Raw genomic sequence first — 56106 nt, forward strand, 5'->3', positions numbered from 1 at the left:
GCCACTCGGACACCTCACCAAATTTTTACTGCTTGAAGTGGCTTTTGGAGCGCGCTGCGCGTGCATCTTGCCGACTTCGTCGGTGGGCAGCCTCTCGGATACCGCACCAAATTTTGTCTGTGGTTTAACGTGTTCAGCCAACACGATGTTCGCTGCGCCGTTGCGCTGGAACGGGGCGTAATTTAGGGGAAAGCCCCGCCGCCGTCAACGGCTTTTTAGCCGCAGCGAACCGTTCGCACATTAAACGCACAGTTCAGGTGCTGAAGTCAGTGAACGGATTCCGGTGAGACCTGGGTTTCCGGCAGATTGAGGAAGCCAAGGCGTTCACATTCGGAAACCACTTCATGGGTGGCTGCCGTGGTGCTTTCAACGAACAGCAGGAACTGCTCGACGGTGAGACCCGCCTTGGTAAAGACGGTGTGACCCACGACGAGGCGTGGCAGGTTGTCATCGATGATGTCGAGGAACACCTTGAGGGACGGATATTGCATGTTGAGACGACCCAGTTCGGCCACCAGGGGCAGCAGCGATGAGGGGCGCACCTCCAGCTCGGATGAGAACAGCAGCCCTTCCTCTTCCACGAAGATCCGGCTCTCCTGGATGCCCTCGACGGACTGCAGGGAGACCATGTGGATGCCATGACACTGATCGCACACATAGTGCTCGATCCGGGCCTGTTGCAACCAACGCATTATCATTTCAGAGCTGGGGATATTCATCATTTTCACGACACGGTAGAGATCAAGGGGCGCAGTCTAAACCAATTTTCAGACAACCAAAAGCACACAGGCCGGATCCCCGTCGTCTCGCTTCTTTTTGACAGGCCCTGTGCCTATACTCAGCCATTCTCGTAGCGCACTCGCCTCCAAAGAGCCCGATGACCATCCAAGAAAAGTATCGCCTGCACCTCAAATCCCTCTCGGATGAACTGCTCGCCCTGCAAAAACCCATCCGCATCCTGGATGCCATCAAATGGCCCCGTCACCTGCAAAGCGACTTTCTGGCAAGTGGCGGCAAGGCACTGCCCGCCATCGACAGGCACTTCTATGAATCCCTCCCTCTGGAGTTCGATCCCCGCAACAAGTACCTTGAGCTCAAGGAGCTGAGGGACAGGATCCGCCGACGCCTCGGCCCCCAGGACGATCTCGGCCGGATCCTGCAAGAGACGGTGGATCAGTACATGGTGGTCATCGAGATGCTGCGCCAGCGCGGACAGCCGGACTTTCAGCGCTACAGTCAGCGGCTCTACGGCTCGGCAAGCGATCACCTGCGCGGGGATCGCAAGACCCTGAAGGAGCTGGGGGCCAGATTGTGCGACATCTTCTCCCTGCCCGGCGCCCGCCACCTGGTGCGCCCCTACCCCAAGGAGTTCGAGGGGGAAGCCGCGGTGGCGAGGTTGCAAGGCAAGCTATCGAGCTACTTCAGCGACGGCACAGTCCAGGTCAAGCTCAGCGATGGCATCGTCTCCGATGCCGCCGCCGGGGGGGATTACATCAAGCTCAACTCCCACGCCCGTTTCTCGGAACTCGATCTGCAGGTGCTGGAGGTACACGAAGGCTGGGTTCACGTCGGCACCACCCTCAACGGCCGCCAGCAATCTTACGCCACCTGGCTCGGCGCCGGCTCGCCCCGCATCACCGCCTGTCAGGAGGGATTGGCAGTACTCATCGAGACCCTCACGTTCAGCTCCTTCCCGGACAGGGCCAAGCGCATCTCGGATCGGGTCATGGCCATCGACATGGCGGAGCGTGGCGCCGATTTCATTGAGGTGTTCCGCCACTTCGTGGCCAAGGGCGCCAGCGAGCACGACGCCTACAAGATCACCCAGCGGGTGTTTCGCGGAGGCATGGTCGAGGGGGGCGCCTGCTTTACCAAGGATCTCTCCTATGTGAAGGGCTATGTGGAGACAGTGAACTTCATTCGCAGCGCCGTGCTGGAGGGAGTGCCGGAGATCCTGCCCATGCTGTTCGTCGGCAAGGTGACCCTGGACGACATCCCCGTGCTCTATCAGCACTATCTGGAGGGGCTCATCGACGCCCCCCGCTACCTCCCTCCCATGTTTCGCGACCTCACCGGGCTCTACGTCTGGTTCGGCTTCGCCTCCGGCATGTCACTGGTGGACATAGGTCGGGTACAGCAGCATTTTCGCCAGCTCTTCCACCGCCTGCCGGCGGCAGACCCCATCATCGCCCCTGTCGACATCGAGATCGACTGACCCCCACAGACAAAGAGGGCGCCAGATAGGCGCCCTCTTTGGTGTCAAGGCTGCACGAGCCAGCCACGGGTTACTTGAAGGCCCGTCCTTCCAGATAATGCTTGCGGCAGAGCGACACATAGCGATCGTTGCCGCCGATCTCCACCTGCTCACCGTCGCGCATCACCTGCCCCGCCTCGTTGACCCGCGAGTTCATGTGGGCCTTGTTGCCGCACCAGCAGATGCTTTTTAACTCCTCGAACTTGTCCGCCAGACAGAGCAGGTGGTAGGAGCCGGGAAACAGTTCGCCGCGAAAATCGGTCTTGAGACCATAGGCGATCACCGGAATGTCCTGCTCGTCGACGATGCGGGCGAGCTGGTAGACCTGCTCACGGGTCAGGAACTGCGCCTCGTCAACGATGAAGACATCGATGTGCCGCTTTGCGTGGCGCGCCTTGACCATCTCGAAGAGATCGCAGCTATCGCTGAACACCTCCACTTTCAGCTCAAGACCGACCCTGGCACTGATGACGCCGGCACCGAAGCGATCGTCGATGGCGGGCGTCATGGCCAGCGGATACATGCCACGCTCCAGATAGTTGAAGTGGGCCTGGATGAGCTGGGTCGATTTGCCTGAGTTCATGGTGGCAAATTTGTAGTGCAGTGAAGCCATGATGGGGTTCCGAAACGGGAGTGATGGGGCGCATGCTAACCAAAGCCCCTGCCAAAACCAAGGGGCCCGCAGGCCCCTTGTTCTCTTATGCGACTGCCACGGCGCTATACGCTCGGGCTTTGCGCAAATGGTAACCGGAGAAGATCAGGAACCAGAGCCCGCTCACGGTGAAACCGGCCAGCGCGGAGTGCATCAGCCCCATCACCAGGTAGCCGAGCGCAGCGCCAAAGGCGATGGCCAAGGCATAGGGCAGCTGGGTCATCACGTGATCGATGTGATGGCAACCGGCCCCGGTGGCAGACAGGATGCTGGTGCTGGAGATGGGGGAGCTGTGATCCCCGAACACGGACCCTGCCAGTACGGCGGCCAGCATGGGCAGCATCAGACTGATGTCGCTGGCGGCCGCCATGTCGCCGGCGAGCGGCAGCATGATGCCGAAGGTACCCCAGCTGGTGCCGGTGGCAAACGCCATGGCGCAGGAGAGCACGAAGACCACGGCGGGCAGCACTTCCACCGGCAGATTGCCATTGGCCAGGGAGGCCAGGTATTTACCGGTTTCCACATCGCGCACCACGGCGCCGATGGTCCAGGCGAACAGCAAGATGTTGATGGCGGGCAGCATGGCCATGATCCCCTGCGGAGCCGCCTTCATCCAGTTGCTTGCCCCGAGCTTGAGGCGCATGGCCAGACCGATGGAGACCACCAGGCTGCACAGGGCACCATAGACCAGGGAGGAGCCGACATTGGTGTTTTCGAAGGAGCCGAGCACGCTGAACGGCAGCCCCTTGTCGGCCAGCACCGCAGCCCCGGAGTCAATCATGAAATAGACGGTGGCCAGGGTCAGGGTCAGGATGGGCAGCACCATGTCAATCATGCCGCCATTGCTCTCCTCCGGGCTCTCCATGTCGAGCCCGATGGGGCGCCCCTTGGACTCGTCCCACAGTTTGCCCTCCAGTGCCCACAGCTCATGCTGACGCATGGGGCCGATGTCGAGCTGGAAGGCGATCACTACCAGCACCATGATCAGGGTGAACACCGCATAGAGGTTCATGGGGATCATTTCGACGAAGGCGGAGATGGGGCTCTGGTCGGTCAGACCATGAGCCGCCATGATGCCGCCGACGAGGGCGATGATGTAGGCCCCCCAGGAGGAAATCGGCATCAGCACGCAGACCGGCGCGGCGGTGGAGTCCAGCAGATAGGCCAGCTTGGCGCGGGAGATCTGGAAGCGATCGGTCACCGGACGGCAGATGGCCCCCACCGACAGACTGTGGAAGAAGTCGTCGATGAAGAAGGCGAACACCATCAGACCGGTCAGGGACTTGGCACCCTTGCGGGTCTTGGCGCGGCGCTCCGCCCACTCGGCAAACGCCCGGGTCGCACCGGAGACACTCATCAGGCTGATGAGGCCGCCCAGCAGCAACATGAAGAGGATCATGTTGACGTTGTCACGATTGAGCGCACCGTCGACCCAGAAGATCCTGAGCACGGTATCGAGCATGTAATGCAGGGACGCAAGGGGAGAAAACTGGTTGAGCAGCAGGCTGCCTGCGACTATGCCCACCCCCAGCGACACCAGGACGCGGCGAGTGATGATCGCCAGCGCAACGGCCAGCAGGGGGGGAACGACGGACCAACCGGAGTCGGCGTAATGAACGATGTCCATGATCTCTTTGCACCTAAAGACAACAGGTGGAGATCTACCGAGAGGATCAAAGAAACAAAACCCATGGGGAGGGTATACTCCTCAGCCCCTTCAGGTAGCGCTCCATAGTGGATGACTATGGCAGTCCTGCACCTATTAGATGCAGAACCAGCAACCCGGTATGATGGCCTGGTCACTTCGGCGCCGACTCCTTTCATCGAGCATCGCAGGCATCACCCTCCGCTCGGTTACTCATAGGCAGCGCGCCTCTACTTAAAGGTATTCGCGGCACATTTTATCGAGCCGCCGGGTGATAGCAAGTTTTTTGATTAAATTTCAAGGTTTCTGAGGCACCCACATCTTCAAAGATAGTCAAATGGTTCATCAAAGACTCCGCTGGCGATATTTTCATCTGACATGAACCCATTCGAAGATGTTGGCCCGTCAAACGGATAAAAATATCCTTCATATCTATTTCAAGACTTAATTTATCAGCCTAATTAATTATTTGGGCAGGCTTGACTTGGTGCCAAACACCCCTATAAATTATCGAAAAACCAGTTCTTCCCTTAATATTTTGCTCGCGTGGTAGCCAATATGAACGAATTTCTGAAAGTGCTGTTGAATATCCGTAGCCTGCGTGCAGTTTGCCGCGATTTGACGCTGGAACAACTGGAAGAAGGCTTGGAAAAGCTCTCCGCCATCGTCGATGAACGTCGGCAAGATGAATCCGCCGAACGCCAGGCCCGTGAAGAGCATCAAAAGAAAATTGCCGAATATGCCGAAATGCTGAAGGCCGCTGGGATCGATCCTGCCGAATTGGTCAACACCGTGGTTCCCGAGAATACCAAGGTCAGCAAACGTGCGCCCCGCCCCGCCAAATATCGTTATCTGGACAATGGCGTGGAAAAAACCTGGACCGGTCAGGGCCGCATGCCCTCGGTCATTGCCAAGGCCGTTGCCGAGGGCAAATCCGTGGAAGCCTTTGCTATCTGAGAGCAATATCAGGCCCCTTTCCACAGCAATAAAAAAACCTCGCAAGGCGAGGTTTTTTTATTGCCGCTTCGAGCGGTTGTCAGCCTCTGTCAGCCGCCTTGACCCAGAGGATCTCCGGGGTGCCTGACGATACCAGCAAGTATCGGGCGATGGTGAAAAACCAGTCGCTCAGCCGGTTGAGATAGGGCAAAATAGCCGGATTCACCCGCTCTACGCGGCTCAACCCAAGCAGCAGGCGCTCGCAGCGACGGGTCAGAGTACGCACCACATGTGCCTGGGCCGCCGCCCGCGAACCGCTCGGCAAAATAAAATTGCGCAGCACCGGCAACCCGGCACTGTAGGCATCTATCTGTTGCTCGAGCCTGTTCGTCCAAGCCTCGTTCACCTGCCACAGCGCATCCGTTTGCGATTCACTGGAAAATGCCAGCTCCCCGCCCAGATCAAACAGCTCCTGCTGCAACAATATGAGATCGGCCAGGAGTGTCGTCTCCCCGGCGGGTATTTCAGCCATCAACAAGCCTATTTGGGAATTCAGCTCGTCGATGGCACCATAGGTCTCGACACGTTTATCGTCTTTGGCCAGGGAAGTGCCATCGGCCAGTCGCGTGAGCCCTTTGTCCCCTTGCCTTGTATATATTCTCATTCTGACATCCTGTTAATAATGGGAATAATCATGGACTCGAGTCCATTGAGCTTTATCTCGTAGGCCAGTGCCAGAGACTGGCCCAGGGTACCGGCCGGAAAACCGCTTCGCGCCATCCATACCAGATAGGGCTCGGGAATATCGATGATGCGCCGCCCCTTGTATTTTCCGTAAGGCATCTTGCTGGCCAGCGTCAGCAAGATGCGCTCATCGCGGAGTCCATCCATATCAATCGATATTCAGGTATTTATGGGTCTGGATGGAGAGTCGCCAGTTACGGGCGATGCAGGTCGCCATGGCCAGCTCCGTGGCCCTGGCTTTCTGGCTGATGGGTTGCAGGGCAATCATCACATCGGGGCGCAGCCGGGCGGTGGCCAGCAGGGCATCCAGCTCCTCGATATGGTGCTCGGTGGCCACCGGGTGCTTGATCTCGTTGGCCCGCTCGAGGGCAGAGACCAGCACCGGCAACCCACCCTTCATGCCGATCTTGGGGGAAACAGTCACCCAGGTCTGCTCATGGGTCAGCACCTCGCTGGTCCCGCTGGTTTCGATCTGCACCTGATAACCCGATGCCACCAGGGCCGAAGAGAGCTCGCGCAAGTCGTAGAGGCAGGGCTCACCACCGGTCAACACCACGTGACGGGCCCGGTAACCGAGCCGGGTAAAGCTGGCCAGGATATCTTCCGTGCTCATCTTGCTCCAGCCGTCGGACTCATTGGAACGATCGAGCACCTCGCCAGGGGCCACCTCACGCTCGGGGTCCACCACCCAGGTGTGGCGGGTATCGCACCAGGGGCAGCCCACCGGGCAGCCCTGAAGGCGAACGAAGATGGCGGGCAGGCCGGTAAATACCCCCTCCCCCTGGATGGTCTGGAAGATCTCGTTGATTGGGTAGTGCATCTTGGTCACGACTTGCTGCAAAAGGGGCGGATTATACCCCAAACCCGGGCTAGGCACAGGCTCAGGATCCGCTTTTCTCGCCCAGTCCGCTCTTCTCGTAAAGTCTGGCACGGATGCCGGTCTTGTCAGCCAGATAGTGATCCAGGCCACGGCGACGCAGCTCGCAGGCCGGACAGGCCCCGCAACCATCTCCCTGGACACCGTTGTAGCAAGTGAGCGTCTGGTGACGCACGGTATCGAGGTGACCGTAATGATCCGCCAGCGCCCAGGTTTCGGCCTTGTCGAGCCACATCAGGGGGGTTTCGAAGCGGATGGGGCGATCCAGCCCCAGGGAGACCGCCTGATTGAGCGCCTTGACGAAGTCGTCGCGGCAATCGGGATAGCCGGAAAAGTCGGTCTCGCACACCCCGGTGATCACCGCTTCGGCGCCCACCTGATAGGCATAGATGGCCGCCAGGGTCAGGAACAGGATGTTGCGTCCCGGCACGAAGGTGTTGGGCAGGCCGTTCTCCTGAAGCTCGAAGCTCACCGGTATGTCGTCCCGGGTCAACGCAGAGATGGCCAGCTCCCCGAGCATGGTCACATCCATTACCTTGTGGGCGGCGATCCCGAGCGCCGTCGCCAGATGGCGGGCGGTGTCAATCTCCGCCCGATGGCGCTGGCCGTAATCGAAGGTGATGGCATGCACTTCGTCATAGCGGGCCTGTGCCTGCACCAGACAGGTGGTGCTGTCCTGCCCGCCACTGAAGACCACGACGGCTTTTTTCATGTTTTTCACTCCTCTGGGCAACTCAACGGCGGCGGCCTTGTGCAAAGTCATGCCACTGCCGGTTCAAATGGGTAAACAGGGTCATCAGCGGGGCGAAGCGCTCAGGCTCTCCTTCCCACCGGGACAACAGATGGTAGCCCGCTTCCAGGGTGGACAGTGCCTCCTCAAAGGGCTTCTTGCGAATGGAATATTGTCCGGCAATGGCGCCGAGGGAGATCCGCGGCAACCCGAGCAGTGCAGGCGAGCTGTGCAACATGCGATAGGCTTTGCGCCAGGTGCCATCGAGGAGGATGAAGTGGGCTCGCACGGTGCGTCCACGCCTCAGGAGATGCTCCCTTGCCTGTATCAGGGTCAGGGCCTCCTCATCGGGCCACAGCACGTAGCACTGGACAGCGGGGTCAGCAAGCAGGGCATTGAGCCCTTCATCGTCGGAAAAGTCCTCCCCCACATGAATGCGCACATCGATCAGGGACGCCGCCAGCAACGCAGCCGTCCCCTTGGGGTGACCTACTTCGGCAGGGTGTTGCAGGATATGGAGCGCAGCCAGGTTCGGCACCCGCTGAATATAATCGCACAGGCACGCTTTGAGGGCCCGGGTACAGCGTGTACAGTATCGGCTCTCTTTGTCGTTGGGCTGCTTCATGTTGTCAGGAAAATCGGGTCTGCTCTGGGTCATCGCGCTTTCGCTCGTCACTGCCTTGCTCTTTTTCACCGTGCCAAATCATCAGCTCGCCTTCGATCGCGACCTGATCGCCCAGGGCGAAGGGTGGCGCATCATAACAGGCAATCTGGCACACACCAATGGATGGCATCTGCTGCTCAACCTGAGCGGTCTGGCCGTGCTCTACAGCCTGTTTCAGGAGTACCTGACGGGATGGCGCCTGCCCGTACTGTTGCTGCTGCTGGGAACGGCGGTCGGACTCGGCATCTGGTGGGGCTGCCCGCAAACCCAATGGTACATGGGACTCTCCGGCCTGCTGCACGGCTTGTTCGTATGGGGTGCCATGCAGGACATCCGCTTTCGCCGTCACTCCGGCTGGCTGATGCTGGCGGGCGTCGCCATCAAGCTCGGTGTGGACTTTTACAGTGCCGGCGAGAGCCCTGTCTCCGCCTTGATCGGTGCCAGGGTACACATCGAGTCACACTTCATCGGTGCACTCGCCGGCCTGCTGCTCGGTTTCTTCCCCATTCGTCTGGACGCCCAGGCCGTCCACTCCTGAGCTCCCCATAGGCAAGGCAAGCCCACGGCCAAAATGCAGCAGGCCGGATCTGGGATCCGGCCTGCGCTCATTCGCCCATTACGCCGTTACCGGCAAAGCTCGGCATTGATCGCCCCAAGCACGGCGGCGGGATCCGAGGACTGGGTGATAGGACGGCCGATCACCAGATAATCCGCCCCCGCCTCCACCGCTGCCAGCGGCGTCATGACGCGGCGCTGATCACCGGCAGCCGATCCGCTCGGACGAATGCCCGGCGTCACCAGCTTGAATTCGGCTCCCAGCAGCCCCTTCAGCACACTCGCCTCTTCCGCGGAGCAGACCACACCATCCAGCCCGGCCGCCTTGGCAAGGGTGGCCAGGCGGATCACCTGTTCTGCCGGCGTCACATCCAGACCCAGGGGCGCCATGTCGGACTGCTCCATGCTGGTCAGCACGGTTACCCCGATGAGCAGGGGCGCCTTGTCCCCGTATGGCAGCAACGCCTCTCTGGCGGCACGCATCATGCGTTCGCCACCGCTGGCATGGACATTCACCATCCAGACGCCCAGCTCCGCACTGGCCGCCACCGCCTTGGCGACGGTGTTGGGAATGTCGTGAAATTTCAGATCCAGGAAGACGTCGAACCCCTTGGCCACCAGTTGACGAACGAACTGGGGACCAAACAGGGTAAACATCTCCTTGCCTACTTTGAGGCGGCACTGGGCCGGTGAGATCTGCTCAATGAAGGCAAAGGCGTCGGCTTCGTGCTGATAATCCAGCGCGACCAGTACTTTGGGGTCTTGCATGTCACTTCCTATGGATTGTTATGCCACAGCCAGGCGCAGCAGAGCCGGGGCCCGGTTGCACGCTGGCATCTGAAATTCTTGGGTATCCGTGCTCGCCCGGGCGTGTTGGCCTCGCTGGCGTTTACTCCCCATCCAGCCCTCGGATCGGCTTGATGGTGCCCCACTGCCGGCAGGAAGGGCATTGCCAGAACAGCGAATGGGTGGCAAAGCCGCACTGACGGCACTTGTGGGTCGACTTGATCTTGATCTGCTCGCCGACCAGCTGTTGCAGCAGCTCCAGGCTCTCCTTGGCAGGCCCCTCCTCGGCACTGGCCAACTGGAAACCGACCAGCTGATAGAAGCCCTTCATGGAGGGGTGGCGACGCAGTTGGCGCAGCACCAGCGCACGGGCCTGGCTCAACCCATCGCGGGCCTCCACCAGATTGGCCAGCGCCAGGGTCACGCTGACCCCCGCATGAGCCTCTACCGCTTTTTCAAGCAGCGGGATCAGCTCCTGGCTGCGACCAAGCTGGCGATAGCATTCGAGCAGTTTTGGCATGGCTTCGGAGGCAAAGTCGATATCCTGCTCGAACACCCGCAGGAGCTCCTTGGCCGCATCCTCGAACCTGCCCTCCTCCATCGCCAGATCGGCCAGCCGCAAGCTGGCGCGGGCACAGGCCGGGTGCGCACCGAGCGCACGCTTGAGCTTGGCGATGCCCGCAGGCTTGTCGCCATCGCGCAAGGCACTCTCCGCCTGTTCGCAATAGAAGTGGGAAATGGGCTCGGCCAGCTTCTTGCCCTGGAATTTCTGCAGACGCACCGCCACGGCGATGGCATTGTCCCAGTCACGCAACTGCTGATGAATGATCAGGAGCTGTGCCAGAGCCGTCTCTTCGAAATCGCTGTCATCACACAGCTCTTTCCAGAGTGCTTCGGCCCGATCGAGCAATCCGGCAGCCAGAAAGTCACGGGCCAGCTCCTGCAAGGCAAGTTGACGCTGCTCACGGGTCAGCTGACGGGCGACCAGATTCTGGTGGATCTTGATGGCGCGATCGACCTCGCCCCGTTGACGGAACAGGTTGCCGAGGGAGAGGTGGGTTTCGATGGTTTCGCTGTCGACTTCCAGCAGCTGGATAAAGAGATCCACCGCCTTGTCCGACTCGTCAGAGAGCAAATAGTTGAGGCCCGCCACGTACTGGCGGGAAAACTGGTTACTCTGTTGCTGGGTGTCCTGGCGAACACTCCTGCGGCCCATGTACCAGCCATAACCGGCGGCGATGGGCAACAGCAGGAAAAGCAGTTCAAGCATCGAGGGACATTATTCCTTGGTTGTCGACCGGGCAAGCTCCAACTCGCGAGATTGACGACGCATGGTTCGGTTCAGGGTGCGATTTTGCAGTTTGAGACGCAGGAACAGCAGGCCAAACACCAGCCAGCCCAGCAGAAAGCCGCCGGCGAAGAAGAACCCCAACAACATGGAGAGCGAGAACTCCCCCTGGGCGATCAAGTAGTTGAACTGCACCAGCTGACCATTTTGAGAACCGATGGCAAGGGTCAGGACAAACACCAGCACCAGTGGAATGAGGGCCAAGATACGCTTCATGGGAGCTCCCTGTCTGTAGCGAATGAGTGACTGATTATCCTTAAAATCACAGGCAGACTCTAGCGCGAATGGGAAAAGAGTGTGAGAAACCCGACAACGGGCAGACTCCAGGCCATAAAAATGAAAAAGGCATACTCAGGTATGCCGTTTTCTGCATTATTCGATGATGTTGACGCGTTCGCGCAACTCTTTGCCAGGTTTGAAGTGCGGGACATATTTCCCGGTCAGTTCAACCTTGTCCCCGGTCTTGGGGTTGCGACCCACGCGGGGCGCACGATAGTGCAGCGAGAAACTGCCAAATCCTCGGATTTCAATCCGGTCGCCGTTTTGCAAGGTCGATGCCATCTGCTCAAGGATCTCCTTGATAGCGGCTTCGACATCCTTGGCCGGCATATGCATGCGGCTGGCTGCCAGTTGTTCGATGAGATCTGATTTGGTCATAAGGTTAAATCTCCTTCCCCGATCACATGCAATAATCATTTTGCCAAGATAAAAAAGGGCGGCGCAATGCCGCCCTTTTCTTGCATCAAGGATTACTCACCCTTGGCGGCTTTGAACGCTTCCATCATGGCATTGCTGAACACAACTTCTTCTTGTTGGTTCAGGCTGTCGATGGCAACACGCTCATCAGCCTCGTCCTTGGCACGGACAGACAGGCTTACGGTGCGGTTCTTGCGATCAACGCCCATGAATTTGGCTTCAACTTCGTCACCAACAGACAGCACCAGAGTGGCGTCTTCTACGCGGTCACGAGCAGCGTCGGAGGCACGCAGGTAGCCTTCTACGCCGTCAGCCAGTTCGATCACGGCACCCTTGGCATCAACCTCGGTAACCTTGCCCTTCACAATAGCACCTTTCTTGTTGTCAGACAGGTACTTATTGAACGGGTCTTCTTCGATCTGCTTGACGCCCAGGGAGATGCGCTCACGCTCCGGGTCCACTTGCAGAACAACGGCTTCGATCTCGTCGCCCTTCTTGAATTCACGCACGGCTTCTTCGCCCTGGTTGTTCCAGGAGATGTCAGACAGGTGAACCAGGCCGTCGATGCCGCCATCCAGACCGATGAAGATACCGAAGTCAGTGATGGACTTGATCTTGCCGGAAACACGGTCGCCCTTGGCGTGAGTTTCGGCAAACAGCTGCCACGGGTTGGATTTGCACTGCTTCAGACCCAGGGAGATACGACGACGCTCTTCGTCGATGTCCAGAACCATCACGTCAACCACGTCGCCAACGTTGACAACCTTGGACGGGTGGATGTTCTTGTTGGTCCAATCCATCTCGGATACGTGTACCAGGCCTTCAACGCCTTCTTCGATTTCAACGAAGCAGCCGTAGTCGGTCAGGTTGGTCACGCGGCCAGACAGACGGGTGGTCTCCGGGTAACGCTTGGCGATAGCAACCCAGGGATCTTCGCCCAGCTGCTTCAGGCCCAGGGATACACGGGTACGCTCGCGGTCGAACTTCAGAACCTTGACAGCGATCTCGTCGCCAACGTTGACGATTTCGGAAGGATGCTTAACGCGCTTCCACGCCATGTCGGTGATGTGCAGCAGGCCGTCAACACCGCCCAGATCTACGAATGCACCGTAGTCGGTCAGGTTCTTGACGATACCCTTAACTTCTTGACCTTCTTGCAGGTTGGCCAGCAGGCTTTCACGCTCGGAGGTGTTCTCGGTCTCGATCACGGCACGACGGGAAACCACAACGTTGTTGCGCTTCTGGTCCAGCTTGATGACTTTGAACTCGAGTTCTTTGTTTTCCAGGTGAGCGGTGTCACGGATCGGACGCACGTCAACCAGAGAACCCGGCAGGAAGGCACGGATGCCGTTCAGCTCAACGGTGAAACCACCCTTGACCTTGCCGTTGATGATACCGATAACGGTAGCTTGCTCTTCGTAAGCTTTTTCAAGCTGCAGCCAGGCTTCGTGGCGCTTGGCTTTTTCGCGGGACAGCTTGGTTTCGCCGAAACCATCTTCGATAGAGTCCAGAGCCACGTCAACGGAGTCACCTACGTTGATTTCCAGCTCGCCCATGGCGTTCTTGAATTCTTCAGCCGGGATAGCAGACTCGGATTTCAGACCGGCATCAACCAGTACGAAACCGTTCTCGATAGCAACGACAGTGCCCTTGACGATGGAACCTTGACGGGTTTCAACGGCGTTCAGGGACTCTTCAAAGAGTTGAGCAAAAGATTCGATCATTGTTTATGTCACAAATGAAACATCCACTTGCAATCCGGCACAAGCGGGGTTGTTTTAAATTATCTGCGCCATCCTTGGTGCAGACGACTGACATCAGTTTGCGCTGACATCACCAAGTTGTTGCTCTGCATAGGCAAGCACCGTTGCCAGCACTTCATCTATGGTCATGGACGTTGAGTCTACAACAAGAGCATCTTCCGCGGGTTTCAGAGGAGCGACGGCGCGATTTCTGTCGCGATCGTCACGTTCCCGAATCTCGGTTAAAAGACGCTCAAAGTTAACATCAAAGCCCTTATCTTGCAACTGCTTATAGCGGCGCTGGGCCCGCTCCTCGGCGCTGGCGTCGAGGAAAATCTTCACATCCGCCTCGGGGAAAACCACGGTGCCCATGTCGCGACCGTCGGCGATGAGACCGGGGGCTTGGCGAAATGCTCGCTGACGGCGCAGCAGGGCTTCACGTACCCGGGGAAACGCCGCGATTTTGCTGGCCGCATTGCCCACTTCTTCAGTACGAATGGTGCGGGAAACATCCTCCCCTTCGAGGATCACCTTGACCAGCGCCCCTTCTACCTGGAATTGCACATCCAGATTGGCGGCCAGGGGAACCAATGCGGCTTCGGAATCGAGCTCCACATCGTGATGCAGAGCTGCCAGGGAGAGCACCCGGTAGATGGCACCGGAATCGAGCAGGTGCCAGCCCAGTTTTTCAGCCAGCAACTGGCACAAGGTGCCTTTTCCTGCTCCACTTGGGCCATCAATAGTCATCACGGGGGCCATCTGAGCCATAACGTTTCTCCTGCGCACTCGGCATCTTGACTGGTTGCACACATCCCTGTCGGGATGGGTTAATGGGCGCCGATTATACCCGAATGCGCCGTCGCTGGCAGTTGTCAGGGCACACAATTGCGCAAAAGTCGTCGTGATTGCACCTATTCTGACCAATCGGGTTAACCCACTTCTCACGCAAGGTTTTGTTCTTATGGTTGTTCCGAACAATGCGCGCTAAACTGGCCGCCCTTTTTTAAGCAGCTGTAGTCAGGAGCAACCATATGAGCAGCGTTACCCTCGTGGCCAAATCCAAGTTGCCGACCCCCTGGGGCACTTTCACGCTGGTTGGTTTTCAGGAAATCGGCACGGGCAAGGATCATGCCGCGCTGGTGATGGGCGATATCGCAGACGGCGAACCCGTGCTGGGACGCATTCATTCCGAGTGTCTGACCGGGGATGCCCTGTTCAGTCTGCGTTGTGACTGCGGCTTCCAATTGCAGGCCGCGCTGGAAAACATCGCCAAGGCGGGCCGCGGCGTCCTGCTGTATGTCCGTCAGGAAGGGCGAGGCATCGGCTTGCTCAACAAGATCCGGGCCTATCATCTGCAGGATCAGGGGGCCGATACCGTGGAGGCCAACGTGGCGCTTGGCTTTGCCGCCGACATGCGCGACTACACCATCTGTGCCGACATGCTCAAGGCGCTCGAGGTCAAGTCCCTGCGCCTGATGACCAACAACCCGCGCAAGTTGAAGGCGATGGAATCCTTTGGCATCCCGGTGGCGGAGCGCGTGCCCCTTCAGGAAGGTCGCAATCCCCACAACGAGTTTTATCTCTCCACCAAGGCAAACAAGCTGGATCACCTGTTCAAGAAATAAGGTTGCATCCACCTTGTCAGCATACGCCTCCAGATTGGAGGCGTTTTTATTGGTGATACCACTCAATCATTCAGTATTTGTAGCGCAATGGTGAGAAATATCCCTTTGTGACAGCAAAAAATCCCGCAATGCCCGGTTCGCCATGGAGAGCGGATCCCCCCGTCGCCAGGCTACGCAGAGATCCAGGAAGATGGGGGGTGAAAAAGGGATGCCGGTGAGGGCCGGCTCCTCTTCCAGCGCCATGCGCAGGAAGGTGGTCACGGCGAATCCCTGACGCACCACCGCCTTGAGCAGCGGGATGAGATTGCTTTCGAACGCGATGTCAGGCTCTACCCCCAGCCCCTGCGCCAACACCTCCATGTGTTCCCTGTGGTAGAAGCCTCGCCGGAACATGGCGAGCTCCTGGCCGAAGAACTGTGGCAACGAGACCGACTCAGCGCCGCGCAGGGGGTGCTCCTCCCCCACCACCATCAGCATCTCTTCCCGCAGCAGTTGCGCCCCCTCGAGGGCCGGTGGCAGATCGCTGGTGATGAGAATGGCGAGATCCAGACTGCCATCCACCATGCGGCTGAGCAGCTCCCGGGTGCCCGCCTCCTCCACCCGGATCTTCAAGCCGGGGTAGCGATGCTTGAACGCCATCAGGATTGGCGGGAAGTAATAGGAGCCCATCATGTAGGGGATGCCGATGCGCACCTCCCCCCGCTCCAGCCCCTTGAGCTCGGCCATCTCGGCCTCGGCCTGGTGCATCTGGCGCAGCAGCCGTTCGGCGTGGCGACAGAGGACCTCTCCCTCCGGGGTGAGGCGCACGCTGCGGTCCTGCCGGTCAAACAGCCGCAGATCGAGCTGCTGCTCCAGCTTGGCGATGGCCATGCTGACGGCAGGCTGGGCCACGTTCAGCCCCTGGGCCGCCCTGGTGAAGGAACCGGCATCGCGCACCGCCAGCAGGTATCCGAGCTGTTTCAGATCCATATCAATTTCATTTATCAGGGTGATAACTTAAATATATTATATTTATACGTTTCGTCGCACTACCCTGCACAAAAGTCGTCGGGACAACTCCATATGATCGAAGTAGGCAGTCGCGAATGGATACGCGCCACCCTGGCCCTCAGCCTGGGCTCCTTCCTGGTATTCCTCAATCTCTACCAGACCCATCCCCTGCTGCCGCTCCTGGCAGAGGTTTTCTCGGTCAGCGCCCTGTCCGCCAGCTGGACGCTGGCAGGCTGTACCGCAGGGCTGGCAGGCTCCCTGCTCGTCTGTGCCCGTCTGGCTGATCGGTTCGGACGGCGGCGGATCATGCTGTGGACCCTGGCGGCTGCCATCCTGCTCTCCCTGTGCATCCCCTGGGTCACCCACTTTGATGTGCTGGTGAGCCTGCGCATCCTGCAAGGCGTCCTGCTGGCAGGGCTGCCCGCCACCGCCATTGCCTACATGGGGGAAGAGTTCAGCAAACGTGCCCTGATCGTAGCCGTCGGCGTCTATATCGCGGCCAACTCCCTGGGAGGCATTGCGGGCCGGGTGGTCGGCGGTCTGCTGGCTGGCTGGTTTGGTGACTGGCAGCACACCTTCCTCGGCATCGGGATCATCAGCATCGCCCTGCTGCCACTGGTTATCTGGCTGCTGCCCGCCCAGCGCTGCTTCGTGGCCGTGGAGGCAGCGCCTGGACAACTGCGCCGCGCCATCCAGAGCCACCTTGGCAATCCCCTGCTGGTGGGGGCCTATCTCATCGGCGGCCTCAACTTCATGGTCTTCCTGAATCAGTACAGCTATCTCACCTTCCTGCTGGCCAAGGCCCCCTTCTCCCTGCCGACCCAATGGCTCGGCATGCTGTTTCTGACCTACCTCACCGGTACCGTCGCCTCTTCACTGAGCGGCCGCGGGGCCCATCGCTGGGGAGCACAACGCCTGCTGCTGGCGGGAATAACCTTGATGGCACTCGGCAGCCTGGCCCTGTTGCAGGGGAGCCTTGTCGCCATCATCGGGGGATTGCTTGTCTCGAGCTTTGGTTTCTTCCTGGCCCACGCCTGTGCCAGCGCCTGGGTCGGCCAGCACGTGGAGCACAACCGGGCGATCGCCTCGTCGCTCTATCTGGTGGGGTATTACTTGGGGGCCAGTCTGGGCGGGCTTTATCTGCATCCCTTCTGGGAGCAAGGGGGGCTATGGGGTCTGGTGCTCGGCATCGAGCTGGTGTTGATGATCACCGCCGGGTTGAGCCTCTGGCTCGGTCACTTGAAAGGACGTGTGGCGCCCGCTTGTGCGTTGACGCCACAGGATCAGGCTCCCGTCAACGGGCCCACACCTCACAGACCGTCATAATAGTCCGCCGGTACCGGCACCACGGCGCCGGTGCAGAGCTCTTCGTCGATCACCTCCTCAAGCGGGCGCAGATGAAACTTGATCTGCCCAGAGGGCAGCATCAATCCTATATCCGGATTGCGTCCGTCATCCATGTTGCCGGTCTTGAAGGGGACATCGGGATGCGTCGTCACCAAGGCCGTGAGCGAGGGCACCACCAGCTCGATATGTTCGAGCCCGGCCTGATGGATTCGACCCGCCTTGGGGGCGGCCAGTTCGATGCAGGGGACGGTCACCTGCTCCCAGCAGACGGGCTGGTGCAAGCGATAGGTGGCGATGGGACGACCGCCTATCATCCCCTCCACCAGCAAGACTCCGTGGGCGGCCAGCACCGCTTTCAACTCCAGATATTCCGGGAGGGTGGCGGCGCGGTAGCAGAGGTGATCCACCACGGGGGAGTCCTTGACTCCCATGACGGCATGCATTTCCGTGAGCAGTTGGCAAACAAATGGGGCCATCGGCCCCAGTGTGGAATCCAGTGGATGTGACATGATCACCATTTCTTCTTGGGTTGGAACAGGACGTCCAGTTCGTCCGTCTCTTTGTCCTTGATGTTTTGCAGCTCCTTCTCGCTGTGCTGCTGCAGGTGTTCTTCCAGCTGGCGCATCCCCTGACGCATGTCCTCTTCCCGCGCCAGCAGGTAGGGATCCTTGTCGGTGACATTGGCCAGCGCCCCCAGTCCCTTGGTGTAGAGCTGGCGGCAGGTGCCGTACTGCCCCTGGATCTGGGCATCCATGGCCCGCTTGAGCAGGTTGGCGATGTTGATCTTGAGCTGCATCAGCTCGAGGCGGCGATCCTCCTGGGCAAAGCCCTGAGGATCTATCTTGCCCTTGTTGTGCTCGACCCGCAGCACGGCCCGCATCTTCTTGGCCAGTTGCAGCATCTGGATGGCCTGGCGGTCGGACTCCGGAGTCTTGAAATGTCCCTCGTCCTGGCTGCTGTAGTTCTCCTGCACGTTCTTGATCTGAAGCTGGACATCGGCGATGCGCTGCTTGACCTGCGCATTGGGCATCACCAGCGCGATGGCGCGGTAGGCATCCAGGATCCGGTGTTGCAACAGCAGCACCATGTTTTTGGAAAAGGGCACCAGGTTGACGTTCAGCAACACCTCTTCGGTCTCGTCTGCCACCGCCTTGTGACGGGCAATGGCCTGGCGCTTGTCCGATTCGGCCTTCTGCTTGTATTGCTGCACCACGTTATAGGCGATGACCAGAAACAGGAGTGCGCCGATTGACAGCAATATCAGGGTTAAAATCATAGGGTGTTCACACTCCAGTCCCAATCCAATTGCGAGATCCTACAACAGCTTAGCCTCATAGGGTAGCGCCCAGATCCCGTATTGCCTCACAAGAACGCTCGCAGGCGGTGACCGCATCCGGTGCGTCTTGCTCCATATCGCCCGCCGCCCCCATTACTTGAGGCAAAAACCCTTCGACTGCAGGAATCCCAGCATGAAGGGCCTCGCCTCCTTGCCCAGGATCCCCCTGATCTGCCCGCTCCAGGTCTGATCCTTGTTGTTGCTGCTGCGGGCCTGGTAGTAGTCGTGGATCTGCCCGTCGTACCTGGCCAGCAGGGCGCGGTCCAGGGTGGCAGGATAGCGGTTCTCGTGCACCACCAGCGCCCGGGGCAGCCGCGGTTTTTGCTCCGGCCGCTGGGCGGGATGACCCAGGCAAAGGCCAAACAGCGGGATCACCTGATGGGGCAGACCCAGCACCTCGCTCACCTCGGCCGGATTGTTGCGAATGCCGCCGATATAGACCCCGCCCAGCCCAAGTGACTGGGCCGCCAGCAAGGCATTTTGCGCCATCAGGGCGCCGTCGATGGCCCCGATCATGAGCTGCTCCACAAAGCCGGTGCGGGCCTCCGGCACTATCTGGCTATGACGATGGTAGTCGGCGCAAAACACCAGAAACTCCGCCGCTTCGACCACATAGGCCTGATGACCGGCCAGCTCCGCCAGGGTGGCCCGCAGCCCCTTGTCGGTGACCCGGATGATGCTGTTGGCCTGGAGGAAGCTGGAGCTCGCGGCGCTCTGGGCGGCGCTCAGGATCTGATCCAGCTGCTCTGCGCTGACGGGCTCTGAGGTGAACTGGCGAATGGAGCGATGGGAAAGAATGAGATCGATGGTCGGGTTCATGGTACCTCCGGGATGAAGGTCACACTCTACCCAAAAAAAGCGGGGGGCCCAAGGCCCCCCGTCACCCTCAAGGGGCAGGATAGACATAGGGGGCCTGCAACCCAAGCGGGAACCCCAGCGCCCAGTAGATCACCAGGAAGCCCGTCCAGCTCACCAGGAAGGCCAGGGAGTAAGGCAGCATCATGGAGACCAGGGTGCCGATGCCTGTGCTCTTCACATACTGCTGGCAATAGACCACCACCAGGGGGAAGAAGACCATCAGCGGGGTGATGATGTTGGAGGCGGAATCCCCCACCCGATACGCGGCCTGAGTCAGCTCGGGCGAGATCCCCACCGCCATCAGCATGGGCACCAGGATGGGGCTGATGAGGGCCCACTTGGCGGAGGCCGAGCCCACCACCAGGTTGACGGTGGCCGTCAGCAGTATGATGCCGACGATGGTCACCTCTCCCGGCAACGCCAGGGCGTGAAGCACCTCGGCACCGGAGAGCGCCAGCAGGGTACCGAGGTTGGAATCCCCGAACGCCTTGATGAAGAGGGCGCAGAAGAAGGCCATCACCATGTAGGAGCCCATCTTGTTCATGGTGGCCGACATGGCGTCGATCACATCCTTGCCGCTCTTGAAGCTGCCGGCGACAAAGCCATAGACGATCCCGGGCAGGATGAAGAGCAGGAAAATGAGGGGCACGATGGACTTCATCACCGGCGCGGCGAAGGTGGTGAGGGAACCGTCCGGTGCCCGCATCGGCGAGTCGCCGGGGGCCAGCGCCAGCCCCAGCAGCACCACAGCCGCCAGCATGGCGAACCCGGCCCAGTTGAAGGCTCGGCTTTCCTGAGCGCTGTAACGACCCATCTCGTCGGCGCTCTCCAGATCCTCGTTGAGAGGCACCTGCTTGAGGCGCGGCTCGACAATCTTCTCGGTGACAAACCAGCCCACGCAGATGATCAGCAAGGAAGAAGCGCCGGTGAAGATGATATTGCACAGGGTGTTGACCATGTAGTCAGGGTCGAACAACTGGGCTGCAGACTGGGTGAACCCCTGAAGCAGCGCATCCCCGCCGGAAGGCAGGAAGTTGGCGGCAAACCCGCCGGAAACCCCGGCAAAGGCTGCGGCAATCCCCGCCAGCGGGTGGCGACCCGCCGCATGGAAGATGATGCCGCCAATGGGGATCACCAGCACATAGCCCGCATCGGCGGCGGTATGGCTGACGATGGCCACCAGGATCAGCATGGGGGTCAGAAAGCGCGCCGGCGTCACCTTGAGCAGCTTCTTGAGCCCGGTGTTGATGAAACCGGACTGTTCAGCCACCCCGACCCCCAGCATGGCCACCAGCACGATGCCAAGGGGAGCAAACCCGGTGAACGTGGTGACCATGCTGGCGAGAAAGTCCGCCAGCCCTGCCCCGGTCAACAGGTTGTTGATGACCACGGCCTCTCCGGTGCGGGGATTGACCAGATCGAAGGAGAACTGGGAGCCTATCCAAGAGCCGACCCAGACGATCAGCAAGGCATAGAGGAAGAGCATGGCGGGATCCGGCAGCTTGTTGCCCGCCTTCTCCACCCCGTTCAGAAAGCGGTTCAACCAGCCGTTGGGAGGGGCCGGACGCTCGTTCACTGCAGCTTGACTCATTATGGTGATACTCCATTACCAAGGAATGAGCGCGCATACTAGCGATAACGTCTAATGGATCCCATGATATGAGACAAAAATTCGATTAATTATGTTTAATTTGGCATCTCGCACTTCATAAATGGGAGATGCCGCACATTTATCGACAACTTGCTCAATGGTTTGCGAGGGGGTAGCGACCCAGCCGGCACTGTACAGCGAACCCCGCCGCCGCCACCTCTTCCGGGGTCATGGGACGGCTGAACAGGAACCCCTGGAAGACATGGCAACCCTGGGTCTGCAGGGCCGCGAGCTCGTGCTCCTCCTCCACCCCTTCCGCCAGGATCCCGAGCCCCAGACTGGTGGCCATGGCCACCGTCGCCCGGATCACCGGCAGGTTGAGTCCCACCACGAAGGAGCGGTCCAGCTTGATGGTGTCGATGGGCAACCGGTTGAGGTAGGCCAGGGAGGAGTAGCCCGTCCCGAAGTCGTCGATGGCGATCTTGATCCCCTGCTCGCTCAGGGCGTCGAGGATCTCGATGCACCCCTTCATGTCGAGCATCAGCACCGTCTCGGTCAGCTCCAGGGTCAGCAGTGCCGCCTCCACCGAGAATGCCTCGAGCAGTTGGGCCACCAGCTCCGGCAAACTGGCAGAGAGCTGGAAGCCCGAGAGATTGACCGACACCGGCACCCTCACCCCGTCCTGTCGCTGCCACTCCCCCATCTGGGCCAATGCGGTGGAAAGCACCCAGCTTCCAATTTCCCGGATGAGCCCCATCTCTTCGGCCAGCGGAATGAACTCCGCCGGCGACACATGGCCGAGCACGGGATTGTACCAGCGTACCAGGGCCTCGAAACCGATGACCCGACCTTGCGCCACATCCACTTGGGGCTGATAGCGCAGGCTGAGCTCCCCCCGACCGACGGCCTTGGCCAGAAACTGCTTCAGGGTCAGCTTGCGATGCAGGCTCTGCTGCATGCTGGGGGTGAAGCGCTGCCAGCGAAGCCGCCCCATCTGCTTGGCCTGGTACATGGCCATGTCGGCACGGGTGATGAGGTTGTCGCCGTCATCCGCGTCGTCCGGGTAGATGGCGATGCCGATGCTGCCGCCGATGGTGACCTCGGGGACACCACTCAGCTGCAGTGGCTTGCTCATCTGGGAGAGCATGAGATCCGCCACCTCCTGGGCCCGATCGCTCGCCTGGTTGAGGGGCACCAGGGCGGTGAACTCGTCCCCGCCAAGGCGCGCCAGCTCCACGTCCCGCGGGCAGATCTGCTTTAGCCGTCCGGCGACCCGCTCCAGCAGGCGATCCCCTGCCTTGTGGCCGTAGTTGTCATTGACCAGCTTGAAGTTGTCCAGATCCATGAACACCAGGGCAAAGCGCCCCCCGAGGCCGCAATAGGCTTCCAGGGATTTCATCAGGCCGTAGCGGTTGAGCAGCCCGGTGAGGGAGTCGTGCCAGGCCAGGTGGCGATGCTCCAGCTCTTCGAGCTTGCGATCCGTGATGTCCCGCATGGTCAGCAGGATCCGCGCCCCCTGCTGGATATGGCGAAACTGGTACTGGAACCAGCGCATCCCCTTCTGGGTGCGACACTCCCCTTCGGCCACCACTTCGTCCAGACGGGAGAGGCGACGATAGAAGGCCTCGTCCGCACCGGAGAAGATCTGGGGCAGCGTCAGAATGCCGGTGCCAAAGCACATGTCGAAGTGATGGTTGCCGCTCTCGAGGCGCCCCTCGTTGTCAAAGAGACAGGCCAGGGTGTCGCCGGTGGCGAGGGAGGACTCCTGATAGAGGGTGTCGGCATCGATGACCGCTTCCGCCATCATCATCTGCCGTCCGGCAAGCTGGATCCCGGAAAGACGCAGATAGACCTGCTTCTTGACCCCCTTGGGCGAGAGGGTCCACCACTCGTTGTAACTGCGCTCCTGCTGGAAATCGCCGAGATAACGCTGCAGCAGCAGATCGATGGCGGCGGCCATGTCGGCGGAGAAATCCCGGGACTTCAGCTCGGCCAGAGAGCTCGCCTCCCAGAGCCCGAGGGCAGCATCGTTGGCCCAGTAAATATGATGACGCTGGATGTCATAGACCCAGACCGGCGTGTGGAGGACATCCATCACGGTGAGCAGGCGTTCGTCTAGCGTATTCATGTTGAGTGATGATTCATGCTGAAAGCTCATGGTCGAACCAGTCGCTTGCGCCCCCTGACAGGAGTATTCACGCTGGTACAAAATCCGTTCCGGCCCATAATCGGATAACAAACGGATGAAAAAAGGCCGAAATCATATGAAAACGCTACATGTGATCCCCATGGTACGAAGAAATGGACTCACACTGGTATTGTTGGGCATGGTGATAACCATTGCTATGATTTTTATACTTTTTTTTCTTCGTGAACAACTACTAATCCCCGCCATTTCCCTCCTCCTGGCGGGCCTGATGACAATTCTTGTCGGGGTTTGGAAACTGGGTGAGCCTCATTTTAGTCTCTCTTTGTGTCAGGACTGCCTGCAATACCATCACAAGTACGGCGGCTGGATCCTGAAATGGAGAAATATTCAGCGAATTGACCAACCACGTATCCATTTGGGGTGGGATCTGGTGGAACTGCCCTACATCGGTTTGAAAATAAAGGATTACGACGCTTTTTTGACGCTGATCACACCCCGGCTCGCCGTCCGTCTGCTGACCGAGCAGCGCGCCGTGCTGATGCAGGCCATGCGAAGCGAGCGCCCCGACTGCCCGACCGGAGGGTGCGGCAGTGGGCTCCTGGGAGAGGGACTGCTGGAGGAGAGCCGCTTCTGCTCACCCTCCGGCCAGCGCTATGAGGGGGTGATCGCCATGCTCGGCAACCGCATGGCACGGCTGCGAGATCTGCTGGGGTACGATCTGCTGGTGCCCGACAACAGCCTGGACAGATCCCCGGAAGATTTCGTCCATCTGCTCCAGCAATACCAGCGCGAGTCGAATCTAATCCAGATCAATTAAACGCCGGATTGCGCTTGCCAAGCCCGGTGACTCTTCATAAGGTCACTGGCTTGTTACAGTCAGAACACCCCCTAAAACCGCTATGAAGTACATCGAAGAGTTCTATCTGTTCGTCAAGGTGGTGCAAGAGGGCGGTTTCTCCCACGCCGCCGCTGCGCTGGGCATGCCGACCGGCACCATCAGTCGACGTATCTCCCAACTGGAAGAGCAGCTCGGATGCAGCCTGCTGCACAGATCCACCCGCAAGCTGCGTCTCACCGACGAAGGGTTGCGCTATTACGAGCGCCTCTGTACCCCCCTGGCGGAAATAGAGCAGGCCACCGGCGAAATCCGGGGTGAGGAGACGGACATCAGCGGCCTCATCCGCCTCGCGGCCCCCATCGCCCTGTCCAACACCATCCTGGTCGACATGCTGGCGGACTTCGGCCTGCGCTATCCCGGGGTACAGTTCGACATCCGCCAGTCCAACGATCATGCCCTCCAGGCGGATCAGGACAGGGACCTGGTCTTTTTCAACGGCGAGCTTCCCCAGACCCTGCCCAACGCCCTCTGTCTGGGCCACATCCAGTACGGTCTGTTCGCCTCCCCCCTCTATCTGGAGAAGATGGGTGTGCCCTCCCACCCGACCCAGCTGGAAGAGCACGATCTCATCTACTGCTGGCCCCACCAGCACTGGCAACTGAGCGGGCGGGACGAACAGACGGTCTGCATCAAGCGCACACCCCGCCTTTGCATCGACCAGACCCAGGCCGCCGTACGGGCAGCCCAGCGCCACCTCGGCATCGTCAACGCCCCGCAGCACTATGTGCACCCCTTCCTGCAAGATGGTCAGCTCGTCCCCGTCCTGCCGGACTGGCAGTCGGGAAAACGTCCCTTCTACATGCTCCATTGCCAGCCCCGGTTCACCCCGTTGCGTGTTAAGATGTTCGCCGATTTCGTCGAGAAACATTCCGAGCGCTATCGCACCCGTCAGCAGAACGATCAATTTTCACCGGCGCAGCCGCTGCCCGTTGCATCTGACGGCTGATGACCCACACTTAGCGCAATCCTCGTTGCACAGGTCGGCTAACACTATGAATGTATTGATATGTGATGACTCCGGGTTCGCGCGCAAACAGCTGGTGCGCGCCCTGCCCGCCGATTGGGGTGTCACCTTGCACCAGGCCGCGGACGGACTGGAAGGGGTCGAGCAGATCCTGATGGGGCACGGGGACCTGATCTTTCTCGATCTCACCATGCCGGAGATGGACGGATATGGCGTGCTCGAGACCCTCAAGCGAGAGGGGGTGCGCAGCAAAGTGATCGTGGTCTCCGGCGACATCCAGCCGGAAGCCCATGAGCGTGTCATGGCCCTTGGCGCCCTCGATTTCATCAAGAAGCCGGCCTCCCCGGACACCCTCCTTGCCCTGCTCAAGCGCCACGGTCTGTGGCAATCGACCACCCAGGTGACGGCCATCCAGCCCCAGCCCGTCGCCAGCCACCAGGCTGCCCAGAGCAGCATCCAGTTCACCCCCGAGCTGCGGGATGTCTATCAGGAGCTGGCCAACGTCGCCATGGGCCAGGGGGCGGATCTGCTGGCCCGCCTGCTCGGCGCCTTCGTGCTGCTCCCCATCCCCAACGTCAACGTGCTGGAGGTCTCCGAGCTGCACATGGCGCTTTCGGCCGCCGCCGAGTCGGAGACGCTCTCTGCGGTCTGTCAGGGCTTCATCGGGGCCGGGATCGCCGGGGAGGCCCTGCTGCTGTTCCACGATGCCAGCTTCCAGGACCTGGCCCGCCTGATGAACCATCAGGGGGAGCTGGATCACGGCGCCGAGCTGGAACTGCTGATGGACACCGCCAACGTGCTGATCGGTGCCTTCCTGCGCGGCTACGCCAACCAGCTCGACACCCCTTTTAGCCAGGGTCACCCCGTGGTGCTGGGCCAGCACAGGCCTATTCAGGATCTCATTCGGACCAACCAGAGCCGCTGGCGCCGCACTCTGGCCATCGAGATCAACTATCGGGTGCAGGGCTATGCGGTGCAGTGCGATCTCTTGCTGCTGTTTACCGAAGATTCCATCGCCACCATGAACAACAAGATCATGCACATGCTGTGACCGCACCGCGGCAGCAACCACCAGGAGTGACCATGGACATTCGGGAATTTCATTGGCTGATGAACATCGTCCAGAATCTGGACGTGGGGCTGGTCGTGCTCGACAGGGAGTACCGGATCCAGGTGTGGAACGGCTTCATGGAGAGTCACAGCGGCCGGCTGGCAGGCGAGGTGCGCGATCAAGGGCTGTTCTCGCTCTTCCCCGATGTGGACAAGGCCTGGTTCGAGCGCAAGGCCAACATGGTGTTCAAGCTCAACAACCGTGCCTTCAGCACCTGGGAGCAGCGCCCCTACCTGTTGCGCTTCTCCAACTACCGCCCCATCACGGGATCAGCCCCCTACATGTACCAGAACCTGACCCTGGTGCCGCTGGCCGACTTCGCCGGAGAGGTCACCCACCTGGCCATCATGATCTATGACGCCACCGACGAGGCCATGCTGATCACCGGCCAGCGCCAGGGATGACCGACCCTGCCATGACAACAAGGGCGCCCGATGGCGCCCTTGTTGTTGCGATGGGGAATGGCGTCAGCCACTCAGATACTCGGTGAAGGCGTCGATCACCTCGTCGATGTCATCGTCGGTGATCTGCAGGTGGGTCACCAGCCTGAGTTCCCCGTAGCCGGAGAAGAGAATACCGCGCTCCTTCATGAAACCCAGCAAGGTGACGGGATCTCCCTGGGTCAGGCGCAGAAATACCATGTTGGTCTGCACCTCCCCCAAGTTGAGTACGATGCCTGGCAACGCGGCCAGCCCCTCTGCCAGACGCCTGGCGCGGCGATGATCATCCGCCAGCCGGGCAACGTGCTGATCCAGCGCGAACAGGGCGGCCTGGGCCAGGATCCCTCCCTGGCGCATGCCGCCCCCCAGCATCTTGCGCAGCCGTCGGGCGCGTGCGATGAACACAGCCGATCCCACCAGCAGGGAACCCACCGGCGCCCCCAGTCCCTTGGAGAGGCAGACAGAGATGCTGTCAAAAGGCGCCGCGATGGCGGCCACCGGCTCCCCGCTCGCCACCACCGCATTGAAGAGGCGAGCCCCGTCCAGGTGCAGCTTCAACCCCTTCTCGTCGACGAATTCGCGCATGGCGCGCAGGTAGGTCAATGGCAGCACCTTGCCGTTATGGGTATTTTCCAGGCAGACGAGGCGCGTCTGGACGAAATGGGGATCATCGGGAGCGATGGCCCCCCGCACATCCTCGATGGCCAGGGTGCCGTCCGCCTGCATGGGGACCGATTGCAGGGCCACCGAGCCCAGCACGGCAGAGCCCTGGGCCTCGTAGCGATAAATGTGGGAGGCCGCCCCCAGCACGGCCCCTTCCCCACGGTGGCAGTGACTCATCATGGCCAGCAGGTTGGACATGGTGCCGGAGGGCACGAACAGGGCCGCCTCCTTGCCAAGCAGTTCGGCGCCGCGGCGCTCCAGCGCATTGATGCTGGGATCTTCCCCATAGACATCGTCTCCCACCTCGGCATGCAGCATGCTCTGGCGCATGGCTTCCGTGGGTTGGGTCACGGTATCACTTCGTAAATCGATATAGCGCATGTCATCCTCCTGATGCAGGACGATGACATTAACCAGCCGACACCCGGCTGGCAAGAAACGGCAAGCGGGAATGTGAGCCCGGCGGCTCACCAGGGCAGCGACTGACCCTGCAGATCCACGAAACGGCCCGAGTGCGCGGGCGTCAGTGTGGCCATCAGATCCAGCAGGCGGACGGCGACCTCGGCGGGATCCTGCAGCAGGGCGGGATCCATCTCCTGAAGAAAAGGTTGCTGCATGGGGGTATTCATGAGGCCGGGATGCACGGTGATGACACCGGCGCCGGGAAAACGTCCGGCCCACTCACCCGCCAGGATCCGGGACCCCATGTTGAGGGCGGCCTTGCTCATGCGGTAGCTGTAGTGGCACATGGCCTCCTGGCCCCCCTCCACCAGGCTTCCCGCCCGATCCGAAAGGGTGCAGAGCCAGAGCGTGCTCTGGGGCATCATGCGCCGGCTCAGATTGGCACCAAGGGCCAGGTGGGGCCAGGCATTGGCCAGCAGACTCTCTTCGAGCCATTGGGGGGTCACCTCCTCCACCCGCCGCTCCGGCATGTGGGCAAGATCATGGAGCAGGCCTATAGTGTTGATCACCACCGTCGGCAGGGTGGTGCTGTCATAGAGGGTGAAGAGGGCCTCAAAAGAGAGCGAGTCCACCTCCTGCAGCGGAAAGTAGCAGGCGGGAGCCAGCCCCCTGGGCAGTTGCCTGCCCGCCAGCAACCACTCTTCGCCCCGTCTGGCCAGCTCCCGTGCCAGCGCACTGCCCAACCCGCCACTGCCCAGGATCAGATAGCTCATCTGCGTGTCCTTGGATTTGATCACTGCTTAGAGGGTATCAGAAGAATGGCGGACTGCCGGGAGCCACCGTCAGGCTCAGGCCTCGGCCAGATGGCGCCCAAACTCCCGCGCCCGGGCCAGGTCCAGAAAACCGTCCGCCTGCTTGTGGCTGCGCAGGAACTGGTAATAGGCGAGCAGGGTCACCAGTTGCTCCTCGTCCGGCATGGGCTTTCCCGGACGGGTCTCCTGCACCAGCGCCCCCGCCGCCGCCAGCGCGTCCCTGTCCACCACCTCGGCCTGACGATAGAGATACCCGCAACCGGTGGCGAGCCACTCCAGCGAGCAGTTGGCCCCCATGGCAATCTGGTTCGCCTTGCCAAGGCCGGGCTCGGCCCCTTTCAGATACTTGCGGATCAGGGCTTCACTCAACCCCACCTTGCGGGCAAAGGCGCTCACACTCCCCTCCCCGATCAGGCTTTGCAGCCTGGCGGCAAATCCTTCCATCACCCCTTCTCCTCTCACTGACACCGGGATCTTGACCCGTCGGAGTCAGAACCATAGTTCGAATTCGCGAAGGGGGCATTATTGCCTTGTCCGCCGGAAGAGACCAAGATGCTGGCACATGATTTTGCCCCTTTCTTTTCGCATTTTTATCTCCAGAGGAGTCACCATGTCCGTATCCCGTCTGGCCCTGCATGAGCAAGGCCCCACCTTTTCCCGCCTCATCATGGGCTACTGGCGCCTGATGGAGTGGCAGCTCTCCCCCGCCGCCCTGCTGGACCTGATGAAATATCACCTTGATCTCGGGGTCACCACCATCGATCACGCCGACATCTACGGTGGCTACCAGTGCGAGGAGGCCTTCGGCCATGCCCTGCGCCTGGAGCCCTCCCTGCGCGATCGCATGGAGATCGTCAGCAAGTGCGGCATCGCCCTCACCGCCAATCCGGCCCACGCCCTGAATCACTACAACACCGGCAAGGGACACATCGTCGCCAGTGCCGAAGCCTCCTTGCAAAAGCTCGGCACCGATCATCTGGATCTGTTGCTGATCCATCGCCCCGACCCCTTGATGAACGCCGACGAGGTGGCCGACGCCTTCATCACCCTCAAGCAGACAGGCAAGATCAAGCACGCCGGGGTCTCCAACTTCACGCCCCACCAGTTCGCCCTGCTGCAATCCCGCCTGCCCTTCCCCCTGGTCACCAACCAGCTGGAGATCTCCCCGCTCCATCAGGAGGGGACGCTGGATGGTGCCCTGGATCAATGCCAGCAACTGCGCATCAAGCCCATGGCCTGGTCCTGCCTTGGCGGCGGGCGGCTGTTCCATGCCCCCGACTATGCCCCGCTGCGGGCGGAACTCGAGCAGATCCGCCAGGAGGTGGGCGCCGACTGTCTGGAGCAGGTGGTCTACGCCTGGGTGATGATGCTGCCGAGTCAGCCGCTGCCCCTCATCGGCTCCGGCAAACGGGAGCGGATCGCCGCCGCCGTGGCAGCCGAGTCCATTGAGCTCACTCGCCAGCAGTGGTTCCGCATCCGCAAGGCCGCTCTGGGTTATGACGTTCCCTGAGTCTGCACCAGACCCTGAAAACAAAAACGGCATGGAGGATTCCATGCCGTTTTCCGTTATCGAGACGATTCAACGATGGCGCTGGGGGCGACCACGGGGTGCATCCGTCTTCGGTTTGGCCTGATTGACCGTGATGGTGCGGCCGCCGACCTCGGTGCCGTGCAACTCGGCGATGGCCTTCTCGGCCTCACCATTGACCGGCATTTCAATGAAACCAAACCCCTTGGACTGACCGGTATCGCGGTCGATGATGATATCGACCTTGTCTACCTGCCCAAATTGGCTGAACACGGTTGTCAGTTCGTCGGCCGTCATCCGGTACGACAGATTACCTACGTAAATCTTCATGCCATCCACTCTCGATTCAAGGTGCCTTATCTATGCATCCACCGACCTGGGAGTAAGGGCACAACCCCCCTGCCGGACCAGCCACGGCATCATGCCATGGCACTTCCAGCTTCGTATCCCAAGTCCTTGATCTCTTGGGCTATCGGAGCAGGAAAGATCAAATCGAATCAGAGGCAGTATCTGAGCATTGGGATGAATTGTCGAGAAAATAGTCAGGCCGGGTGCAGCTCGGCCAGCAATGTGCCGAGGGCACGACGCCCATGCCAGGCACGTTTGAACCCGAATCGATAGACCCCGGGGGCCACTTCGTGAGTCCCTTCCCGGGACAACCCGAGCAGGCTGGTGGCCGTCGCCAGGGTCACCTCATCCAGCCCGAGATCCAGGCTGAAATCGAGCCACTGGCCATCGTGTCCCACCTTGCGATCCCGCTCCAAGCCCACCAGCACAGCTCTGGGCAGGGCCAAGGCCCGGTCTTCGCCACCATTGAGCAGATAGAGATGGCGTTCATCCCAGGCAAGCTCCGCCAGACGCCAGCGCTGCCAGTTGCGCGGCAACACCATCATCACCAGCACGATACCGCCAAAGACCACCCCGACCCAGGGCAGCAGGCCCATGTCGGGATATCCCAGCCAGAGGGCGGCCACCACAGTGGCGAGACTCGCCAGCAACAGGCAGATCATCACCCCGTAAAACCGCCGGGCCGGGGGCATCAGCCAGCGCACGTTCTCTTGCGCTGCCAGCTCACTGACTCTCATCTTCTCTTCTCCTTCTGTGATGCGAACGGCCTTGCCGTCGCTGCGTTGCCGCGCATTGTGCGCGAGCGACGCGCCGCGATGCAACCGCCACCGCGACACGGATGACGGCCAGCCGCCACTCTTGGTATGCTTGGGGCTGTCTGAGCCCGCACTGGGCGCCATCCCGGGAGTCCCATGTTCGCCACCGCCCTGCTCTTGTCCGCGAGCACACTCTATGCCGAGGCCATCGGCGGCTACTCCGCCGGCTGCCTGAAAAATGCCGTGGCCCTGCCCCTCGAAGGCCCAGGTTATCAGGTGATCCGCACCAAACGGCTGCGCTATTACGGTCACCCCGACCTCATCCATTACCTGCAGCATCTGGCCAACCAGACCAGACTGGCCGGCATGCCGGATCTCTATATCGCCGACCTCGCCATGATGCATGGGGGGCCCTTTACCTCAGGTCATCGCAGCCACCAGACCGGCCTGGATGCCGACATCTGGTTCAGGATGGCTGACAGGCCCATCAGCCGCTGGGAGCAGGATGCCCCCAGGGAGTGGGCGCTGATCGATGAACCCAGCTACCGGATGCTGCCCGGCCGATTCGGCCCCAGGCAGCTCAATCTGCTGCGCCTTGCGGCCGATCGCCCCGAGGTGGCGCGTATCTTCGTCAACCCCGTCATCAAAGCCGAGGTGTGCAAACAGGCACCCGGTGAAGCCTGGGTCGGCAAGCTGCGCCCCTGGGTCGGCCACTTCAGCCACTTTCACGTGCGCCTGCGCTGCCCGGCAAACAGTCCGGACTGCCAGCCCCAGGCTCCCATTCCCCCCGGCAATGGCTGTGGGGAGGAGCTGGCCTCCTGGCTCAAGGACAAACCCCAGCTGCCCAAGGTGTCGATGAGCTACCGCGCCCCCCTCTTACCCAGGCGTTGTGAGGGCTGACCACAAGCTGTTATGGTGAACCTATTTCCGAGAGAAATATCAATGGAGAACAACAAGATGGCCACTTCACTCTGGCAGCGTGGTACCCGTGCCCTGCTGACCCTGACCCTGCTGCTGGGTTTGACCGGCTGCGGCATGAACACCATTCCGACCCTGGATGAGCAGGTCAAGGCGAGCTGGGGACAGGTCGAGAACCAGTACCAGCGCAGGGCCGATCTCATTCCCAACCTGGTGGCCACCGTCAAGGGGTACGCCAGCCACGAGCAGGAGACCCTCAAGGCGGTCACCGATGCCCGTGCCCGAGTCGGCAGCGTGCAGGTGAGTGACCCCTCCCAGCTCAAGGCGTTCGAGGCGGCGCAGGAGCAGCTCTCCAGCGCCCTCTCCCGGCTGATGGTGGTGGTCGAGCGCTACCCGGATCTGAAGGCAGATCAGCAGTTCCTGACCCTGCAAGCCCAGCTGGAAGGCACCGAGAATCGCATCGCGGTGGCCAGACGGGATTACATCGAAGCAGTACGCCAGTTCAATACCGAGATCCGTACCTTCCCCGGGGTCATCTGGTCCAAGCTGCTCTACTCCGATCTGGAAGCCAAACCCACCTTCAGCGCCAAACCCGGTGCCGATGAGGCGCCCAAGGTCAGCTTCCAATGAACGTGATGAGACGCTGGCTGGCGCTCTGTCTGCTGCTCTGTGCCACGGCGCTGCATGCCGCCCCCGATTTCCCGGCCCTGACCGGGCGGGTGGTGGACGAGGCCAATCTGATGTCCCGCAAGCAGGCCCACCAGCTCGCACAGCAACTGGCCGTCTTCGAGAAGCGCAGCGGCGTCCAGCTGGTGGTGGTCTCCATCGACACGCTGGCGGGGGATACCATCGAAGAGTACGGCTACCAGCTCGGTCGCCACTGGGGCATCGGCCAAAAAGGCAAGAACAACGGCGTGCTGCTGATCATCGCCCAGGACGAGCGCAAGGTGCGCATCGAGGTGGGTTATGGCCTGGAAGGTGCCCTGCCCGACGCCATCGCCGCCAACATCATCCAGACCCGGATCCTGCCCGCCTTCAAGCGCGGTGACATGGTGGCCGGCATCCTCGCCGGCAGCCAGGGCATCATGCAGGCCCTGGCCGGGGAATATCAGCCCGTGGACAACACCAGTAACGCCGACAAGCAGGGAGGTCCCTGGCTCTTCATCCTGGTGGTGATTGCGATGATCGTGCTGCACAACCTGCGCGGTGGCGGCGGTGGGCCGGGAGGACGTCGCCGGGCCGCCTACATGGCCGGTGGATTCGGTGCCGGCTCCTTTGGCGGCCGCACTGGCGATGGTGGTGGCGGTTTCAGTGGTGGCGGCGGCAGCTTTGGCGGCGGCGGTGCATCTGGCGGTTGGTAATCAGGGAAAAAGAGACAACAAGATGATTTCGAAACAGTTTTTCCACACCTTGCAGGCCAGGGTTCGACAGGCCGAGCAGGCCACGGATGCCGAACTGGTCACCGTGCTGGCCCCGGCCAGCGATGGCTATCGCTATATCCCGACCCTGTGGGCCGCCCTGCTGGCCATGCTCACCCCCCTGCTGGTCTTCCAGCTCGGCTTCTGGCTTGGCTGGTACGAGATCCTGCTGGTGCAGTGGTCGGTCTGGTTGCTGCTGAGCCTGCTGTTCCACTGGACACCCATCAAGATGCGGCTCATTCCCAACAAGGTACGCCGTCACCGGGCCGCCCTGATGGCCCGCCTGCAGTTTGTCGAGCAGGGACTTCACCGCACCCGGGACCGGCTCGGGGTGCTCATCTTCGTCTCGGTGGCGGAGCACTATGTGGAGATCCTGGTAGACGACGGGATCGCCCAGCACATCGACAACACCCAGTGGCAGCAGATCATCGACGACTTCGTGGTTCGGGTACGCAACAAGGAGGTCGAGCAGGGGTTCCTGGAGTGCGTGGAGCGCACCAGCGCCATTCTGACCGACGCCTTCCCCGCCACCCGGGATCAGAACGAGCTGCCTGACAGCCTGATCATTCTCGACAAGCCTTGAACGGGATTAAAAAACCGGCATTCTGTTCAAGGGATAGGCACTCGATAAAGATTATGAAAAATAAGGGGAAAAGTGGTTGACCCAGGCAGCCCTTTCCCCTAAATTACGCCCCGTTCCAGCGCAACGGCGCAGCGAACACCGTGTTGGCTGAACACGTTAAATCACAGACCAAAATTTGGTGAGGTGTCCGAGTGGCTGAAGGAGCACGCCTGGAAAGTGTGTATACGGCAACGTATCGAGGGTTCGAATCCCTCCCTCACCGCCAAATAAAGTAAAAGGCCCCGTCGCAAGACGGGGCCTTTTACTTTATCCGATGATGGGCGGCTCGGTTAGAACACTGTTCGACAGGCGGGCAGGATAGCCCGACTGGACGGCCAGAGGCCGCCCGCAGGGCGAGCGCCAGGGATGGCGCGAGTCAATCCCGACCCAGCGTACAGATTGAAGAACCGACCTCAGGGTCGGTTTTTTGCTTCAAGGTGTCTGCCAACCCCCTGGCAGGAGAAACCCGTCATCGGCGGGGCCAGAAAAAACGGTTTGCCGCGATACCTGGCCGAGTGCCGCCCAGCCAATCCCATCCCTTCCGCCTCTCTGATCTCTGCCGACAGGGGAGATGCCCCGAGGGCAGCCAGCCCTCTCTCGTTGATAGCTTACTACACCAAAAAAAAGAGAATATTGCGATATAAATAACCAACATCCTCTCACGGATAGCACAGTATATTGTGATATCACCTGGATAACTGCCTCGTCCTGCCATGCCGGCACCGTCAACCTGCTCTACAGATCAAGCGGCACAGGCCGATGCCACCGGACACTACCGGGTCTGCGCAACCTCTCGGATATTGCTCACCGATTGGATATCGTTTTGAAAAACTGATAGTTAAATGGCTACACTAGCCTCACACATCGCATAGGGATATGGACAAATGAGTCTTATTGGCTTGCTGCTGGCCCTGGCAGCCATTCTGGGTGGCAACATGATAGAAGGGGGGCACCCCAGCGCCCTGCTCGATCTGCCCGCCTTTCTCATCGTGATCGGCGGTACCGTCGGTGCCGCACTGACCCAGTTTCCCTTCTCCGTGGTTGGTAAAACCCTTAAGCGCTTCAAGTGGCTCATCACTCCCCTGCGCCTCGACATGCTGGAGCAGGCCCAACTGCTTGAAACCCTGGCGGGCAATGCACGGCGCAGTGGCATGCTGGCACTGGAGGGCATGATCGACGACATCAAGGATCCCTTCCTGCAAAAAGGGGTACAGATGATGGTCGATGGCTACGAGAAGACCAAAATCCACGAGGTACTGGAAAACGAGATCGAGTTCGAGCAGGAAGATATCGAACAGACCGTCAAATTCTACGAGGCCATGGGGGGCTACTGCCCGACCATGGGGATCGTCGGGGCCGTATTTGGCCTCATTCACGCCATGGGCCTGCTTGATGCCCCCGACAAGCTGGGGGGCGCCATCGCGGTGGCCTTTATCGCCACCATCTACGGGGTGTCGGCCGCCAACCTCATCTTCCTGCCCTTCGGCAACCGCTACAAGTCGTTTGCCCACCAGATCCGCCACTACAAGGAGATGACCCTCACCGGCATCCTCTGCATCGTGGACGGCGAGTCACAGCAACGGCTGCAAGTGACCCTTGAGCCTTACCTCGGAGGCCACAGTGGCGAAAAAGAAAAAGGCTGAGGCGCCGGAGAACCACGAACGCTGGCTGGTCTCCTACGCCGACTTCATGACACTGCTGTTCGCCCTGTTCGTGGTGCTCTACTCCTTCGCCATGGCCAAGCAGTCGGAGACTCGCGTGCTCATTCAGGGCTTTATCGAATCTCTTGGCAAGATAGGGCTGGTTTCCCTTCCCGCCGGCTCCCCCGTGATGCAGGGGGGCACAGGCATACTGGAACCCGAGTCCAAGACCACCCCCAATACCTCCCAGAAAGAGCAGGTGCTGGATACCCAGACGCCCGCAGCGGCGGCCGACCCTTTCAACGAGACCATCGGCTCCTCGGAGAAACCTACGGCCACGGAGTCCTGGCCCCACAAGACCAAGGAGCAGGATTGGGTCACAGTCACCAAGCAGAAGCTGGATCAGCAGCTCAAGAGCCAAATCGAGTCCAAAGAGATCGAGGTGGAGCAGCTTGGCAGCCAACTGGTCATCCGCATCGGCGAAAAGACCTTGTTCCCCGCCGACTCCGCCTTCTTGCAGCCCCAGTTCATTCCGCTGGTCAACAAGGTCTCGGACGTGCTGGCGGACATCCCCGGCATGGTGGTGGTCACCGGTCACACCGACAACTCCCAGGCGCCGGTGGAGCTCTATCGCAACAACTGGGAGCTGTCGGTGCTGCGGGCGGCCACCATCACCCACACCCTGCTGACCAACCCCAAGCTGGATTCACGACGGCTGATCGCCCAGGGGGTGGCGGATACCCAACCCCGTTATCCAAACGATACCCCGGCTCACCGCCAGGCCAACCGCCGGGTGGAGATCGTGCTCTCCCAGGGCAAGGCGGCAGAGCAGAGCCTCCCCGTTCTCCAACCCTGAAACAGACCCCGCCATGCGGGGTCTTTTGTTTCCTGCCATCCCCCGGATTTTCAAACTATCCGGTTTTTTTCTGCTACATAAAAACGATTGAAAACAATTCTCAAACGAGAAAGTTGACCCCGCTAGCAAAACACAATTTTCATCCCGTTGATTAATAATTAATCCTTTGAAATGACATGTAAATCAGTACGAAAGTGGCATACTACGTAACATCATTGTTAAGTCACATGATTAATTTGGTTAGGGAAAAACCTATATGTTTGCTGATATTGCCGTCCAGCACTGGGCTTTTGCTGTCTATGTCATTGGCGCCATCTGTATCTGCTTGACCATGATAGGCCTGGCGGCCTTGCTGGGGGGACGCGCCTATGGCCGTGCCAAGAACAAACCCTTCGAATCCGGGGTGGATTCCGTCGGCAACGCCCGCCTGCGCTTCTCCGCCAAGTTCTACCTGGTCGCCATGTTCTTCGTCATCTTCGATGTCGAAGCCCTCTATCTCTTTGCCTGGTCCGTCTCCGTTCGGGAGAGCGGCTGGGTCGGCTTCATCGAAGCCACCATCTTCATCACCCTGCTGCTGGTAGGCCTCCTCTACCTGTGGCGCATTGGTGCCCTCGACTGGGCCCCGAAAAAGCGTGTCCTGACTGACAAGAAACCAGACTGAACTACCGATTATCTCTTTGAGGTTGCACCATGAAGTACACCCTGACCCGGATTGACCCGGATGCGCCCGTTGAGCGCTACCCCCAGGAACAGCGCCAGACCGTCGATGATCCACTGGCACAGCAAGCGACCCGCGGCATCATGATCGGGCGCCTCGAAGAGGTGCTGCAAGACACCGTCAACTGGGGCCGCAAGAACTCCCTCTGGCCCTACAACTTCGGCATCTCCTGCTGCTACGTGGAGATGTGTACCGCCTTCACCTCTCCCCACGACGTGGCTCGCTTCGGCGCTGAGGTCATACGAGCCTCCCCCCGTCAGGCCGACTTCATGGTGATTGCCGGCACCCCCTTCATCAAGATGGCCCCTGTCATCCAGCGGCTCTATGAGCAGTTGCTCGAGCCCAAGTGGGTCATCTCCATGGGGGCCTGCGCCAACTCCGGCGGCATGTATGACATCTACTCCGTGGTACAGGGGGTGGACAAGTTCCTGCCGGTCGATGTCTACATTCCGGGCTGCCCGCCCCGCCCCGAGGCCTTCCTGCAAGCCCTGATGCTGCTGCAGGAGTCCATCGGCAAGGAACGCCGTCCCCTCTCCTGGGTGGTGGGGGATCAGGGGATCTACCGTCCCCAGATGCAATCCGAGAAGGAACGCAAGCGCGGCGAGCGGATCAACGTGACCAACCTGCGCACGCCGGATGAGATCTGATCATGAAACTGACTCGAGAATTCCCAAGCAATTACACCATGGCCCAGTGGCAAACTGCCGATCACGCCGATGCCCAGGTGGTCGGCGAGCTGTTCGCCCACTTCGGTGCCGAGCGCTTCACCGTGCAGAGCACCCGTACCGGCGTGCCGGTCATCTGGCTCTCCCGGGATCTGCTGCTGGACGTGATGGGCTTCTTGCAAAAGCTGCCCTCCCCCTTCGTGATGCTGTTCGATCTCAGCGCCACCGACGAACGGATGCGCAGCCATCGCCACGGCCTGCCGGAGAGCGACTTTACCGTCTTCTATCACCTCATCTCCATCGACCGTAACGCCGACGTGATGCTGAAAGTGGCGCTCAAGGAGAGCGATCTCCATCTGCCCACCGTCAGCCGCCACTTCCCCAACGCCAACTGGTACGAGCGGGAAGTGTGGGATCTGATGGGGATCACCTTCGATGGCCACCCCCATCTGACCCGCATCATGATGCCCAAGAGCTGGCAAGGGCACCCCTTGCGCAAGGACTACCCGGCGCGCGCCACCGAGTTTGATCCCTTCATGCTCGATGCGGTCAAGCAGGATCAGGAGCAGGACAACCTGCTGTTCAAGCCGGAAGAGTGGGGCATGGCCCGCGGCAACGAGAACGAGGACTACATGTTCCTGAACCTCGGGCCGAACCACCCCTCCGCCCACGGCGCCTTCCGCCTGGTGCTGCAACTCGACGGGGAAGAGATCCGCGACTGCGTGCCCGACATCGGCTATCACCACCGCGGCGCCGAGAAGATGGGCGAGCGCCAGTCCTGGCACAGCTACATCCCCTACACCGACCGGGTCGAATACCTGGGCGGCGTGATGAACAACCTGCCCTATGTGCTGGCGGTCGAGAAGCTGGCCGGTATCAAGGTGCCGGCGCGGGTCGACATGATCCGGGTGATGATGGCGGAGCTGTTCCGCATCCAGAGCCACCTGCTGTTCCTTGGCACCTACATTCAGGACGTGGGGGCCATGACCCCGGTCTTCTTCACCTTCACGGACCGCCAGAAGATCTACACCATCATCGAGGCCATCACCGGAGCCCGCATGCACCCGGCCTGGTTCCGTATCGGCGGCGTGGCCCACGATCTGCCTGCCGGCTGGACCCGCCTCATCCAGGACAACCTGTTGAGCTGGCTGCCCAAGCGGTTGATGGAGTATGAAAAGGCGGCCATGCGCAACAGCATACTGCGGGGCCGCACCATCGGCGTCGCCGCCTACAACACGGCCCAGGCCCTGGCCTGGGGCACCACGGGGGGCGGTCTGCGGGCCACGGGGCTCAACTTTGACGTGCGCAAATGGCGCCCCTATTCCGGTTACGATCAGTTCGAGTTCGAGGTGCCGGTGGGCAGCAACGGGGACGCCTACGACCGCGCCACCGTACGCATCGAGGAGATCCGCCAGAGCCTGTCGATTATCGAGCAGTGCATGAAAAATATGCCTGAGGGCCCCTTCAAGGCGGATCACCCGCTCACCACGCCACCGCCCAAAGAGCGCACCCTGCAGGACATCGAAACCCTGATCACCCACTTCCTGCAAGTCTCCTGGGGGCCTGTCATGCCGGCCGCCGAGTCCTTCCAGATGATAGAGGCGACCAAGGGGGTCAATAGCTATTACCTGACCAGCGACGGATCCACCATGAGCTACCGGACGCGGATCCGCACCCCGAGTTTCGCCCACCTGCAGCAGATCCCCTCGGTGATCCGCGGCCAGATGGTGTCGGATCTTATCGTCTACCTGGGCAGTATCGATTTCGTTATGTCAGATGTGGATCGTTGAGTCCTCTCGCCCCGGCTGCCGGGGCGAAGGGCAAGACGCGCAGTAAAGGGACAAGCCACAAAAGGTCAAGTCATGAGCCAATGTCAGTGTCACAATAACCAGACCCCACAAGGGCAAGGGGCATGCAGCAGCCAGCAGGGAGATTTCGTCCTGAGCCAGGCTGAGCGCGATGCCATCGAACACGAGAAACACCACTACGAAGATCCCCGTGCAGCCAGCATCGAAGCGCTCAAGATAGTGCAACAGGCCCGTGGCTGGGTACCTGACGGCGCCATTCACGCCATCGGCGCCGAGCTCGGCATCCCCGCCAGCGACGTGGAAGGGGTCGCCACCTTCTACAGCCAGATCTTCCGCCAGCCGGTGGGTCGTCACATCATCCGCGTCTGCGACAGCATGGTCTGCTACATCAACGGCCACGAGCAGTTGCTTGCCGGTCTGAAAGAGGTCGTCAATCTGGCCCCCGGTCAGACCTCCCCGGATGGCCGCTTCACCCTGCTGCCCGTCTGCTGCCTCGGCAACTGCGACAAGGGGCCGGCCATCATGATCGATGACGATACCTATGGCGGACTCGATGCCGTCAGCCTGCTGAAAACCCTGGAGGCTTACCCATGAGCATTCAGCCAGGCAAGACGCTTGCCTCCCTCGGCACCGCCAATCGCATCCCCCGCACCGCCGAGACTCACCCTCTCACCTGGCGCCTGCGGGACGATGGCCAGCCGGTGTGGCTCGAGGAGTATCAGGCAAAACAGGGCTATGAGGCCGCCCGCAAGGCCCTTGGCCAGATGAGCCCGGATGACATCGTCAGCACCGTCAAGGACGCCGGCCTCAAGGGACGCGGCGGCGCCGGTTTCTCCACCGGCGTGAAGTGGGGCCTGATGCCCAAAGACGAGAGCATGAACATCCGTTACCTGCTCTGCAACGCCGACGAGATGGAACCCAATACCTACAAAGACCGCATGCTGATGGAGCAGCTGCCCCACCTGCTGATCGAGGGGATGATCATCAGTGCCCGGGCTCTCAAGGCCTATCGCGGCTACATCTTCCTGCGCGGCGAGTACGTGGATGCCGCCATCCACCTGCGCCGCGCCGTGGAAGAGGCCAAGGCCGCGGGGCTCCTTGGCAAGAACATCCTGGGCTCGGGCTTTGACTTCGAGCTGTTCGTCCACACCGGCGCAGGTCGCTACATCTGCGGCGAAGAGACGGCCCTCATCAACTCCCTGGAAGGACGGCGCGCCAACCCGCGGGCCAAACCCCCCTTCCCCGCCGTCTCCGGCGTCTGGGGCAAGCCGACCTGCGTCAACAACGTCGAAACCCTGTGCAACGTCCCCGCCATCATCGGCAACGGTGTGGCCTGGTATCAGGGGCTGGCACTGCCGGGTTCGGAAGATCACGGCACCAAGCTGATGGGCTTTTCCGGCAAGGTCAACAATCCCGGCCTGTGGGAGCTGCCCTTTGGCATCACCGCCCGCGAGCTGTTCGAGGAGTACGCAGGCGGCATGAAGCCCGGCTATCGCCTGAAAACCTGGCAACCGGGCGGCGCCGGCACCGGCTTCCTGCTGCCCGAGCACCTGGATGCCCAGATGTACGCTGGCGGCATCGGCAAGGTGGGCACCCGCATGGGTACGGGCCTTGCCATGGCGGTGGATGACAGCATCAACATGGTCTCACTGCTGCGCAACATGGAGGAGTTCTTTGCCCGCGAATCCTGCGGCTGGTGCACTCCCTGCCGCGACGGCCTGCCCTGGAGCGTCAAGATCCTGCGGGCGCTGGAGCGGGGCGAGGGCCAACCCGAGGATCTCGCGACCCTGGAACAGCTCGTCAGTTTCCTGGGCCCGGGCAAGACCTTCTGTGCCCATGCCCCCGGCGCCGTCGAGCCCCTTGGCAGTGCGATGAAGTATTTCCGGTCCGAGTTCGAGGCCGGGGTCAAGGCCCCCCATGACAATCACAAGCTGTTCAAGGGTATCCAGCCCAACCTGCTGGGCGAGCGCTGGTAAGCGCCAGGACGCATCGGGCAATAGCCGATTTCATAAAACAGGTTTCAGGGAAGTTGTATGGCAACCATTCATGTAGACGGTAAAGAGTACGAGGTAGACGGGGCAGACAACCTGCTGCAAGCCTGTCTGTCGCTGGGTCTGGACGTCCCCTATTTTTGCTGGCACCCGGCGCTGGGTAGCGTCGGTGCCTGCCGCCAGTGCGCGGTCAAACAGTATCAGAATGCCGACGACAAGCGCGGCCGCCTGGTCATGTCCTGCATGACCCCCTCCACCGATGGCACCTATATCTCCATCGAGGATGAAGAGGCGAAGGAGTTTCGCAAGACGGTGGTGGAGTGGCAGATGACCAACCATCCCCACGACTGCCCGGTGTGCGAAGAGGGTGGCGCCTGCCACCTGCAGGACATGACGGTGATGACGGGCCACAACAGCCGCCGCTACCGTTTCACCAAGCGCACCCACCAGAATCAGGATCTGGGCCCCTTCATCAACCACGAGATGAACCGCTGCATCGCCTGCTACCGCTGCGTGCGCTATTACAAGGATTACGCCGGTGGCGAGGATCTCGGGGTCTATGGCGCCCACGACAACGTCTACTTCGGCCGGGTCGAAGATGGCACTCTGGAGAGCGAATTCTCCGGCAACCTGGTGGAGGTCTGTCCCACCGGCGTCTTCACCGACAAGACCCACTCCGAGCGTTACAACCGCAAGTGGGACATGCAGTTCGCCCCCAGCATCTGCCAGGGGTGCTCGGTCGGCTGCAACATCAGCCCGGGTGAGCGCTACGGCGAGCTGCGCCGCATCGAGAACCGTTTCCACGGTGCCCTGAACCACTATTTCCTCTGCGATCGCGGCCGCTTCGGCTACGGTCACGTCAATCTGACCGACCGCCCGCGCCAGCCCCTGCTGCAGGATGGCAGTGACAAGCTGGCCATCACGGTGGATGGTGCCCTGAACCGGGCCGCGGATGCGCTGCGCACCGCCAGCGGCGTCATCGGCATCGGCTCACCCCGCGCCTCCTTGGAGAGCAACTTCGCCCTGCGCGAACTGGTGGGGGCCGCCAACTTCTACTCCGGGGTCGAGCAGAGCGAATGGGAATGCCTGCAGAAGATGCTGGACATTCTGGAGCACGGCGGTGTGCGCACTCCCAGCCTGCGCGACATGGAAGAAGCCGACGCCGTGCTGGTGCTCGGGGAAGATGTCACCCAGACCGCCGCCCGCATCGCCCTGGCCCTGCGCCAGGCAGTGAAAGGCAAGGGGCGCGAAATTGCCCGCAAGCTGAAGGTGGATCTCTGGCAGGTCGCCGCCGTGCAGACCCTGGCCCAGAACCAGCGCTACCCCTTGCTCATCACCAGTCTGGATGCCACCCGCCTGGATGACGTGGCGAGCAGCACCCTGCACGCCCCCCACGCGGATCAGGCGCGCCTCGGGTTTGCCATCGCCCACCTGCTGGACGCCAGTGCACCGGCACCAACGGATCTCTCCCCCGAACAGCGGGCCCTCGCCGCCCAATGGGCCGATCTGCTTGGCAACGCCAAAAAGCCCCTCATCATCGCAGGCAATGGTGCCCGCAACGAGGCGCTGATCGAAGCGGCCAGCAACATCGCCCGCGCCCTCAAGGGCCGTGGCCAGGCCGCGGAGCTTGCCCTGGTGGCTCAGGAAGCCAACAGCCTGGGACTGGCCATGCTGGCCCGGCATGCCGCCCCGCTGGAGGCAGCCCTCGAGCGCATGGAAGGGGAAGAGAGGCTTGCCCTGGTCGTTCTTGAGAACGACCTCTACCGCCGAGCCCCACGCAGCCGAGTGGACGCCGCCCTGGATCGCCTGCAACACCTGCTGGTCATCGACCATCAGGAGACGGCCACCGCGAAGAAGGCGGATCTGGTGCTGCCTGCCGCCAGTTTTGCCGAAGGCGATGGCACCCTGGTGAACATGGAAGGCCGCGCCCAGCGCTTCTTCCAGGTCTATGCTCCCGCCTTCTACAACGCCGATATCCAGGTGCGCGAAAGCTGGCGCTGGCTGGATGCCCTGCAAGGGAGCCAGCAACCGCGTTCGGTTCGCTGGAGCACCTTCGACGATGTGAGTCGCGATTGCGCCGCCAACGCCCCGCTGCTCACCACCATGGGTGAAGCTGCACCCAACGTCGGCCTGCGCATTCGCGGCATGAAGCTCGCCCGGGAGCCGCACCGCTACAGTGGTCGCACCTCCATGCTGGCGAACCAGAACGTGAGCGAGCCCAGAGTCGCCCAGGATCCCGATTCGCCGTTCGCCTTCTCCATGGAAGGCTACGCCGGTGCCCGCCAGCCCCTCTCCCAGGTACCGTTTGCCTGGGCACCGGGCTGGAACTCCCCCTCCGCCTGGAACAAGTTCCAGGACGAGGTGGGCGGCAACCTGCGTGCCGGGGATCCCGGTCGCCGCCTGCTGGAGCCGGGCGAAGGCAACCTGGGCTGGTTTGGTGCCATCCCGGCCCCCTTCCAGCCCACCGCATCCCTCCAGGTGGTGAGCTATGACCAGCTGTTCGGGGGCGAGGAGCTCTCCGCCAGAAGCCCGGTCATCCAGGCTCGCATGGGGGAACCCACCCTGGTACTGAACCCGGCGGATGCCGCGCGCCTGGCTCTGTCCCCTGACGCACTGGTGGCCTTCTCCTGGGGTGGCAACCACTGGCGCCTGCGTCTTCGCCTGAGCGATGCGCTGGCTCCGGGCCTGGCAGGGTTGCCACTCGGGGTGAACGGCCTGCCGACCGCCCTGCACCACGCCCTGATCGATAACCTGCAGGAGGTCATCGCATGAGCGACTCTCTGATGGATCTGCTGATCGAGGTCGGCAAGGCCCTGGTTGTGCTCGTGGGGATCGTGGGGGCCGGCGCCTTCATGAGCTTCATCGAGCGCCGCCTGCTAGCACTGTGGCAGGACCGTTACGGCCCCAACCGGGTTGGCCCCTTCGGCCTGCTGCAACTGGCGGCCGACATGGTCAAGATGTTCTTCAAGGAGGACTGGATCCCGCCCTTTGCGGATCGCCGGATCTTCGTGCTGGCCCCCATCATCGCCTTCACCGCCTTCATCCTGGCGTTTGCGGTGGTACCCATCACCCCCACCTGGGGCGTGGCGGATCTCAACGTGGGGCTGCTCTATATCCTGGCGATCGCCGGGCTGGCGGTCTATGCCGTGCTGTTCGCCGGCTGGTCGAGCAACAACAAGTACTCCCTGCTCGGCAGCCTGCGCGCCTCGGCCCAGACCCTCTCCTACGAGGTGTTCCTTGGCCTCTCGCTCATGGGCATCGTCATCCAGACCGGCAGCTTCAACCTGCGTGACATCGTCGAGGCCCAGGCCGGCATGTGGAACGTGATCCCCCAGATCCTGGGCTTCGTCACCTTCCTGTTTGCCGGGGTCGCCGTCACCCACCGCCACCCGTTTGACCAGCCGGAGGCCGAGCAGGAGCTCGCCGACGGCTATCACATCGAGTACGCGGGCATGAAGTGGGGTCTCTTCTTCGTGGGGGAGTACATCGGCATCGTGCTGATCTCTTCCCTCATCGTGACCCTCTTCTTCGGTGGCTGGCACGGCCCCTGGCTGCCGCCCTTCATCTGGTTCGCCCTGAAGACCGCCTGTTTCATGGTGTTCTTCATCCTGCTGCGGGCCTCCCTGCCCCGCCCGCGCTTCGACCAGGTGATGTCCTTTGGCTGGAAAGTGTGCCTGCCCCTGACCCTGCTCAACATGCTGGTCACCGCTGCCGTGGTGCTGATGAATGCGTGAGCAAAACGAGATGGACATGACGATGATTCGGCCGTCTGCGGCAAGGAAACGCCCAGACGCCAGTGCTGATAAATGTGCAGTGAGGCACCTATGAAAATTACGAGCATTATCAAGGGTGTTGGCACCCAATTGCGCAGTCTTGGGATGGTCTTCTCCCATGCCTGGCGTCCCCGTGAAACCCTGAGCTACCCGGAGCAGCCGGTCTACGCCGCCCCCCGTTTTCGCGGTCGCATCGTACTGACCCGGGATCCTGACGGCGACGAACGCTGCGTGGCGTGCAACCTGTGTGCGGTCGCCTGCCCGGTCGGTTGCATCTCCTTGCAGAAGTCGGAGCGGGAAGATGGCCGCTGGTACCCGGAGTTCTTTCGCATCAACTTCTCCCGTTGCATCTTCTGCGGCCTGTGCGAAGAGGCCTGCCCCACCACCGCCATCCAGCTGACGCCGGATTTCGAGATGGGGGAGTATCGTCGCCAGGATCTGGTGTACGAGAAGGAAGATCTGCTGATAAGCGGCCCCGGCAAATACCCGGACTACAACTTCTACCGCATGAGCGGGATGGCCATCGACGGCAAACCCAAAGGGGATGCCGAGAACGAAGCCAAGCCCATCGATGTCAAGAGCCTGCTGCCCTAGGAGTCAATCATGGAACTGGCATTCTATGCCGCGGCCCTGGTCGCCGTTTACAGCACGCTGCGGGTGATCAGCACCAGCAACCCCATGCATGCGCTGCTCAATCTCATCATCTCCCTCATCGCCGTGGCCATGATCTTCTTCTGCCTGGGCGCCGCCTTTGCGGGGGCCCTGCAGGTGATCGTCTACGCCGGCGCCATCATGGTGCTGTTCGTATTCGTGGTGATGATGCTGAACCTGGGGAGCGCCCAGGATCAGGAGAAGAAGTGGCTCACCCCCATGACCTGGGGTGGCCCGGCCCTGCTCTCCCTCATTTTGCTGGGCTTTCTGGCCCACGGCATTCTCGGCGTGACCGGCGGTGAACTGGGTCTGACCGAGGTCAGCGCCAAGGAAGTCGGTATCGCCCTGTTCGGCCCCTATGTGCTGGCGGTGGAGCTCGCCTCCATCCTGCTGCTGGCGGGTCTGGTCACCGCCTATCACCTGGGCCGCGAGGACAAGAGCGGGGAAGTGCTCTCCGTGCCTCGCACCACACAGGAAGGAGGTCAGCAATGAGCGACATCCCCGTGGTGAGGCATGGCCTGCTGCCGGCAGCCCGCCCCCTTTCCATCCAGCAAGCACAAGGAGCATGGCGATGAGTGGAATTCCCATGGAGCACGGCCTCCTGCTGGCGGCCATTTTGTTTGCCATCGGCCTGTGCGGCCTGCTGATACGCCGCAACCTGTTGTTTATCCTCATGAGTATCGAAATCATGATGAACGCGTCCGCCCTGGCGTTCGTGGTGGCGGGTAGCCGCTGGGCCCAGGCCGACGGCCAGATCATGTACATACTGGTGATTTCTCTGGCGGCAGCGGAGGCCAGTATCGGCCTCGCCCTGTTACTGCTGCTCTATCGTCGTTACCACACCCTGAACGTGGACACTGTGAGCGAGATGCGCGGATGAGCCTCCTATATCTGACTTTCCTGTTCCCGCTGCTGGGATGGCTGCTGCTGGCCTTCTCCCTCGGCCGCCTCGGCGAGCGCACCTCGGCGCTCATCGGTGTCGGCAGCATCGGTCTCTCGGCCCTCACTACCCTGTGGGTCGGCATCGATTTTCTCAATACCATGCCGGAAGGCGGCGTCTATACCCAGACCCTGTGGCAGTGGATGACGGTGGGCGAGTTCCAGCCCGCCTTCCGTCTCTCCCTGGACGGGCTGTCGCTGACCATGCTGGGGGTCGTGACTGGGGTGGGCTTCTTCATCCACCTGTTCGCCTCCTGGTACATGCGCGGGGAAGAGGGGTATTCGCGCTTCTTCACCTACACCAACCTCTTCATCGCCAGCATGCTGTTCCTGGTGCTGGCCGATGACCTGCTGTTCGTCTACCTGGGCTGGGAAGGGGTGGGGCTGTGCAGCTACCTGCTGATCGGCTTCTACTACAAGGATCGCAACAACGGCGCCGCCGCCCTCAAGGCGTTCGTGGTGACCCGGGTCGGCGACGTCTTCCTCGCCATCGGGCTCTTCGTGCTCTACCGCGAGCTCGGCACCCTCAACATTCACGAGCTGCTGGTGCGAGCCCCTGCGATGCTTGCCGACGGCTCCCCTGCCCTGTCGTTTGCCTGCCTGATGCTGCTCGGCGGCGCGGTCGGCAAATCCGCCCAGCTGCCCCTGCAGACCTGGCTGGCGGACGCCATGGCGGGCCCGACCCCGGTCTCGGCACTGATCCACGCCGCCACCATGGTGACCGCCGGTGTCTACCTCATCGCCCGCACCCACGGCCTCTTCCTGCTGGCTCCCGAGATCCTCCATCTGGTGGCGCTGGTCGGTGCCATCACCCTGGTGCTGGCCGGTTTTGCCGCCCTGGTGCAGACCGACATCAAGCGGATCCTGGCCTACTCCACCATGAGCCAGATAGGCTACATGTTCCTGGCCCTGGGGGTCGGTGCCTGGGAGGGGGCCATCTTCCACCTGATGACCCACGCCTTCTTCAAGGCGCTCTTGTTCCTCTCTGCCGGGGCCGTGATCAATGCGACCCATCACGAACAGAACATCTTCAAGATGGGAGGTCTGCGGCATCGCCTGCCGCTGGTCTATGCCTGCTTCCTGGTGGGGGGCTCGGCCCTGGCCGCGCTGCCACTGGTGACCGCCGGTTTCTACAGTAAAGACGCCATCCTCTGGCAGGTGCAGGCCAGCGGCCAGAGCGCCCTGCTGTGGGCCGGTCTGGGTGGTGCCTTCCTCACCTCCCTCTACACCTTCCGCCTCATCTTCATCGCCTTCCACGGCAAGGAGCAGACCCAGGCGCACAAAGGTCACGGCCTTGCCCACCATCTGCCACTGCTGGTGCTGCTGGTGCTCTCCACCGGAGTCGGCGCCCTCATCGTGCCGCCGCTGGCAGGAGTGCTGCCGGCCGGCCCGGGGGATCACATCGAAGAGGGACGCCATGGCCTCGAGATCCTCTCCGGCGTCATCGCCGTGGCAGGCATTGCGCTGGCCGCCTTCCTCTTCCTCGGCGAACGTCGCCTGGCGAAAGGGATCGCCGAGAGTGCCGCCGGCCGCGCGCTCAGCACACTCTGGTTCAATGCCTGGGGCTTTGACTGGCTTTATGACCTGATTTGGGTCAAGCCCTACCTGCTGGCGACTCGCCTGCTCGGCAAGGATCCGCTGGACAGGATGATGAACCTGCCCGCCGTGCTGGCCCAGGGGGGGCATCAGCTGCTGGCCTGGACCGTCTCCGGCAAGTTGCGCTGGTACGCAGCCTCCATGGGGATGGGCGCCGCCCTGATCCTGGCCCTGCTGCTGCTCGGCTGATCCATGAGCCCAATATTGTGTGGCAGGCTCAGCGCCTGCCCGACTAGAACCTAGATGAGAGCTGATATCGTGACCTTACTCTGGATCTTGCTAATTCCCTTCATCGGCGGCTTGCTCTGCTGGCAGATGGAGCGGCTCGGCGGACAATTCGTTCGCTGGGTGGCCCTCGCCTCCATGAGCGCCTGTCTGGTGCTCTCCAGCGCCATCTGGCTCGGTGGTGACTTCACCCTCGCCAACCCCGGCCTCCCCGTCTGGGCAGCCGAGTGGCAACAACCCTGGATCCCCCGCTTCGGCATCTCCCTGCACCTCGCCGTGGACGGGCTGTCGCTCCTGATGGTGATCCTCACCAGCTTCATCGGCGTGCTGGCCATCCTCTGTTCCTGGAAGGAGATCGTCCAGCGCATCGGCTTCTTCCACCTCAACCTGCTGTGGATCCTGGGGGGCGTGCTCGGCGTCTTCATGGCGGTGGATCTGTTCCTCTTCTTCTTCTTCTGGGAGATGATGCTGGTGCCGATGTACTTCCTGATCGCGCTCTGGGGCCACTCGGTCACCGATGGCAAGTCGCGCATCAACGCCGCCACCAAGTTCTTCATCTACACCCAGGCGAGCGGCCTCATCATGCTGGTGGCCATCCTGGGCCTGGTATTGACCCACCACGCCGCCACTGGTGTTTTCACCTTCAACTATCAGGAACTGCTCAACACCCCCATGAGCAGCACGGTACAGTGGCTGCTGATGCTGGGCTTCTTCATCGCCTTCGCGGTCAAGATGCCCCTGGTGCCGCTCCATGGCTGGCTCCCTGATGCCCACAGCCAGGCACCCACCGCAGGCTCCGTGGACTTGGCGGGCATCTTGCTGAAAACCGCGGCCTACGGCCTGCTGCGCTTCACTCTGCCGCTTTTCCCCGAGGCGTCCGCCGAGTTTGCCCCCTACGCCATGGTGCTCGGCCTCATCGGCATCGTCTATGGCGCCCTGCTGGCCTTTGCCCAGACCGATATCAAGCGGCTGGTTGCCTACACCAGCATCTCCCACATGGGCTTCGTGATGATCGCCATTTACTCCGGCAGCGAGCTCGCCCTGCAAGGGGCAGTGGTACAGATGATTGCCCACGGGCTCTCGGCCGCCGGCCTCTTCATCCTGTGCGGCCAGCTCTACGAGCGCCTGCACACCCGGGATCTGCGCCAGATGGGCGGTCTCTGGGGACGGCTGCGCTACCTGCCCGGCGTGATGCTGTTCTTCTCCGTCGCATCCCTCGGGATGCCGGGGACCGGCAACTTCGTCGGCGAGTTCCTGATCCTCATCGGCAGCTTCCAGGTGGCCCCCGTCATCACCGTCATCGCCACCTTCGGGCTGGTGCTGGCCTCGGTCTACTCCCTCATCATGCTGCAACGGGCCTGCTTCGGGACGCCCCGGGAGGAGAGCATGCTCAAGGGGCTGGATACCCGGGAACTGACCATGATGCTGACCATCGCCGGCCTCTTGGTGCTGCTCGGTCTCTATCCCCAGCCGGTGCTCGACACCGCCAGCAGCAGCCTCCTGAGCGTGCTGCACTGGTACGCGCTGCCGGGCACGGGGGCGCTGCAATGATGCTTTCTCTTTCGCCTTCCTTGTCCATGTCGGGAGCACTGTCATGACGTTTACTGTTTCTCAACTGCTGGCCCTGCTGCCCCTGTTGCTGACCACGGGGGCCATGGTGGCCCTGATGCTGGCCATCGCCTGGAAGCGCTGTGACGACACCGCCTTCGTGGTCACCATCATCGGCCTCAACCTCGCGCTCTTCTCCCTGCCCATCGTGATGGCCCAGGGGGATCAGGGGGTCACTCCCCTGCTGCAAGTGGACGCTTACGCGGTCTTCTACATGGGGCTGGTGCTCATCGGGGCCCTGGCCACCTGCACCTTCGGTCGCACCTGGCTCAAGGGCTATCCGGACAACCGGGAAGAGTTCTACCTGCTGCTGCTCATCGCCACCGCCGGTGGTCTGGTGCTGGCGGCCTCCCGTCACCTCGCCTCGCTCTTCATCGGGATCGAGATGCTGACCCTGCCCATGTTCGGTCTGGTGGGGTATGCCTATCGCGAGCGGCGCTCGCTGGAAGCCAGCATCAAGTACATGGTGCTCTCCGCCAGTGCCACCGCCTTCCTGCTGTTCGGCATGGCGCTGCTCTACGCCCAGGCCGGAAGCCTGAGCTTCAGCGATCTCGGTGTGACCCTGGCCCAGAGCCCGGCTCACCATCCGCTGCTGATGGGGGGCTTTGGCCTGATGCTGGTCGGCTTTGCGTTCAAGCTGTCCCTCGCCCCCTTCCACCTCTGGACCCCGGACGTGTACGAAGGGGCGCCGGCACCGGTGGCCACCTTCCTCGCCACAGTGAGCAAGATAGCCGTGTTCTGCGTGCTGCTGCGCTTCTACCTGGCGGTACCCGCCACCTCGGATCCCATGATCCACTGGCTGCTGGCGGCCATGGCGGTCGTCTCCATCGTGGTCGGCAACCTCCTGGCGCTGATCCAGACCAACATCAAGCGGATGATGGGTTACTCCTCCATCTCTCACTTCGGCTATCTGCTGGCAGTGGTGGTGGCAAGCCGCCTCGGCGAGATGCCGGTGGAAGCGGCGGGTGTCTACCTGCTGATGTACCTGTTCACCAGCCTGGGGGCCTTCGGCGTCATCAGCATGATGTCCAGCCCCTATCGCGGCAAGGATGCGGACTCCCTGCACAGTTATCGCGGTCTGTTCTGGAAGCGCCCCTATCTGACGGCGGTGATGACGGTGATGATGCTCTCCCTCGCGGGTATCCCCATGACGCTGGGCTTCATCGGCAAGTTCTACCTCATCGGCGTCACCGTCGATGCCAAGCTGTGGTGGCTCAGTGGCGCCATCGTGCTCGGCAGTGCCCTGGGGCTCTACTACTACCTGCGGGTCATGGTCACCCTCTACCTGCGTGAACCCGGCATGCAACTGCGCGATGCCAGGGCCGACTGGGCCTTCTCCTCCGGGGGCCTGGTGGTGCTGCTCTCCGCCATCCTGGTGGTATTGCTCGGCATCTACCCCCAGCCCGTCATCAGCCTGGTGCAGGGCTTCCAGCACGTGGTGCTGCGCTAGTCTCAGGTTCAGTTCACACAGCAAAACCGGCCTCCGTGGCCGGTTTTTTATGTCCGCCAAGGCCAGGTCCAGCTTGCCCGTCTGGCAGGCGATACCAGATCGGCCCCCTCAATCCATCCCATATCCTCCAGCAAGCAGCTGGCGGAGCAGTGGGCTGAAGACGGCCTCGCCCCCATCGTGATCGTCTCCTCCTGCCCTCCCCATTCTCAGACCCATGTCCATAAAAAAACCGGCCACTGGGGCCGGTTTTTGGTTTCTTGCTGGGGCTTAACCCAGGCGAACCCGAGCATTGCGGAACATGCGCATCCAGGCGCCATCCTCTCCCCAGTTGTCCGGGTGCCAGGAGTTGGCCACGGTGCGGAACACCCGCTCCGGGTGCGGCATCATGATGGTGGCGCGGCCGTCCGCACTGGTCACCGCGGTGATACCGTCAGGGGAGCCGTTGGGGTTGGCCGGGTATTGCACGGTGACGTTGCCGCGGTTGTCCACGAAACGCAGCCCCACCAGACCGCTCTGTTGCAGCGCAGCCAGGTGAGCTACATCGCGCACTTCCACGCGCCCTTCCCCGTGGGAGACGGCAATCGGCATCACGGAGCCAGCCATCCCGGCGAAGAAGGCGGACGGGGAGTCCTGCACTTCCACTAGGCTGAAGCGCGCCTCGAAGCGCTCGGAGCGGTTGCGCACGAAGCGCGGCCAGAGATCGGCCCCCGGGATGAGGTCGCGCAGGTTGGACATCATCTGGCAGCCGTTGCACACCCCCAGGGAGAGGGTATCGCCGCGCTCGAAGAAGCGCTGGAACTGCTCACGGGCGTTGTCGTTGAACAGGATGGACTTGGCCCAGCCTTCCCCAGCCCCCAGCACGTCGCCGTAGGAGAAGCCGCCACAGGCCACCAGGGTCTGGAAATCTTCCAGCTTGATGCGCCCCTCGAGGATGTCGCTCATGTGCACGTCGACAGCGGTGAAGCCGGCGCGGTCAAAGGCGGCCGCCATCTCCACGTGGGAGTTGACCCCCTGCTCGCGCAGCACCGCCAGACGGGGAGAAACCCCGCGAGCGATATAGGGCGCGGCCACGTCGTCGGACGGGTTGTAGGTGAGCCTGGCCTGCAGACCCGGATCGGTGGCGTCCTGGCGGGCGGCATGCTCCTGATCGGCGCACTCCGGGTTGTCCCGCAGGCGCTGCATCTGCCAGCTGGTCTCGCCCCAGATGGTGCGAAGGGCGGTGCGACTGGCGCGATACACTTCGCTGCCGGCACGCTGGAACAGAATGAGGTCGTCTTCGCGCACCGTGCCCAGCACATGGGAGCAGGCTGCCAGACCGTGACCGGCCAGCAGGGTCAGCACCGCTTCCTTGTCTTCGCGACGAACCTGGATGACGGCCCCCAGCTCCTCGTTGAACAGGGCCGGCAGCAGGTCGCCACCCACGCGATCGAGCTGGATGTCGAGGCCGCAGTGACCGGCAAACGCCATCTCGGTCAGGGTGACGAAGAGGCCGCCGTCGGAGCGGTCGTGGTAGGCGATCAGCTTGCGATCCGCCACCAGCGCCTGGATGGCGTTGAAGAAGCCCTTTAGCTGGACCGGGTTGTCCAGATCCGGGGCACTTTGCCCAAGCTGGCGGTAAACCTGGGCCAGGGCCGAGGCGCCGAGGCGCTGCTTGCCGTTGCCAAGGTCAATGAGGATAAGGTCGGTCTCACCGAGATCGGTGCGCAGTTGCGGGGTCACGGTATTGCGCACGTCCTCGACCCGGGCAAACGCCGAGATGAGCAGGGAGAGCGGCGAGGTGACGCTGCGCTCTTCCCCGTCCTGCTGCCAGCGGGTCTTCATGGACATGGAGTCCTTGCCCACCGGGATGGTGATGCCAAGGGCCGGGCAGAGCTCTTCGCCCACCGCTTTCACGGCTTCGTAGAGACCCGCATCTTCCCCCGGGTGGCCGGCTGCGGACATCCAGTTGGCGGAGAGCTTGACCCGCTTGAGGGAGCCGATATTGGCCGGTGCCAGGTTGGTCAAGGCCTCGGCCACCGCCATGCGGGCGGAGGCGGCATGAGAGAGCAGCGCCACCGGGGTGCGCTCGCCCATGGACATGGCTTCACCGTGGTAGCTGTCGTAGGTCGCGGCGGTGACGGCGCAGTCAGCCACCGGGATCTGCCAGGGGCCGACCATCTGGTCGCGGTTGACGAGGCCCGTTACGGTGCGATCGCCGATGGTGATGAGGAAGGACTTCTCCGCCACGGTCGGCAGGCGCAGCACGCGCTCTGCGGCGTCGCCGAGGGTGATGCCGTCCAGTTGCAGCGCCTTGCCCTGGGCAGGCAGGCTCTGCACGTCGCGGTGCATCTTGGGCGCCTTGCCAAGCAGCACGTCCAGCGGCAGATCGATGGGCTGGTTGTCAAAGTGATCATCAGAGAGAGTGAGATGCTTCTCTTCGGTGGCGGTGCCGATGACGGCATAGGGGGCGCGTTCGCGCTCGCACAAGGCCTTGAACAGAGGCAGCTTGTCCTGGGCCACGGCCAGCACATAGCGCTCCTGGGATTCGTTGCACCAGACTTCCAGCGGGCTCATGCCCGGCTCGTCGTTCGGAATGGCACGCAGGTCGAAGCGACCACCGCGATCCCCGTCGCTCACCAGCTCCGGCATGGCGTTGGAGAGACCACCGGCGCCCACGTCGTGGATGAAGACAATCGGGTTGTCGTCCCCCAGTTGCCAGCAGCGGTCAATCACTTCCTGGCAACGACGCTCCATCTCGGGATTGTCACGCTGCACGGAGGCGAAGTCGAGATCTTCGGCAGACTGACCGGACGCCATGGAGGAGGCTGCGCCGCCACCCAGGCCGATGTTCATGGCCGGACCACCCAGCACGATGAGGGCCGCCCCCACCGGGATCTCCCCTTTCTGAACGTGCTCGCTGCGGATGTTGCCGATACCACCCGCCAGCATGATGGGCTTGTGGTAGCCGCGCACCTCGACGCCGTTGTGGCTCGGCACCTGCTCTTCGAAGGTACGGAAGTAACCCAGGATGGCAGGGCGACCGAATTCGTTGTTGAAGGCGGCGCCGCCAAGGGGCCCTTCCTGCATGATGTCAAAGGCGCTGACGATGCGGCTCGGCTTGCCGAAATCCTGCTCCCAGGGCTGCTCGAAACCGGGGATGCGCAGGTTGGAGACGGAGAAGCCCACCAGGCCCGCCTTGGGTTTGGCGCCACGGCCTGTCGCACCCTCGTCGCGGATTTCGCCGCCGGAGCCGGTGGCGGCACCCGGGAAGGGAGAGATGGCGGTCGGGTGGTTGTGGGTCTCCACCTTCATCAGGATGTCGACGCGCTCCTGGTGATACTGGTACTCACCGTTGGCGGGGCTCGGGAAGAAGCGGCCACCCTGGCTGCCTTCCATCACCGCGGCGTTGTCTTTGTAGGCAGACAGGACATGATCCGGCGTCTGCTCGAAGGTGTTCTTGATCATCTTGAACAGCGACTTGGGCTGCTGTTCGCCGTCGATGGTCCAGTCGGCGTTGAAGATCTTGTGGCGGCAGTGCTCGGAGTTCGCCTGGGCAAACATGTAGAGCTCGATGTCGTTGGGATTGCGACCCAGCCGGGTGAAGTTGGTCACCAGGTAATCTATTTCGTCATCGGCCAGGGCCAGACCCAGGGTCACGTTGGCCTCTGCCAGGGCGGCGCGACCACCACCCAGCACATCTACCTGGGTAAAGGGGCGCGGCTCGTGGTGAGCAAACAGGGCGGCGGCCTCGTTCATCTCGGCAAAGACCACTTCCATCATGCGATCGTGCAGCAGGGCCGCGA

General features: G+C 61.7%; 56 protein-coding genes, 1 tRNA gene and 1 riboswitch (1 of these 58 only partly in view). Of the genes, 31 read left to right on the plus strand and 26 right to left on the minus strand.

Annotation, left to right across the window (positions count from 1 at the left end):
- A partial coding sequence (locus tag BGO64_RS17815) for a hypothetical protein (RefSeq protein ID WP_286701113.1) occupies positions 1-181 on the plus strand: 181 nt, incomplete at its 5' end.
- A gap of 85 nt (positions 182-266) precedes the next feature.
- Here the strand turns inward: BGO64_RS17815 and BGO64_RS17820 are convergent.
- Positions 267-722 carry a type III secretion system chaperone family protein gene (locus BGO64_RS17820; protein WP_286701114.1) on the minus strand — a complete coding sequence of 152 codons (456 nt, stop codon included), beginning with the start codon at positions 720-722 and terminating at the stop codon, positions 267-269.
- Positions 723-877: 155 nt separating this feature from the next.
- Here BGO64_RS17820 and BGO64_RS17825 point away from each other — a divergent pair, with 155 nt between their 5' ends.
- Positions 878-2215, plus strand: a complete 1338-nt coding sequence (locus tag BGO64_RS17825) for a flavohemoglobin expression-modulating QEGLA motif protein (protein ID WP_109113207.1) — start codon at positions 878-880, stop codon at positions 2213-2215.
- Positions 2216-2285: 70 nt separating this feature from the next.
- Here BGO64_RS17825 and BGO64_RS17830 read toward each other — a convergent pair whose 3' ends face one another.
- Both BGO64_RS17830 and BGO64_RS17835 read right to left on the minus strand, forming a co-directional pair.
- The gene (locus BGO64_RS17830; RefSeq protein WP_010674989.1) at positions 2286-2867 is read right to left on the minus strand and encodes a thymidine kinase; all 582 of its coding nucleotides are present in this window, start codon (positions 2865-2867) and stop codon (positions 2286-2288) included.
- Between the two features lie 85 nt (positions 2868-2952).
- On the minus strand, positions 2953-4533 hold the full coding sequence (locus BGO64_RS17835; protein ID WP_103858892.1) for a Na+/H+ antiporter NhaC family protein: 1581 nt from the start codon (positions 4531-4533) through the stop codon (positions 2953-2955).
- Between the two features lie 87 nt (positions 4534-4620).
- A riboswitch (Lysine riboswitch) is annotated at positions 4621-4792 on the minus strand.
- 317 nt (positions 4793-5109) lie between these two features.
- On the opposite strand from BGO64_RS17835, the gene BGO64_RS17840 reads away from it, so the two are divergent.
- Positions 5110-5508 (plus strand): H-NS family histone-like protein, encoded by a 399-nt coding sequence (locus BGO64_RS17840; RefSeq protein WP_041211546.1) that lies wholly within the window; start codon positions 5110-5112, stop codon positions 5506-5508.
- Between the two features lie 79 nt (positions 5509-5587).
- Here the strand turns inward: BGO64_RS17840 and BGO64_RS17845 are convergent, their stop codons facing one another.
- The 5 genes from BGO64_RS17845 to BGO64_RS17865 all read right to left on the minus strand — a co-directional run bounded on the left by BGO64_RS17845 (position 5588) and on the right by BGO64_RS17865 (position 8496).
- Positions 5588-6151 (minus strand): cob(I)yrinic acid a,c-diamide adenosyltransferase, encoded by a 564-nt coding sequence (locus BGO64_RS17845; protein ID WP_286701115.1) that lies wholly within the window; start codon positions 6149-6151, stop codon positions 5588-5590.
- Positions 6148-6378: a DUF3820 family protein gene (locus BGO64_RS17850; RefSeq protein ID WP_221435757.1), complete on the minus strand. Its 231-nt coding sequence runs from the start codon at positions 6376-6378 to the stop codon at positions 6148-6150. The genes BGO64_RS17845 and BGO64_RS17850 overlap by 4 nt, the downstream gene beginning before the upstream one ends.
- 1 nt (position 6379) lies before the next feature.
- Positions 6380-7051, minus strand: coding sequence for a 7-carboxy-7-deazaguanine synthase QueE (gene queE, locus BGO64_RS17855; protein WP_010674994.1), 672 nt, complete (start codon positions 7049-7051; stop codon positions 6380-6382).
- A gap of 61 nt (positions 7052-7112) precedes the next feature.
- On the minus strand, positions 7113-7820 hold the full coding sequence (queC, locus tag BGO64_RS17860) for a 7-cyano-7-deazaguanine synthase QueC (RefSeq protein WP_045524469.1): 708 nt from the start codon (positions 7818-7820) through the stop codon (positions 7113-7115).
- Positions 7821-7842: 22 nt separating this feature from the next.
- Positions 7843-8496, minus strand: a complete 654-nt coding sequence (locus BGO64_RS17865; RefSeq protein ID WP_286701116.1) for a tRNA-uridine aminocarboxypropyltransferase — start codon at positions 8494-8496, stop codon at positions 7843-7845.
- Here BGO64_RS17865 and rrtA point away from each other — a divergent pair.
- Positions 8462-9040, plus strand: a complete 579-nt coding sequence (gene rrtA, locus BGO64_RS17870) for a rhombosortase (protein WP_223931729.1) — start codon at positions 8462-8464, stop codon at positions 9038-9040. The genes BGO64_RS17865 and rrtA overlap by 35 nt on opposite strands.
- An 86-nt stretch (positions 9041-9126) precedes the next feature.
- Here rrtA and pyrF read toward each other — a convergent pair whose 3' ends face one another.
- From pyrF to cmk, 6 genes are all read right to left on the minus strand, one after another.
- Positions 9127-9825 carry an orotidine-5'-phosphate decarboxylase gene (gene pyrF, locus BGO64_RS17875; RefSeq protein ID WP_010674998.1) on the minus strand — a complete coding sequence of 233 codons (699 nt, stop codon included), beginning with the start codon at positions 9823-9825 and terminating at the stop codon, positions 9127-9129.
- A 121-nt stretch (positions 9826-9946) separates the two neighbouring features.
- Entirely contained in the window at positions 9947-11113 is a 1167-nt protein-coding gene (gene lapB, locus BGO64_RS17880) for a lipopolysaccharide assembly protein LapB (protein ID WP_286701117.1), read from the minus strand.
- Positions 11114-11122: 9 nt separating this feature from the next.
- Complete coding sequence (locus BGO64_RS17885) at positions 11123-11407, minus strand: LapA family protein (protein ID WP_010675000.1); 285 nt, start codon at positions 11405-11407, stop codon at positions 11123-11125.
- 156 nt (positions 11408-11563) lie between these two features.
- A complete protein-coding gene (ihfB, locus tag BGO64_RS17890) occupies positions 11564-11848 on the minus strand; it encodes an integration host factor subunit beta (RefSeq protein ID WP_005299934.1) in 285 nt (94 codons plus the stop codon).
- Between the two features lie 92 nt (positions 11849-11940).
- On the minus strand, positions 11941-13611 hold the full coding sequence (rpsA, locus tag BGO64_RS17895; RefSeq protein ID WP_010675001.1) for a 30S ribosomal protein S1: 1671 nt from the start codon (positions 13609-13611) through the stop codon (positions 11941-11943).
- Between the two features lie 93 nt (positions 13612-13704).
- Positions 13705-14397, minus strand: a complete 693-nt coding sequence (cmk, locus tag BGO64_RS17900) for a (d)CMP kinase (protein WP_010675002.1) — start codon at positions 14395-14397, stop codon at positions 13705-13707.
- A 263-nt stretch (positions 14398-14660) separates the two neighbouring features.
- On the opposite strand from cmk, the gene ribA reads away from it, so the two are divergent.
- Positions 14661-15254 (plus strand): GTP cyclohydrolase II, encoded by a 594-nt coding sequence (gene ribA, locus BGO64_RS17905; protein WP_286701118.1) that lies wholly within the window; start codon positions 14661-14663, stop codon positions 15252-15254.
- A gap of 66 nt (positions 15255-15320) precedes the next feature.
- On the opposite strand, the gene BGO64_RS17910 is transcribed toward ribA, so the two are convergent.
- Positions 15321-16223, minus strand: a complete 903-nt coding sequence (locus BGO64_RS17910; RefSeq protein WP_286701119.1) for a LysR family transcriptional regulator — start codon at positions 16221-16223, stop codon at positions 15321-15323.
- 93 nt (positions 16224-16316) lie between these two features.
- Between BGO64_RS17910 and BGO64_RS17915 the strand changes: the two genes are divergently transcribed.
- A complete protein-coding gene (locus tag BGO64_RS17915; RefSeq protein ID WP_286701120.1) occupies positions 16317-17570 on the plus strand; it encodes an MFS transporter in 1254 nt (417 codons plus the stop codon).
- Here the strand turns inward: BGO64_RS17915 and BGO64_RS17920 are convergent.
- From BGO64_RS17920 to BGO64_RS17940, 5 genes are all read right to left on the minus strand, one after another.
- Entirely contained in the window at positions 17555-18109 is a 555-nt protein-coding gene (locus tag BGO64_RS17920) for a VOC family protein (RefSeq protein WP_286701121.1), read from the minus strand. The genes BGO64_RS17915 and BGO64_RS17920 overlap by 16 nt on opposite strands.
- Entirely contained in the window at positions 18103-18867 is a 765-nt protein-coding gene (locus tag BGO64_RS17925) for a hypothetical protein (protein ID WP_010675007.1), read from the minus strand. The genes BGO64_RS17920 and BGO64_RS17925 overlap by 7 nt, the downstream gene beginning before the upstream one ends.
- A 153-nt stretch (positions 18868-19020) precedes the next feature.
- Positions 19021-19746, minus strand: a complete 726-nt coding sequence (gene nfsA / locus BGO64_RS17930) for an oxygen-insensitive NADPH nitroreductase (RefSeq protein ID WP_041215036.1) — start codon at positions 19744-19746, stop codon at positions 19021-19023.
- A gap of 67 nt (positions 19747-19813) precedes the next feature.
- Complete coding sequence (locus tag BGO64_RS17935) at positions 19814-21376, minus strand: AbgT family transporter (protein WP_045524460.1); 1563 nt, start codon at positions 21374-21376, stop codon at positions 19814-19816.
- 154 nt (positions 21377-21530) lie between these two features.
- Positions 21531-23471: a putative bifunctional diguanylate cyclase/phosphodiesterase gene (locus tag BGO64_RS17940; protein WP_039038812.1), complete on the minus strand. Its 1941-nt coding sequence runs from the start codon at positions 23469-23471 to the stop codon at positions 21531-21533.
- Between the two features lie 322 nt (positions 23472-23793).
- Between BGO64_RS17940 and BGO64_RS17945 the strand changes: the two genes are divergently transcribed.
- From BGO64_RS17945 to BGO64_RS17960, 4 genes are all read left to right on the plus strand, one after another.
- Positions 23794-24342, plus strand: coding sequence for a DUF2982 domain-containing protein (locus BGO64_RS17945; RefSeq protein ID WP_234918149.1), 549 nt, complete (start codon positions 23794-23796; stop codon positions 24340-24342).
- A gap of 82 nt (positions 24343-24424) precedes the next feature.
- Complete coding sequence (locus BGO64_RS17950) at positions 24425-25369, plus strand: LysR family transcriptional regulator (RefSeq protein ID WP_039038698.1); 945 nt, start codon at positions 24425-24427, stop codon at positions 25367-25369.
- Between the two features lie 46 nt (positions 25370-25415).
- On the plus strand, positions 25416-26438 hold the full coding sequence (locus BGO64_RS17955; RefSeq protein WP_213319225.1) for a response regulator: 1023 nt from the start codon (positions 25416-25418) through the stop codon (positions 26436-26438).
- Between the two features lie 32 nt (positions 26439-26470).
- The gene (locus BGO64_RS17960) at positions 26471-26902 is read left to right on the plus strand and encodes a PAS domain-containing protein (RefSeq protein WP_039038700.1); all 432 of its coding nucleotides are present in this window, start codon (positions 26471-26473) and stop codon (positions 26900-26902) included.
- A gap of 63 nt (positions 26903-26965) precedes the next feature.
- On the opposite strand, the gene ltaE is transcribed toward BGO64_RS17960, so the two are convergent.
- The 3 genes from ltaE to BGO64_RS17975 all read right to left on the minus strand — a co-directional run bounded on the left by ltaE (position 26966) and on the right by BGO64_RS17975 (position 29259).
- Positions 26966-27982 carry a low-specificity L-threonine aldolase gene (ltaE, locus tag BGO64_RS17965; protein WP_286701122.1) on the minus strand — a complete coding sequence of 339 codons (1017 nt, stop codon included), beginning with the start codon at positions 27980-27982 and terminating at the stop codon, positions 26966-26968.
- A gap of 86 nt (positions 27983-28068) precedes the next feature.
- Complete coding sequence (locus tag BGO64_RS17970; RefSeq protein ID WP_286701123.1) at positions 28069-28776, minus strand: Rossmann-fold NAD(P)-binding domain-containing protein; 708 nt, start codon at positions 28774-28776, stop codon at positions 28069-28071.
- Positions 28777-28851: 75 nt separating this feature from the next.
- On the minus strand, positions 28852-29259 hold the full coding sequence (locus BGO64_RS17975; RefSeq protein ID WP_039038703.1) for a transcriptional regulator: 408 nt from the start codon (positions 29257-29259) through the stop codon (positions 28852-28854).
- Between the two features lie 166 nt (positions 29260-29425).
- Between BGO64_RS17975 and BGO64_RS17980 the strand changes: the two genes are divergently transcribed.
- Positions 29426-30325, plus strand: a complete 900-nt coding sequence (locus tag BGO64_RS17980; protein ID WP_286701124.1) for an aldo/keto reductase — start codon at positions 29426-29428, stop codon at positions 30323-30325.
- A 69-nt stretch (positions 30326-30394) separates the two neighbouring features.
- Here the strand turns inward: BGO64_RS17980 and rbp are convergent, their stop codons facing one another.
- Both rbp and BGO64_RS17990 read right to left on the minus strand, forming a co-directional pair.
- Complete coding sequence (gene rbp, locus BGO64_RS17985; protein ID WP_029314670.1) at positions 30395-30673, minus strand: RNA-binding regulator; 279 nt, start codon at positions 30671-30673, stop codon at positions 30395-30397.
- 212 nt (positions 30674-30885) lie between these two features.
- A complete protein-coding gene (locus BGO64_RS17990; RefSeq protein WP_202043558.1) occupies positions 30886-31428 on the minus strand; it encodes a hypothetical protein in 543 nt (180 codons plus the stop codon).
- Between the two features lie 174 nt (positions 31429-31602).
- Here BGO64_RS17990 and mepA point away from each other — a divergent pair, with 174 nt between their 5' ends.
- The 20 genes from mepA to nuoN all read left to right on the plus strand — a co-directional run bounded on the left by mepA (position 31603) and on the right by nuoN (position 52324).
- A complete protein-coding gene (gene mepA, locus BGO64_RS17995) occupies positions 31603-32346 on the plus strand; it encodes a penicillin-insensitive murein endopeptidase (RefSeq protein ID WP_041215028.1) in 744 nt (247 codons plus the stop codon).
- Between the two features lie 42 nt (positions 32347-32388).
- Positions 32389-32994: a LemA family protein gene (locus BGO64_RS18000; protein WP_010675022.1), complete on the plus strand. Its 606-nt coding sequence runs from the start codon at positions 32389-32391 to the stop codon at positions 32992-32994.
- Positions 32991-33725: a TPM domain-containing protein gene (locus BGO64_RS18005; protein ID WP_286701125.1), complete on the plus strand. Its 735-nt coding sequence runs from the start codon at positions 32991-32993 to the stop codon at positions 33723-33725. The genes BGO64_RS18000 and BGO64_RS18005 overlap by 4 nt, the downstream gene beginning before the upstream one ends.
- 22 nt (positions 33726-33747) lie before the next feature.
- The gene (locus tag BGO64_RS18010) at positions 33748-34365 is read left to right on the plus strand and encodes a TPM domain-containing protein (protein ID WP_010675024.1); all 618 of its coding nucleotides are present in this window, start codon (positions 33748-33750) and stop codon (positions 34363-34365) included.
- Between the two features lie 177 nt (positions 34366-34542).
- Positions 34543-34630: transfer RNA gene (locus BGO64_RS18015), tRNA-Ser, on the plus strand.
- Positions 34631-35288: 658 nt separating this feature from the next.
- Complete coding sequence (locus BGO64_RS18020; RefSeq protein WP_039038709.1) at positions 35289-36047, plus strand: flagellar motor protein; 759 nt, start codon at positions 35289-35291, stop codon at positions 36045-36047.
- A complete protein-coding gene (locus tag BGO64_RS18025) occupies positions 36025-36900 on the plus strand; it encodes a flagellar motor protein MotB (RefSeq protein WP_010675026.1) in 876 nt (291 codons plus the stop codon). The genes BGO64_RS18020 and BGO64_RS18025 overlap by 23 nt, the downstream gene beginning before the upstream one ends.
- 256 nt (positions 36901-37156) lie before the next feature.
- On the plus strand, positions 37157-37561 hold the full coding sequence (locus tag BGO64_RS18030) for an NADH-quinone oxidoreductase subunit A (RefSeq protein WP_039038710.1): 405 nt from the start codon (positions 37157-37159) through the stop codon (positions 37559-37561).
- Between the two features lie 29 nt (positions 37562-37590).
- A complete protein-coding gene (locus BGO64_RS18035; protein ID WP_010675028.1) occupies positions 37591-38265 on the plus strand; it encodes a NuoB/complex I 20 kDa subunit family protein in 675 nt (224 codons plus the stop codon).
- A gap of 2 nt (positions 38266-38267) precedes the next feature.
- A complete protein-coding gene (gene nuoC / locus BGO64_RS18040; RefSeq protein WP_041211563.1) occupies positions 38268-40073 on the plus strand; it encodes an NADH-quinone oxidoreductase subunit C/D in 1806 nt (601 codons plus the stop codon).
- A gap of 72 nt (positions 40074-40145) precedes the next feature.
- Positions 40146-40685, plus strand: coding sequence for an NADH-quinone oxidoreductase subunit NuoE (gene nuoE / locus BGO64_RS18045; protein ID WP_010675030.1), 540 nt, complete (start codon positions 40146-40148; stop codon positions 40683-40685).
- Positions 40682-42067 (plus strand): NADH-quinone oxidoreductase subunit NuoF, encoded by a 1386-nt coding sequence (gene nuoF / locus BGO64_RS18050; RefSeq protein ID WP_041211564.1) that lies wholly within the window; start codon positions 40682-40684, stop codon positions 42065-42067. The genes nuoE and nuoF overlap by 4 nt, the downstream gene beginning before the upstream one ends.
- 57 nt (positions 42068-42124) lie before the next feature.
- Positions 42125-44854 (plus strand): NADH-quinone oxidoreductase subunit NuoG, encoded by a 2730-nt coding sequence (gene nuoG / locus BGO64_RS18055; RefSeq protein ID WP_286701126.1) that lies wholly within the window; start codon positions 42125-42127, stop codon positions 44852-44854.
- Positions 44851-45816 carry an NADH-quinone oxidoreductase subunit NuoH gene (gene nuoH / locus BGO64_RS18060; RefSeq protein WP_010675033.1) on the plus strand — a complete coding sequence of 322 codons (966 nt, stop codon included), beginning with the start codon at positions 44851-44853 and terminating at the stop codon, positions 45814-45816. Before nuoG ends, nuoH begins: the two co-directional genes overlap by 4 nt.
- A 90-nt stretch (positions 45817-45906) precedes the next feature.
- Complete coding sequence (gene nuoI, locus BGO64_RS18065; RefSeq protein WP_010675034.1) at positions 45907-46449, plus strand: NADH-quinone oxidoreductase subunit NuoI; 543 nt, start codon at positions 45907-45909, stop codon at positions 46447-46449.
- A 9-nt stretch (positions 46450-46458) separates the two neighbouring features.
- Positions 46459-46998, plus strand: coding sequence for an NADH-quinone oxidoreductase subunit J (nuoJ, locus tag BGO64_RS18070; protein WP_010675035.1), 540 nt, complete (start codon positions 46459-46461; stop codon positions 46996-46998).
- Positions 46999-47077: 79 nt separating this feature from the next.
- Positions 47078-47386, plus strand: coding sequence for an NADH-quinone oxidoreductase subunit NuoK (nuoK, locus tag BGO64_RS18075; RefSeq protein WP_010675036.1), 309 nt, complete (start codon positions 47078-47080; stop codon positions 47384-47386).
- Positions 47383-49230 carry an NADH-quinone oxidoreductase subunit L gene (gene nuoL, locus BGO64_RS18080; protein ID WP_286701127.1) on the plus strand — a complete coding sequence of 616 codons (1848 nt, stop codon included), beginning with the start codon at positions 47383-47385 and terminating at the stop codon, positions 49228-49230. Before nuoK ends, nuoL begins: the two co-directional genes overlap by 4 nt.
- A 69-nt stretch (positions 49231-49299) precedes the next feature.
- Positions 49300-50817, plus strand: a complete 1518-nt coding sequence (nuoM, locus tag BGO64_RS18085) for an NADH-quinone oxidoreductase subunit M (RefSeq protein WP_010675038.1) — start codon at positions 49300-49302, stop codon at positions 50815-50817.
- A 43-nt stretch (positions 50818-50860) separates the two neighbouring features.
- Positions 50861-52324, plus strand: coding sequence for an NADH-quinone oxidoreductase subunit NuoN (gene nuoN, locus BGO64_RS18090; protein ID WP_010675039.1), 1464 nt, complete (start codon positions 50861-50863; stop codon positions 52322-52324).
- Positions 52325-52591: 267 nt separating this feature from the next.
- On the opposite strand, the gene purL is transcribed toward nuoN, so the two are convergent.
- On the minus strand, positions 52592-56106 hold the 3' portion of the coding sequence (purL, locus tag BGO64_RS18095; protein ID WP_286701128.1) for a phosphoribosylformylglycinamidine synthase. Its footprint extends 379 nt past the window's final position; 3515 of the gene's 3894 nt are visible here — the last part of the coding sequence; its start codon lies beyond the right edge, outside the window — the gene reads right to left on this strand; it ends in the stop codon at positions 52592-52594.

Source organism: Aeromonas sp. 62-46, from assembly GCF_001898585.1.
Lineage (GTDB): Bacteria > Pseudomonadota > Gammaproteobacteria > Enterobacterales > Aeromonadaceae > Aeromonas > Aeromonas caviae.

Excerpts from the sequence above, each read along its gene's own strand:
- BGO64_RS17820 (WP_286701114.1), bottom strand. The coding sequence starts at position 722 with ATGATGAATATCCCCAGCTCTGAAATGATAATGCGTTGGTTGCAACAG.
- BGO64_RS17825 (WP_109113207.1), top strand. The coding sequence starts at position 878 with ATGACCATCCAAGAAAAGTATCGCCTGCACCTCAAATCCCTCTCGGAT.
- BGO64_RS17830 (WP_010674989.1), bottom strand. The coding sequence starts at position 2,867 with ATGGCTTCACTGCACTACAAATTTGCCACCATGAACTCAGGCAAATCG.
- BGO64_RS17835 (WP_103858892.1), bottom strand. The coding sequence starts at position 4,533 with ATGGACATCGTTCATTACGCCGACTCCGGTTGGTCCGTCGTTCCCCCC.
- BGO64_RS17840 (WP_041211546.1), top strand. The coding sequence starts at position 5,110 with ATGAACGAATTTCTGAAAGTGCTGTTGAATATCCGTAGCCTGCGTGCA.
- BGO64_RS17845 (WP_286701115.1), bottom strand. The coding sequence starts at position 6,151 with ATGAGAATATATACAAGGCAAGGGGACAAAGGGCTCACGCGACTGGCC.
- BGO64_RS17850 (WP_221435757.1), bottom strand. The coding sequence starts at position 6,378 with ATGGATGGACTCCGCGATGAGCGCATCTTGCTGACGCTGGCCAGCAAG.
- queE (WP_010674994.1), bottom strand. The coding sequence starts at position 7,051 with ATGCACTACCCAATCAACGAGATCTTCCAGACCATCCAGGGGGAGGGG.
- queC (WP_045524469.1), bottom strand. The coding sequence starts at position 7,820 with ATGAAAAAAGCCGTCGTGGTCTTCAGTGGCGGGCAGGACAGCACCACC.
- rrtA (WP_223931729.1), top strand. The coding sequence starts at position 8,462 with ATGTTGTCAGGAAAATCGGGTCTGCTCTGGGTCATCGCGCTTTCGCTC.
- BGO64_RS17865 (WP_286701116.1), bottom strand. The coding sequence starts at position 8,496 with ATGACCCAGAGCAGACCCGATTTTCCTGACAACATGAAGCAGCCCAAC.
- pyrF (WP_010674998.1), bottom strand. The coding sequence starts at position 9,825 with ATGCAAGACCCCAAAGTACTGGTCGCGCTGGATTATCAGCACGAAGCC.
- lapB (WP_286701117.1), bottom strand. The coding sequence starts at position 11,113 with ATGCTTGAACTGCTTTTCCTGCTGTTGCCCATCGCCGCCGGTTATGGC.
- BGO64_RS17885 (WP_010675000.1), bottom strand. The coding sequence starts at position 11,407 with ATGAAGCGTATCTTGGCCCTCATTCCACTGGTGCTGGTGTTTGTCCTG.
- ihfB (WP_005299934.1), bottom strand. The coding sequence starts at position 11,848 with ATGACCAAATCAGATCTCATCGAACAACTGGCAGCCAGCCGCATGCAT.
- rpsA (WP_010675001.1), bottom strand. The coding sequence starts at position 13,611 with ATGATCGAATCTTTTGCTCAACTCTTTGAAGAGTCCCTGAACGCCGTT.
- cmk (WP_010675002.1), bottom strand. The coding sequence starts at position 14,397 with ATGGCTCAGATGGCCCCCGTGATGACTATTGATGGCCCAAGTGGAGCA.
- ribA (WP_286701118.1), top strand. The coding sequence starts at position 14,661 with ATGAGCAGCGTTACCCTCGTGGCCAAATCCAAGTTGCCGACCCCCTGG.
- BGO64_RS17910 (WP_286701119.1), bottom strand. The coding sequence starts at position 16,223 with ATGGATCTGAAACAGCTCGGATACCTGCTGGCGGTGCGCGATGCCGGT.
- BGO64_RS17915 (WP_286701120.1), top strand. The coding sequence starts at position 16,317 with ATGATCGAAGTAGGCAGTCGCGAATGGATACGCGCCACCCTGGCCCTC.
- BGO64_RS17920 (WP_286701121.1), bottom strand. The coding sequence starts at position 18,109 with ATGGTGATCATGTCACATCCACTGGATTCCACACTGGGGCCGATGGCC.
- BGO64_RS17925 (WP_010675007.1), bottom strand. The coding sequence starts at position 18,867 with ATGATTTTAACCCTGATATTGCTGTCAATCGGCGCACTCCTGTTTCTG.
- nfsA (WP_041215036.1), bottom strand. The coding sequence starts at position 19,746 with ATGAACCCGACCATCGATCTCATTCTTTCCCATCGCTCCATTCGCCAG.
- BGO64_RS17935 (WP_045524460.1), bottom strand. The coding sequence starts at position 21,376 with ATGAGTCAAGCTGCAGTGAACGAGCGTCCGGCCCCTCCCAACGGCTGG.
- BGO64_RS17940 (WP_039038812.1), bottom strand. The coding sequence starts at position 23,471 with ATGGATGTCCTCCACACGCCGGTCTGGGTCTATGACATCCAGCGTCAT.
- BGO64_RS17945 (WP_234918149.1), top strand. The coding sequence starts at position 23,794 with ATGACAATTCTTGTCGGGGTTTGGAAACTGGGTGAGCCTCATTTTAGT.
- BGO64_RS17950 (WP_039038698.1), top strand. The coding sequence starts at position 24,425 with ATGAAGTACATCGAAGAGTTCTATCTGTTCGTCAAGGTGGTGCAAGAG.
- BGO64_RS17955 (WP_213319225.1), top strand. The coding sequence starts at position 25,416 with ATGAATGTATTGATATGTGATGACTCCGGGTTCGCGCGCAAACAGCTG.
- BGO64_RS17960 (WP_039038700.1), top strand. The coding sequence starts at position 26,471 with ATGGACATTCGGGAATTTCATTGGCTGATGAACATCGTCCAGAATCTG.
- ltaE (WP_286701122.1), bottom strand. The coding sequence starts at position 27,982 with ATGCGCTATATCGATTTACGAAGTGATACCGTGACCCAACCCACGGAA.
- BGO64_RS17970 (WP_286701123.1), bottom strand. The coding sequence starts at position 28,776 with ATGAGCTATCTGATCCTGGGCAGTGGCGGGTTGGGCAGTGCGCTGGCA.
- BGO64_RS17975 (WP_039038703.1), bottom strand. The coding sequence starts at position 29,259 with ATGGAAGGATTTGCCGCCAGGCTGCAAAGCCTGATCGGGGAGGGGAGT.
- BGO64_RS17980 (WP_286701124.1), top strand. The coding sequence starts at position 29,426 with ATGTCCGTATCCCGTCTGGCCCTGCATGAGCAAGGCCCCACCTTTTCC.
- rbp (WP_029314670.1), bottom strand. The coding sequence starts at position 30,673 with ATGAAGATTTACGTAGGTAATCTGTCGTACCGGATGACGGCCGACGAA.
- BGO64_RS17990 (WP_202043558.1), bottom strand. The coding sequence starts at position 31,428 with ATGAGAGTCAGTGAGCTGGCAGCGCAAGAGAACGTGCGCTGGCTGATG.
- mepA (WP_041215028.1), top strand. The coding sequence starts at position 31,603 with ATGTTCGCCACCGCCCTGCTCTTGTCCGCGAGCACACTCTATGCCGAG.
- BGO64_RS18000 (WP_010675022.1), top strand. The coding sequence starts at position 32,389 with ATGGAGAACAACAAGATGGCCACTTCACTCTGGCAGCGTGGTACCCGT.
- BGO64_RS18005 (WP_286701125.1), top strand. The coding sequence starts at position 32,991 with ATGAACGTGATGAGACGCTGGCTGGCGCTCTGTCTGCTGCTCTGTGCC.
- BGO64_RS18010 (WP_010675024.1), top strand. The coding sequence starts at position 33,748 with ATGATTTCGAAACAGTTTTTCCACACCTTGCAGGCCAGGGTTCGACAG.
- BGO64_RS18020 (WP_039038709.1), top strand. The coding sequence starts at position 35,289 with ATGAGTCTTATTGGCTTGCTGCTGGCCCTGGCAGCCATTCTGGGTGGC.
- BGO64_RS18030 (WP_039038710.1), top strand. The coding sequence starts at position 37,157 with ATGTTTGCTGATATTGCCGTCCAGCACTGGGCTTTTGCTGTCTATGTC.
- BGO64_RS18035 (WP_010675028.1), top strand. The coding sequence starts at position 37,591 with ATGAAGTACACCCTGACCCGGATTGACCCGGATGCGCCCGTTGAGCGC.
- nuoC (WP_041211563.1), top strand. The coding sequence starts at position 38,268 with ATGAAACTGACTCGAGAATTCCCAAGCAATTACACCATGGCCCAGTGG.
- nuoE (WP_010675030.1), top strand. The coding sequence starts at position 40,146 with ATGAGCCAATGTCAGTGTCACAATAACCAGACCCCACAAGGGCAAGGG.
- nuoF (WP_041211564.1), top strand. The coding sequence starts at position 40,682 with ATGAGCATTCAGCCAGGCAAGACGCTTGCCTCCCTCGGCACCGCCAAT.
- nuoG (WP_286701126.1), top strand. The coding sequence starts at position 42,125 with ATGGCAACCATTCATGTAGACGGTAAAGAGTACGAGGTAGACGGGGCA.
- nuoH (WP_010675033.1), top strand. The coding sequence starts at position 44,851 with ATGAGCGACTCTCTGATGGATCTGCTGATCGAGGTCGGCAAGGCCCTG.
- nuoI (WP_010675034.1), top strand. The coding sequence starts at position 45,907 with ATGAAAATTACGAGCATTATCAAGGGTGTTGGCACCCAATTGCGCAGT.
- nuoJ (WP_010675035.1), top strand. The coding sequence starts at position 46,459 with ATGGAACTGGCATTCTATGCCGCGGCCCTGGTCGCCGTTTACAGCACG.
- nuoK (WP_010675036.1), top strand. The coding sequence starts at position 47,078 with ATGAGTGGAATTCCCATGGAGCACGGCCTCCTGCTGGCGGCCATTTTG.
- nuoL (WP_286701127.1), top strand. The coding sequence starts at position 47,383 with ATGAGCCTCCTATATCTGACTTTCCTGTTCCCGCTGCTGGGATGGCTG.
- nuoN (WP_010675039.1), top strand. The coding sequence starts at position 50,861 with ATGACGTTTACTGTTTCTCAACTGCTGGCCCTGCTGCCCCTGTTGCTG.